This is a genomic window from Metabacillus sp. cB07, from assembly GCF_016839225.1.
Classification (GTDB): Bacteria; Bacillota; Bacilli; order Bacillales; family Bacillaceae; genus Bacillus_P; species Bacillus_P indicus.
Window position 1 is genome coordinate 285030 of record NZ_CP069296.1, and the last position, 57671, is coordinate 342700.

The following is a 57671-nucleotide window of genomic DNA, read 5'->3' on the forward strand; positions in this document are numbered from 1 at the left end:
ATCCTGCCGCTGGGGCTGCTCTTTGAATTGCCGGCTGTCGTTTTATTCCTGACGGAGCTTGGGCTGTTAACTCCTGATTTTATGAGAAAATACCGGAAATACGTCTATTTTGGACTCGTTGTCCTGTCGGCTCTCATTACGCCGCCGGATTTCGTATCCCAGCTGTTCGTGCTCATTCCGATGTTCCTGCTGTATGAAATCAGCATTTGGCTGTGTGCTTGGCGCTCGCAGAAGAAGAATGTGACTGCTTTATCGCATAATGTGTGAATCTGGAACTTTGGACCGTGTCAATGGTATTCGGAGTTTAGGCACCTTTTCTGGACAGAGGAGACAGGAGGCTTCCCATGAGTTGATGAGACTTGTGAGAGGCTTCTTTTTTTTGCTCTCCGATACTATCCAAGAGAAAATGTTAAAAATTAGTTGACACCTTTACTACTAAGTAATACTATATATAAGTAATAAGCAATACTGAATAGTGTTTAAATACGTCACATAAACTAAAGGAGGTTCTCAACATAGAACACTTAACGGAAATGCTGAAAGGATCGCTTGAGGGATGCGTGCTGGAAATCATCAGCCGGCATGAAACGTATGGCTATGAGATTACCCGGCGCCTGAATGAACTTGGGTTTACGGAAGTAGTGGAAGGGACAGTCTACACTATTCTTGTTCGTTTAGAAAAAAAACAGCTGGTGAACATTGAAAAAAAACCGTCGGATATGGGTCCCCCTCGCAAATTTTATACACTAAATGAAGCAGGCAGAAAGGAACTTGATCTTTTTTGGAGAAAATGGGAGTTTGTATCTGCGAAAATTAACGTTTTGAAGACTAATTAGGCTGAATTCTCACCAATAAAAAGGAGGAAAAACACCATGATGGAATGGTTTAGAAAAATGATTGGCGATAAAAAAGAGTACAGAACGATGATGGCTAGGGTGGAAGCCCTGCCTGAGGATTATCAGTTTGTCTTTAAGAAAATTCAGCATTATATGTGGGGGTTCTCTTCAGGCAGCGGAATGGATATGCTGCATATCCAGTATGAGCTGATCGAACTGTTCGAAAGCGGAGCAGCGGAGGGCCGACGAATACTTGAAATCACAGGGGAAGACGTGGCGGCTTTTGCAGATGAACTGATAGCTTCAGCGAGAACGTATACTGCTAAACACCGTGAAGATTTGAATCAGAGTATTATGAAAAGATTAGGAAAAAGTGATAAATAATCTTGACTGAATAGCCGGCTGTGTCAGCCACCTTCGCTGTTCAGTTATTTTTTCACACGGTAATAAGTGATACTTGTTACCTGTGGTACTGATTAGTCAGCTGTATTATTCACCAAATTACAAATGGGAGGAATTAGAATGAACGTGATATCAGTAAAAGGATTAAAAAAATCCTTTGCAGATAAGGAAGTGTTAAAAGGAGTGGACTTCGAAGTTCAACGCGGAGAAATTTTTGCTTTGCTCGGTTCAAATGGTGCGGGTAAGACAACGATTGTCAACATTCTGTCAACATTGATAAAGGCCGATGGCGGTGAAGCAGCGGTTTGCGGGTATGATGTCAGGCGGCAGACAGATCATGTCCGGCAGCACATCAGTTTGACGGGGCAGTTCGCAGCTTTAGATGGAATGCTGACCGGACGTGAGAACCTCAGGATGATTGCCAGGCTGCGGGGAGTTTCCAGTCCCGCACGTGCGGCAGACAATCTTCTGGAAACATTTAGTCTGACAGATGCAGCTGACCGGCGTGCGGATACCTATTCAGGGGGAATGAAGCGCCGGCTCGACATTGCCATGAGCCTGATCGGGAATCCGTCCGTTATTTTTCTCGATGAACCCACAACGGGACTGGACCCTGAAGCGCGAATGGAAGTGTGGAATACCGTAAGAGAGCTCGCCCGCAGAGGCACGACAATTCTGCTGACAACACAGTATCTGGAGGAAGCGGAACAGCTGGCTGATCGTATCGCCATTTTGCATGGAGGAAAAATGATTACGACCGGTACCCTTGCCGAACTTAAAAAAATGTTCCCTCAGGCGAAAGTAGAATACATCGAAAAGCAGCCGACTTTGGAAGAAATATTCCTCGCAATTATCGGCAAAAAGGAGGAGATGTAAATGAGAAGCCATACTGGAGTATTACTGGGGAGATTAATGCTCAATATTATGCGGAGCCCGGATACGATTATTACGGTGGCTGTTACGCCGGTTATGATGCTGCTCCTGTTCATCTATGTATTCGGAGGGGCCATAAACTCGGGAACAGAGCCCTATGTCAATTACCTATTGCCGGGAATTCTGCTGATCACTGTTGCATCCGGCGTCGCCTATACTTCTTTGCGGCTGTACAACGATGTAAAGAGCGGTTTGCTTTCACGTTTCATGACTATGCCCATTAAGCGATCATCTGTATTGTGGGCACACGTTCTCACTTCGCTTGTTTCGAACGCACTGACAATTGCTGTTGTCATCCTTGTCGCTGTCCTGATGGGCTTCCGTTCTGAGGCAGGGCTCCTGGATGTTCTTGCTGCAGCCGGAATACTCGGTCTGTTTACACTGGCGCTCACATGGCTTTCTGTCATTCCCGGCTTAAAAGCATCATCTATGGAAGGGGCGACTGCCTATTCGTATCCGCTGATCTTCCTTCCATTCATCAGTTCAGCTTTTGTACCAACGGAGACAATGCCTAAAATCATCCGGATTTTCGCTGAAAACCAGCCAGTCACAGCAATCGTAAATACTCTTCGCGCTCTCTTGAATGAAGGCTCCGCTGGAGGAGACATCTGGACCGCACTAGCCTGGTGCCTCTGCATCATGGTCGTCGCTTACTATTTTGCAGGTAAAGAATTTAAACGCAAGCTGGGGTAAGGATGGCATTTGCTCGTCATATAGAGGGCTGCTCGAATAAATGAGCAGTCTTTTTGTTTGTAAAAATTCGGTAAAAATTCCGTCTGTATATTGACTGAATCCGAGGAAAGTGTGATGATTGAAAAAGGAAACCAAGTCTTTTGTCCTATAAAAATCCATCGGTTTACTTGCGGAAAATTCCTCGTTCTTTTATCATCTGCGTATTCTATTCCAGCGATAATCCAAAAAAACAACTCCATTTAAAGGAGGTGAACCTATTTGTAAGCAATCTTTCAGGAATCGTATTCTTATCACCATTTAATCTTAAAGGAGGACAATTTATGGGTCACGATATTTGCGGTTACAATCAGGCAGGAGAAGAGATTGCCTACCTTCGCTTCAGCATGGGCAATGGACATGCGTCCATTGTTTATGGTGTACTTGAGGCTGACGAATATAACGGAGGAGTCAGTGGAACAGGCAGCAGCACGTCCTTTTCGATGCAGCAGATGGAGAAAGCTTTGAACGAATATCAGAAGTTCTGGAAAGTTAATAGAATACCGGAAAGTGAATTCGTTAAGTGGGAAATCAAACAAATACAGGACTTTTTATCTATATGTATATCAGCGGCAGAAAAAGAAGGAAATGTAAGGGTTTGTTTTAGTTAGGCCTCATGATATCCTCTCTCAGAAATCCTCTTAGCACCCCTGTATGAAATTCTGCCTTATACATCCCTGAATTAAAAAAGCTCATTCTCTGCTGAAGCAAAGAATGGGCCTTTTTCCATTGAAATCAGCAAAGCACAATCACCCTGTAAGGCACAGTCTGGGCAGGAATGCTTTTCGTGGAAGCCCCGTAAATCACAGCAAGATCCCGGTTAGCGGGGTTGCCCGTAAAAGCCTGGCCGTTTGTCAGCAAAGTTTGTGTAAAAGGTGACAGGATCAGCTTGAGCTGTCCGTCGCTGCTCACCAGCTGGCTGTTGAAATACGATACTTTCACATTTTGATTCTGGCTTTCTTTTACCATCACCAGCGCCTGATATTGGGGCGGATAGATGAGGGGGACCGGTGCATTGCCGTCATAATATCCCGTTACAAGATCTCCTGTTGATACCATGGCATGGTCGACAAAATAAGTGGCGGGTGACACAATGAAGTTTACAGTGGAGCCCGATTGATTTTCGGCTGTGAATACTTTGAAGCAGCCTTCGCCGCTTTGTCCTGTGTTAAAATCACTGATAGCTGTGACGATTCCCTGAAACGCATAAAAATTTTTCATGGATAAGCCTCCATCCTTCGTACGCTTATGTACGTTATGCGGGCAGATACCTAAATGAGTGTGCGGATGCCTACCCTGAGGCAAAACATCAGGATTGATTCTTTAAAAAAATTATGTATGATATTTTTATGAATTCGTTTACACTATTTTCAGCTATAATCATTTCTAGTTTTTAGTATATATAGAGAGGTGTCGAACAGAATGGCTCCAAAGTATCTTCAAGTGGCCGGCCAGATAGAGTCAGATATTATCCATCATGTTTATCAGAAAACAAATAAATTGCTGACGGAAGACGAATATGCCGTAAAATATCAGGTCAGCCGCAACACCGTCCGTAAAGCAATTGATATTCTTGTTAATAAAGGATATGTATATCAAGTTCAAGGCAGCGGCGTGTTTATCCGCAACCATCACAACAGGGGACACGTCAATTTGGAAAGGCTGCAGGGGGTAACGAACGATTTCAGTGACCGCCTTGTTGAAAATAAACTTCTTGATTTTAAACTGATAGAGGCAGATGAAGAGCTTGCAGCTAATATGGGCTGCAAAGCCGGAACCTCTGTTTATTACGTGAAAAGGCTGCGATATGTTGATGGAGACCCTTTTTCGATTGAAACCTCTTATTTCAACAAAGACCTTGTGAAATATCTTGATGAAAATATCGTGAAGAAATCAATATATAATTATTTGAGAAATGACCAGAAGCTTGCGATCGGCTTTGCAGACAGAATTATCGGTGCAGACTATCTTACGTCTGAGCAGGCTGACTTACTTGGGTTAAAAGCCAATGATCCGGCATTGGTTGTGGATAATACGGTTTGTTTAACAAACGGCGCAATCTTTGATTATTCACAGTCCGTGCATCATTTCAAACATGTGAAATTGCTGAAAGTATCGAATATGAAAGGGAGTTAAGTGTGAAGAGGGCTGAGAGCTCTCTTTTTTTTGTGAATTAAAAAAGGGTTTACATTTGAAATCTAGTAAGTTATTATAAGTTTATAAAATTTGTACCTATGAATTTAAATCATACTTATGAAAGGGTGTACATAGATGGTTGAACAAGCAATTGAAATAAGCCCTGAAGATATTTTTGGATTGATCGCGTTTTCAGGAGATGCGAAAGCAAGTTATCATGCAGCCTTGCATCTGCTCAGAGAAAACAAAATTGAAGAAGCAGAAGCTGAAGTAGCGAAAGGTGATTCCGTTTTAAAGGAAGCACATGCGATTCAGACGAAATTTGTCACACTTGAAGCTCAAGGGAAATCAGCTAAAGTCGGCGTCCTGATGGTTCACGCCCAGGATCACTTAATGAATACGATTCTAGTAAAAGAATTATTGGACCATATGATGGCTATGCAAAAAGAAATTAACAATTTGAAAGGGATGAATTGATATGGTAAAGATCGGACTATTTTGTGCAGCAGGCATGTCAACTAGTATGTTAGTGGAGAAAATGAAAGCGGTTGCCTCTGAGCGCGGCGTAGAGGCTCAAATTGCAGCTTACCCTGAGTCAGAGATGGAGAAGTATTCAGATGAAATCGATGTCGCTTTGCTTGGTCCTCAGGTGAAGTACTTACTGAATAAAGGAAAATCAATCTGTGAACCAAAAGGTGTCGCGATTGATGTTGTCAACACGGTTGACTACGGAATGATGAACGGCGCAAAAGTATTTGATCAAGCATTGAAACTAGCAAATAAATAAACGGGGTGAATGATTTGAAAATGCCAAAGGATTTCCTTTTCGGTGCAGCATCGGCTTCATACCAAGTAGAGGGTGCATGGAACGAGGATGGTAAAGGAGTTTCAAACTGGGATGTCTTTTCAAAGATTCCCGGTAAAACATTTGAAGGAACGAACGGTGATGTGGCCATTGACCACTATCACAGATATAAAGAAGACATCGCGCTCATGGCAGAAATGGGCCTTGAATCATACCGCTTCTCAATTGCCTGGACACGCATTATCCCGGACGGTACTGGAGAGGTAAACCAAAAGGGACTTGATTTCTATAACAATGTCATTGATGAATGTCTGAAATATGGCATTATCCCTTTCGTGACACTGTATCACTGGGATCTGCCGCAGCCTCTTGAAGAAGACGGAGGATGGCGGAACACGAAAACATCTGATGCATTTGTCAGATTTGCTGAAGTTTGCTATAAAGCTTTCGGCGACCGTGTACGAAACTGGATTACGTTTAACGAGACTGTTATCTTCTGTTCGTTAGGCTACTTAACAGGCGCACATCCGCCGGGAATCGAAGGGGATGCCAAAGCCTACTTCCAGGCAACACATAATGTATTTGTTGCTCATGCACGTGCAGTGGAAAGCTTCAAGAAGTCAGGCTATGAAGGCGAAATCGGCATCACTCACGTATTCAACCCTGCGTTCAGCATTGATAACGACGAAGAAAATAAATTTGCTGAAAGACATGCGAATGCCTATTCGACACACTGGTATTATGATCCAATCTTAAAAGGATCTTACCCTGAATACGTAACGGATGCGCTTGAAGCTCAAGGGCTGCTTCCGGAAATGACAGAGGAAGAGCTTGATTTGCTTCGCCGGACGGCTCCTATGAATGATTTCATCGGACTGAACTATTACTGTCCGCAGCGGGTCATGAAAAACGATTCAGCACTCGTTATGTCAGGCGGCCGCGAGAATTCAACAGGCAAGCCTGGAAATCCGTCATTCGACGGCGTATACAAAACAGTCATGATGGATGATAAAGAGTATACGAAATGGGGATGGGAAATCGCTCCTGACGCATTCCTTGATGGTATGCGCATGCTTAAAGAGCGTTACGGAAACATCAAGATCTACATCACTGAAAATGGTCTGGGAGATGAAGACCCGATCGCAGGCGAAGAGATTCTTGATCAGCCCCGCATCGACTACATTGAAAGCCATCTAAGAGCTGTAAAGAATGCCGTAAGCGAAGGAATTAATGTTTCAGGATACTTTGCCTGGTCTGTCATTGATTTGCTGAGCTGGCTGAATGGATATAAAAAACAATACGGATTTATCTACGTTGACCACAAAAATGGTCTTGCACGAAAACGGAAGCAGTCGTTCTTTTGGTACAAGGACATCATCGCCACTCGCGCAGAAGAACTTTAAGGAGGCAATCTGATGGGCCGCTTAGAAAGTATATTTGAAAAGTTCATGCCTTTCTTCCTTCGATTTGCAAATGCGAAACCGACACTTGCAATTAAGGATGGATTTATTTTAACAATGCCGATGACGATCATCGGCTCCCTTTTCCTGCTCATTCTTGCTGCTCCGATTCCTGGCTGGGCAGAAACTATGGTAAAATTGTTCGGTGAACAGTGGAGCCTGCCGCTTACTCAGGTTGTCGGTTCTACATTTGATATTCTGGCGCTGATCGGCGTCTTTGGAATTGCATACTCATACGTTAAGAATGAAAAAATAGAAGGTACGCCGGCCGGTATTTTAGGAATCATTGCCTTCCTGATTATTACCCAGGCTTCTGTCCTGACAAAAGACGGCGAAACGGTCACAGGCGTTATTCCAAAAGTCTGGACTGGCGGACAAGGTGTACTTGCAGCCATTGTAGTCGGACTATTTGTTGGATTCGTTTATGCTCAATTTATTAAACGCGACATTCGCATTAAGATGCCGGATGGTGTTCCTCCTGGTGTAGCGAACTCGTTCTCTGCCTTAATTCCGGGATTTGCGGTTATCACAGCTGCAGTCATTGTATTTGCACTTTGTCAGGCTTTTGCTGATAAGACATTTACTGAAGTTGTTTATACACTGCTTCAGGTACCTGTGCAAAACTTGACGGACACGCTTACTGGAGCAGTCCTGATCATGGTCTTGATGTCCCTTTTATGGTGGTGCGGAATTCATGGTGCTGCCATCATCATGGGGGTTATGGGACCGCTTCTTACAGCCAATGCCCTGCAAAACCAGGCAATTATTGATTCTGGTGAAGCACTGGTTGTCGGAGAAAATGCCAAAGTTGTAACCATTCAATTCCTGGATGTATTTACAAAACTCGGGGGATCAGGGATTACGATCGGTTTCATTATCGCGGCACTTATGGTGGCAAGGTCGTCACACTTAAAGCAGCTCGGCCGATTATCTCTTGGCCCAGGACTATTTAACATCAACGAACCAATCATTTTCGGTATGCCGATTGTGTTCAACCCAATCATGTTTGTTCCATTTATCGTGGTTCCTGCACTTGCATCGTTCATGGTTTACTTCTCCATCATTTGGGGATGGGTAGAACCGTTCAATGCCCTTCAGGTTCCTTGGACGACACCGCCGATTGTTTCCGGCTTTTTGATTGGCGGCTGGAGAGCTGCCCTGCTGCAGCTTGCAACGATTGCGATGTCTGTAGCGATCTATCTTCCATTCGTCAGAATGCAGGACCGCTTATCTTACAGCGAAGAGCTTAAAGCAAAGGAACAGTCAGAAAGTGCGATTGCTTGAAAGAACTAAATAAAAGATTACCCCCGGCACACAGATGCAGGGGGTAATTCTTTATTTTCATGAGAGCGGCCATATTAAATAGGAAAGAAGGAGATACAGATGAAGCATCTATTAGCATTTGATATTGGCGGAACCGATTTGAAAATCGGGAAATTTTCTCTTGAAGGTGAGCTTATAGAGTCCGGGAAACTATCTTTGGAAAACAGAAAGGGAGAGACGATTCTTTCTCAAATTGAAAGGCAGATCGATTCGGATACAGAAGGTTTAGCTCTAAGTATTCCCGGTTATATTGATCCGGCCACGGGTTTCATTGAAATGGGCGGTGCCATTGTAGATTTTAATGGCTTTAACATCTTTGACTACTTTAAAGAGCGATATCCTAATTTGACGGTAAGTGCAGAAAATGATGCGAATTGTGCAGCGCTTGCGGAAAAATGGAAAGGCAGTGCAAAGGAAGAGCGGGACTTTCTTTTCCTGACGATTGGAACGGGAATTGGCGGTGCCATTTACCTGAACGACGCTCTTTACCGCGGTGTGCGCAACCGTTCAGGTGAGTTTGGTCACATGTTCAGCGAACACGTTACAAGTGACGTTGCAGAAAGTCATAAGTTTAACAAATCAGCGACGCTTGCAGTCCTCCGTCAGAAATACGCAGAGTGCAAAAACATCCCTTTTCAAGATATATCCGGCGAGCAAATCTTTGAAGCCTATGACAACGAGGAAGAAGAAGCCTCGCGTCTTGTCGGTGACTTATACACCGGACTCGCAATGAACATATTGAATTTATATTATGTATTTGCACCTCCTGTTTTTTATATCGGTGGAGGCATTATTTCAAGAAAAACATTCATGCATGAATTAGAGCAGCGGATCCTGGAAATTGAACCGGCATTCTCGGCTGCAATGAAGCCGGCAAGTTTCGGAAACCAATCAGGCATAATCGGTGCAGTCTATCATCATATCGCTTCAAAAAACATGGAGTAACGCAGAAAAAATAAGAACCACAGACTAAATTGGGGTGCACAGGTTCGAATACTATAAGTGAATACCAGTAAATGAAGCCTGATTCAAGTATGAATGAGGCTTTTTCTTCAGCTTTTCACCTTCATGCTGACTTTATCTGATTCATCCTCGTATCGCCCGGCGATACAGCTTGCAAAAAGGAAGGAAAGCCTTCATAGTTAAAGGAAAGGGGGGCCGATATGAGACGCGATATACAACCGAATGAACGGGCATTTTCTTCAAAGGAAGCCGCGGAAGAAGTGGGGATTGCAACGCCCACCGTCCGTAAATATGGCCAGATCTTAGAACGGAACGGATATGAATTCTTAAAAGATGGAGACAGGCGAATTTTCGTTCAGACTGATCTGAATGCGCTTATAGCGCTCCGCGATACGGACAAGCCGCTGGACGAAACGGCAAAGGATCTAGTGGAACGGCAAAAGGAGCGTTTAACAGAATCCGATACGTCAGAGATTGCTGTATCAGGTACATACAATCAGCTGCCGAATGATCCGGCTCAGCTGAAAGAAGCTCTGATGTATGTGGTAAATGAGCTTGCAGCCGCGCGGGAGATGAATCTGGAGCTGAAAAACGATATGTCTCACCTGAAAACAGCTGTCTCCAGACTTCAGCAGGACCACCACGTCATCAGCTCCACAATCGGAAATTCAGCTCACAAGACGAACGTGAAAATGGAAAAGCTGATTCAGCAGCAGAGTGCCCACTATGAAGCGCTTCTTGAAGAGGAAAAAGAAAAGAGCGAGCTGCTTCAAAAGCAAATTCAGGCCATGCGTGATGAGCAGAAACAGGAATGGAATTCGCAGAATGACTTTAACAGACGCCTTGAAGAAAGAATGCAGGGGCCTAAAGAGAGCTGGAATTGGCTGTTTTCTTTATTCAAAAAATAACAAAGCAGGAGTCAACCCCATCATAAGCGGATTGACTCTTTTTTTATTGTATCGCCCGGCGATATGTCCAAAATAGACACGATATGATAGAAATCTGTCTGTATCGGCAAAAGGTGATCTCATTCCCGGGGAAATATCTGCATGTTTCAACGTTATTCAATCAATTATTCTCTCACACTCTAAATCTCGCTTCCGCATCAGGATCAATCTCTATGCCGAGTCCGGGCCTGTCAGGAAGATGTACGTATCCATCTTTAAAAAGCACCGGGTTTTGGACAAGTGTTCTGGCAAGAGGCGAATCGGAAACTGTATATTCCATTAGAAAACCATTAGAAATACTGGCGGCAAAATGAGTGCTTGCAGCGACCAATATGCCTGTTTTAAATGCGTGGGGGACGATCATTTTATGCTCGGCATAAGCAAGATCAGCGATTTTCTTTCCTTCTGTTAACCCTCCGCACCTGCCCAAATCAGGCTGGATAATATCCACCCGGCCTTCTTTAATAAGTCTTTCAAACGCTTTTCTTCCGCTCTCATTTTCCCCTGCCGCGATATGAATGTCGGTTGCTGCCGAAAGCATGGCATAGCCCTCCAGATCATCCGGAGCAAGCGGTTCTTCTATCCAGTGCACACCATACTCTTCAAACCGCCTGGCCATTTTAATGGCATGCTTGGCATCCCATCGCTGTCCGATATCGATCATAAGCTCTGTCCGTTCTCCGATAACAGACCGAATGGCCTTCACAGCCTCAACATCAAAATAGTCGTCTGCGCCAAATGGACCCCAGCCAAATTTAATGGCTTTATACCCCATGTCCATAAACTTTTCTGCCAGCAGGCAGGCGTCTTTAATCGTTTCAGGCATAACGAGGCTTGCGTAAGCTTTTACGCGGTTTCTGTATACGCCGCCCAGCATTTGAGCGGTTGTCCGTTCTGCGGTCTTGCCGACAATATCCCATAAAGCCATATCAATTCCACTGATGGCGTGGATGGCTGCCCCCTGCCTTCCATAGTAGGAGGAACCATGAAACATGTTGTTCCAAAGCTTCTCACGATCAAAAGGATCTTCTCCAATGATGATATCCTTTAATCCGTTGCTGATTAAATGTGAAGCGGACGCTTCGATAATTGCCTTTGCCACTTCAGGCGAAGAATCAACCTCTCCTATCCCTGTTATGCCTTCATCGGTATGAATCCGGACCAGAAGTGTATCTTGTGTCCCGTCACAGCGGAGGGCATCGATTTCCGGCAGTCGCAAGTATATGGCTTCTACGTCAGTAATTTTCACGAGTCTTTCACCTATTTCGTATGGAATATGAGTTATGAATGATACCTGGACAAACGCCATGTCTTCCTGAAATGAGTAGGAGAGACACCTTCATGCTGAAGAAATGTTGTCAAAAAAGCATTGTAGCTGCTGAAGCCTGATGCCTCTGCAACTTCGCTCACTTGATTGTCGGAATAGATCAGGATCTTTTTCGCATGGCCAATCTTCAGCTTGGTTAAGTATTCTTTAGGAGAAATGCCATAATAGCGCTTGAACTGGCGGATGAAGTGATAATAGCTTAAGCCTGCCGCTTTGGCAGCATCCTGGATGTCTGCTGCTTGAGAGAAATGCTCTTCCATGTACATTCTGCCATGTTCAAGCGACTCAGGCTTTGCTCTGTTCAGGTCTTTAGGTTCGGTTCGGCTGTACTTCAGCAGCTGTGTCAGAATTTGATAGATGAGAATGTTGGTTTCGGTTTCTGCTTTGTCATCAGCCGATTCGCCCGTTTTTAAAATCCGGATCAGCGTTGTCTCATACTCCTCTTTTCCTGCCGTGCCTCTGATTAAAGTGGAGGGGGATGGAAACCATTTTTCCATGAGATGCTTCATTTCATCGCCATTAAAGACGAGGTACATCATTTCGTACGGATCTTCAGGGTCTGCTTTATATTTGTGTGGGAGTCTCATGTCGTACAGGAGCCCATCACCAGGTTCGAGTTTCATCCATTGATCATTTATAGCAAACCAGCCTTTGCCGGAGGTAACATATAGAAATTCCCATGCAGGGTAATAGTCACGTTCGAAATAAAACTCGGGCGACATCTTGTTGAATCCGCCGATTAAAGGAAAAAACAAATGCGAGCGGGCAAACCCGCTCGGCGAATAAACATGTTCAAAGTATTTTTTTTCGCTCATCGACTCACAGCTTCTTCTTCAAACGCCTTTGCATCTGAACACCACGGCGTCATGCCGAGAAGCATTTTTCGCAGGTTTGTATCCGCTTTTGCTTTTAAAGCCTCTGAGGGTTCATATCCCGGCCATGTGCGGACGAAGGAAGGAGCGTAATTGAAAATGAGGGAGCGTCTTGTTTCCTCAGATAAATTGTTTAAAGCTGAGTGATAGGCAGAGCCGTGAAAAACAACGGCTGTTCCCTTTTTCACGTTCATTCGGACATGCCCAGGCATATCTTCCTGATTCTCAACCTTTGGCAGCTCATCGTTGCTCATGTGAACACTTCCCGGAAGGAAAGCAAGACATCCTCCGTCATAGCTTACGTCAGACAGGAAGTAGAACACTTTAATCATGAAGGGAACCGGTTTTTCATCGACAAACAGCATTGTGCCCGTGTCACGGTGCCAGTTTGTATGAGCTGCTTTTTTCGGAGGCTTGATTAAGCCGTCGTTATCGATCATCACGAACTGGTCTCCAAGGAGGTCCCGCATCACATTCATCATTTTTGGATTTTCCATTAGCTCAAGAAAGGCCTCTTCATGCTCAATGATTCCGCAGATCTGATCGACATGATCAAGGACTCCGGTTTCAGGATTTTTACGGTTTTCCTCGCGAAACACTGTCATCGCCTGATCCAGCTTCTCATTATAGTAAGCGGTTTCTTTTTGCGGCAGAAAATCTTCAAAAACCAAGTACCCATCACGTTCCCACATCATTTTTTGTTCTATTGTTAAACCGTGTAAATTCATTCCGTCTCCCCCTTAATCCCTTTGATAACCTCATTATAGAAGAAAGTTTATTGATAGGCTATATAGATTTATGCTCAATATACACAAAAAATTGCTGTTATTACTAACAGCAATTTTTTGTCTTCATTTTGTCTGAATGGTTTTCAAATGCTTAATTTTCACATTCTCAAACACGGCTTTTCCTCCGTCGGAAAAGAGCGTGATTCCTTTGTCGCCGGGGTTTGGATAAACAAGATTGGAATGAACAGTCTTTCCGTCATCAATGAACATTTCCACACTTGTTTTATCAACAAGAATTTTCACATGCACCTTTTTTTTGCCGGCATCAAACGGAGCTTTGCTTTCTGTGAGCTGATTGCTGTCGTCCGGATGGCCTGTGAATCCGCGGTTCACATAGGAATACCCTCCGACTGATGAGATTCCCGCGTCTGCGTGCTGTTTTCCATCCTCTGATTCAAGCAGCCGGAAACCGGCGTTTTTCAGATCTGACCAGGAGATGTCCGCTTCAAGCATGTAGGTGTCATCGCGGACATCAAGGGTTTTAGCGCCGTCTACTTCGATTCTCTTGTAGGATTTCGTGAGAGTGTTCAGCTTATCGAGCTTTTCGCTTGGTTTGGAAGAAAGGTAATAATGATTGTTTGCTTCGTGCGTCAGCTTAATTTCACGGATGACAGAGTCCTGCCCGTTAAATCCTTCTTCCATCGTTGGTGTGTTATCGGCATAATCCCAGTTGTTCATCCATGCCAGGGCAAAGCGTTTTTCCAGGGGATCACCTTCCGCCTGTTCAAATGTCACCCCGCCGTACCAATCGAAACCGTAGTCAAGCCATTCCGGTTCCTTATGATCGGGCTTAAATTCCTTACCGTCAAAAGATCCAATCCAATACGCATAGGTGTTGGGCTTGCCCGTCTCTTTCCCGTTTGCGCTCATGCCGAGCACCCATTTTTCGGTGCCGTCATCTGCGCGCATGCGGAAAAGGTCAGGGCATTCAAGCACACCGAGGTTATCAATTTGAAAGCTGCTTGTGTAGCGCCAGTCTTTCAGGTTGTCTGATTCATAGAAGCCGATTTTATTTCCTTCTGCCATCGTCATCACCCATTTGCCGCGGAGGTCATCGCGGATGATTTTAGGGTCCCTGAAGTCCTTTGTACCCGGATTTTTCATGATGGGTTTTTCGCTGTAGGACTTAAAGGTCTTGCCTTTATCTGTACTGTACCAGAGGAACTGCTCCTGCTTTTGGCCGTCTTTTGACGGCTGGGTGACAACGGCTATAAAGGCATCTTTACCGAAGCCAGCCGTGTTTTCTTTATCAATAACGACAGATCCTGACCATGGATCCCCGTTTGCATTCGTATATTTCGGAATAGCGACGCCTTCGTCCTTCCAGTGAACGAGGTCTTTTGATACCGCATGGCGCCACTCTGTACCGTTTCCGTCCGGATAGTCGCCGTTATAAAGATAGTAGTAATGGTAGGTTCCTTCGTAGTAAACAGGCTTTTGCGGATCATTCTTCCAATGATCAGGGGCTGTGAAATGATAGGCAGCCCGGTATGAATGCTCTTCTTTTTCTGCTGGCGGAACTTCTTTTGTTTTTAAAAAAGCGTGGATCAATATGCCGGTTGAGACGGTCATCCATATTCCGATCAGGATAATGCCTGCCGTCTTGTATCCTTTTTTGAGAATTTGTTTGTTACTCATAATCATCACCACTTTTTATATATAGAAAAAAGAAAATGCCCCGTGACATTTTCTTTCTCTTTTTTCTTTGATTCTTACTCGTCGTCTGTGATCTGTCCCTGTTCAAGGATGCTGTCTTTTACGACGGATGTTTTGTTTCCTTTGATGTTCAGCTTAAAGCTCGGAGCAAAGGTTGACTTGTTGTCTTCAAAGAAGCCTCTGTTTGTCATATAGCTTGTGACAACGGCATCATCGCTGCCTTCCTGAGGGATGGCATAGTGAGCATAGTTCCATGTAATATCATTTGGATCAAGGTCATGATGAAGCACGATGCCTGTTTTGTTAAGCGGCTTGAACTTGCCTGTCAGTGAGTCGGCTACATAGCCAAGAAGGTAGATATCCTGATTATCGATGCCGTCGATCGTCATTTTTGAACCGCGTGAGCTTGTGAACAGGTACCATTTGCCGTCCTTTTTGAAGATGTTCGGACGTTCCACTTCGTCAGTGACCGTATTTGAAACGATCAGCGGCTTCATTTCTTTTTTAAGGGTATAATCATCGTTGATTTCAATGATTCCGATTGCGCCGTTGGCGACTTCAGCCAGCTGCTTTTTGTCGCTGTTCAAAAGAGCATTCTTTTCCTGCTGGAAGAATTTATTGCTGTTGCCGTAGTAGGCTTGATTGTAAAGTGATTCTTCTCCTTGATAGCCGTACTCAGTTCCTGTGTTTGCTTCGAACACAAGATATTTCTTGCCGTCTTCTTCGATATAGTGAGGATCTCTGAATGTATGGTTGTCATTCGGAGCTCCGTCTTTAGCAAACTTGTCTACTGTCTGATAGTATTTGCTGTCTTTGCCTTCGTAGATGGATTTATAATCAGAAACGCCATCAATTTTAAGTGATTTTGAGTCAGGCTGAGAGACATTGACTTGTGCCGTTGTTAAGGTTTGTTTTCCATAATAACCTGCATCAGCATTGAAAGCTTCGCGGTTTGTGTAGAACAAGCGGACCTCTCCGTCTTCTGTGAATGTAGCTGATCCTGACCATTCTTCAGACTGGCGGCTTAAGTAAGGATCATTTGGAACATTTTTATCATTGCTGTCAAAAACGCGTCCGGCATTTTTCCAGGCGTCAAGAGAATTGTCGCCGGCTTTTTTATAGAACATGTAAATAAATGTGTCATTGGCATTTTTAGGATCGCCGGCTAAACCGAAAACGATATGGTAGCCTTTGTATTCCGCCACTGTGCCGTCAGCATTTTGAAGCGGCCATGTATCCCACACATCAAGGTCCATTGTTTCCCCTGATTCTGTTGTTTTCTTGGCAGAAGGGATGTTTTCAATTTTTGAAGCGTCAAATTTTGGTACGGTGTATCTTGCATCACCGTGCTGGTTAATCATGTCTTTCATTGCGGAACGAGTGATTTGCGAAGTACCGTACGTTTCTTTGTAATCTGCCGGATCCTTTGGAGCTGCAGATGTTTGGGTTACCGCGCCGCTTAAAAGAATGCCTGTGCTGAGTGTTACTGCTGTTGCCTGTTTGGCAAGCCTGCTAAAGTTCATAAGTCTTCCTCCTCGTTTTTTGTATGATTGCTAGTACAACTTGAATTATAGGGCAGCCCTGCGAGAACAGGTATGGCACATATTGACCTGAATTTAGTCGTATATTGATATGGGATTTGAGAGGGAGAGAGTTGAGTTTGTCGAATTGATAAAGAAAGGGGAGGAGTAAGAATGAATTTGGCTGTTAAACCAGTCCTTAATGGAGAATTCGTACAATTGAGGCCGTTTCTTGTGGAAGAAGATATGCCTTACATAGAAGAGTGCTTAAAAGATCCTGTGGTACTGAAATACACCGGGAGCGAAGATTCCTATGACAAAGAGAGTGTATATAAATGGTATGCCTCAAGAAATGAGCAGTCCGGCCGCCTTGATCTTGCCATCGTGGACAAGGCACGGCAAGTGCTTGTGGGGGAAGCGGTTGTTAATCTGTATAATTCCGAAGACCGCAGCATGAATTTCAGAATCCTGATCGGTCCGGGAGGAAGGGACCGCGGGCTCGGAACTGAAGCAACCCGGCTGCTCATTGATTACATGTTTGAAAAAACAGATGTAAACAGTCTGACTCTGAGTGTTTTCGCTTTTAACCCTCGTGCAGTAAGAGTGTATGAAAAGGCGGGGTTTGAAACAGTAAGCATTGATAAAGGTGAATTGGAGCACGACGGGAAATGGATTGATTCGATCAATATGAAGCTGACGAGAGAAAACTGGGAGAAAAGAAGAGAACAAGTTTAGCTGCTCAGGTAAAAAGGCATACCGCCTCTCCTTGAGCGGTATGCCTATTCCTCTGAAAACCTTTCCCACGATTTCTGGTATTCGTTCAGCAGCTGTTTTCTGTTCAGCTGTCTGCCAACGTAAAGCTGGGTGGCTTCACCGAATTCCTCTCGGATCCCAACCGGGAAATGAAACCAGTTGGATGGAAGCGCTCTTCCTTGTTTATAGGTTTGCAGGGTTTCTTCTGCAAGAGGGCCGAGGTTTTCTGCTTTAATATGATGGAAGGCGGGAATAAATTTAAACTCATCGGTCATGTACCTCTTGCCTACTTCTGATGAGACCATCCAGTTCAAAAACTTTTTAGCTTCTTTTTTCTTTTCGGGACTGGACTGTTTGCTGACGGCCCAATAGTTTGGAACACTGACAACGAGAGATTCCTTCACTGGTCTGTCGTTAATCGGAATGGGCATAAAGCCGATGTCCATGTCCGGTGCAGCCTGATCAATCATCGGCTGAATCCAGTTTCCCTGCTGAATGATAGCTGCTTTGCCTGACGTGAAAAGGTCGACTTCCATTGCATAATCTGTTGTAAGCGGGTTGTCATTTCCGTACTGAAGAGTGAGGTCGAGCAGGTTCAGCAAGTCCTCGAAGTTTTGATTTGTGCTGATTTTTTCTTTTCCGCTGTTCAGGTTATGAATAAATGCTTCGGTGTTTTCCTGCTGGGCAAAAGCGATATTCATGAGGTGATCACCGAGCTTCCAGTCCTCATAATAGCCGGTTGCAAATGGAGTAATCCCAGCTTTTTTCAGTTTTTCCGCTGCAGCTCTCAGTTCAGATAATGTTTCAGGAAGTCCCGCAATCCCTGCTTTTTTGAAAAGGTCCTTGTTATAGATAAACCCATATCCCTCAAGGTTGACGGGCATGCCGTACACCTTTCCATTCCGTTTCATTGGAACGAGAGCCTCGGGGTAGACGTTATTCACCCAAGGTTCGTTGGATAAATCCTCAAGATAGTCCTGCCACAGCCTGGCATTTTCATAGCCGGTGTTAGTGAAAATATCCGGTCCGCTGCCGGCTGCCATTTCCGCTTTTAAATCTGAAAGATCATCCATGGCGCCCCCAACCGTATGCACGCGAATCTCAACATGAGGATTCTCGCGCTCATAAGCCCGCGTCATTTGTTCGAACTGGGTGGAAACCTCTATTTTTGGATTCCGCAGATCAAGTGTAATCTTTTCCTCTTTCACGTTCTGTTTATCCGGCGCAGCATCGTTCGTGCATGCAGTAAGCAGCAGAATGATTCCAATAAAACCAATAACCTTTTTCATTCCACCGCTTCCTTTCTGAATTCAAACGGTGTCACTCCCACCACTTTTTTAAACAGCTTGGAAAAATAGATTTCATCCTGAAACCCTAGCATAGTAGAGATGGAGTAGATGTTTTTATCTGTTTCCCGCAGCCAGGTTTTTGCCTGTTTGATCCTCAGATCCGTCATATACTTTGAAAGGGTCATTCCGGTTTCCTGTTTGAATTTCCGAGAGATATGCTCCCGGCTTAAAAAGAAAACATTCGACAGCTTTTCAAGGCTTAAATCCTCCATATAATAGGTATCCACATAGGACACGATATCTTCCATACGGCGAGCAGCATCCAGTTCATCAAGCCGGTGAATCGATCTGAATTCCTGATTCTCAAGTTTTGTCAGAAGCTCCTGAAAAGAGGATCTGATGTGTGCAAGGGATATGGCTGACTCACCCTCGACAAGTCTTACAGGGATGTCAAACTCTGAGCTGATCCATTCTTCCGCTGACAGCCACTGGTTCCGGACGGTGATCACCAGACAGAGATTTAGGTCTGTCTGCAGGTAAAAGGCATTTCCCATTCTGCGGTTCATAAGTTCCTCTGACAGCTTTTGAACATAGGGCTCCGGATGATGCATCTGATAAAAAGAAAGCAGAGTCAGCTCATAGTCATCTGCTTCAGGAAGAAACTCGGCCAGACTTTCTGCGTCAGACCTGTCGCCGTGACAGATGGATGTTGCAACCTGATTTCTTCGAAGTTTTTTCGCATCTTCCAGCACTTCGGCATGCTGAAAATCATCTTTCCAGGCCTGAACGGATTTTTCAAGCGTATGATTAAACGCATCATACTCAATGGGCTTCAGCAGATAATCGAAGCTGCTGTGCTGGATGGCCTTGCGCATATAGGAATAGTCATTATAGCCGGTAATAAAAACGACCTTCCCCGGATATGAAATGGAATGGAGCCATTCTATCAGTTCCATGCCAGACATCCCTGGCATTTTGATATCAGTAAAAATCAGCTCGGGTTTTTCTTTTTCAATCCACTTTTTGGCTTCCTTGCCGTTGCCTGCCTCAAGCAGTTCTGTAATTCCGTGCTTTTCCCATTCGCCCAGATGACGAATGACATCCCGCACATTAAACTCATCGTCAACAATCAGTGCCTTCACCTTGTTCAGCTCCCTTCTCCTGAGACCGGTATTTTCATCCGGACCGAAAATCCTTTTCCGTCAATTGAATCAACATGCAGCTGTGCACCTGGTCCATACCTGAGCAGGAGCCTGTCACGAATGTTTTTCAATCCGATATGTTCGTTTGAATAAGTTCCTTCAAACGGCGGCGTATAAATGTTGTCCTGCAATGTCTTAAGCTGGCCTGCTGTCAGTCCGGGTCCGTCATTTTCAACCAGAAAATCAAGATGTCCATCCTGAATGGAACCTTTGATGAGCAAATGGGCACTGCTGAACCCTTCTTCATACGTGTGTTTAAAAAAGTTCTCGGCAAGAGGCTGCAGAATCATGCTCGGAATCGTCATGTCCAAGATGGACTCCTCCATCTCAATTGTATAGCTCACTGAATCACCGAACCGTTCGGACTGCAGCGCCAGGTATGCTTTTGTATAATCCACCTCGTCCCGCACCAGCACCCACTGGTCTGCCTGAAGGGAGTAGCGCATCATTCTCGACAGTGAGGTGATCAGCTGATATACCTTAGGAGCCTTGGACCTAAGGGCAACCGCTCCAATTGACTGCAGGGCATTAAACAGGAAATGGGGGTTAATCTGTGATTTCAGCGCCATGAACTGATTCTTTCTGTTCTCAATCTCGAGCTTATATTCCCGGTCAATATGCGTGTTGATCCTGTTCATCATATCTTTCATGTGAGACTCCAAGTGGCCAATCTCATCATCTCTGCTGTCATCAAACGGAACATTTTCGTTTCCGCCTTCAATAGAGCGGACCTTTTGGCTCAGGCTTGCAATCGGGCGGGTAATCCGGTTTGAAATAACCGCAATCATTAAAAGACCGAGCAGCCCCACACCGATCCCGACGATAATATTTGTATAGGCTGTTTTCCTGACATCTTCATATAAAGCCTGACTGGAAGATTTTTTAATCAGCTGCCAGCCTTTTAAAGATCCAGACAGCTCCTTAGAGAGAATAATATCCTGGTTGTTCCCTTTAGAACGTTCTCCATTTGAGAGAACTTCGCCAATCAGGGATTTGTCATTTGAATACATGACCCGGTTCTTTGAATCAAGCAGCAAAACAGAAGACTCATTGCCCTGTACAAGGTTATTGCAAATGCGCGCGTACTCTCCCATGTCGATATCAATCGTGATAACTCCGAGAAATTTCTTGGAGAGGACATCCGTTATTTTGTGATGAAACGTCAGCACCACTGTTTTATCAGATTCTGGGACAATTGCAGCGTTGTTGTAATTCAAAAGCGGGCGGGGCGGATCAATGATGTAATTCAGATCAGATGCATACAGTTCTTTCACCGGACTCTGCTCGAGAAAATCCGGCTGGTATCTGCGCGTGCTGATCATGGCGTTATAAAGCGTAAACGATTCTTTATTTTTATCAATATAGAAACGCATTTGTCTGATTTCCTTTCTCATCAGATAAAAGGTTTCGAGACTTTTTTCCATTGTTTTCGGGCTGAAGTAGATAGAATCTTCAAATCCGTTGTTGAAGATCCTGAACAGGTCAGGATTACGGTAAAGGAGTGAAGGGAAGTCGATCATCTCCTCAAAATACTGTTCGAGGTCCTCCGCATTTTTTTGAAGCTGCTCCCGGCTGTTTTCAAGCTCGTACTGTTCAACACTGCTTTTTGTGTATGTATAGATGAAAAAAACAGATAGAAAATACGGCAGTACAATGAATACCAGCAGCATCAGCAGCAGGCGGTTTTGTATGCTTTTCACACGGGACGCTCCTTTCACTGGACGTTCTTTTCTGCATCCTAAAATCATATCAGACCCTCACTTTGGGTCAATCATGCCAAAGGATGATATGAAAAAGGCGTTATATCCTCCTATTTTCTGCAGGAAGGTTCAGGATTATGTTCCCGTTTCCTCACGCAAGGCAAACAAAAAAGGCTGAATATGAGTTCAGTTTTATGTATGGAGACCTCAAATTTTTTAACAGACGTCAGCTTGTCAAAAGAAAGAATTCAGAGTATATTTAATTGAGAATGATAATCAATCGTAATTACATAATTACTAATAGATGATTAATAAAGGGGATGGCGTCGTGAAGAAACACGAACTGTTTGATGTAACAGTCATCGGAGGAGGTCCGGCGGGGCTGTATTCCGCTTTTTACAGCGGGCTCAGGGAAATGAAAACGAAAATTATTGAATTTCAGCCGATGCTTGGCGGAAAGGTTCACGTATATCCGGAAAAGATGATCTGGGATATAGGCGGAATGACTCCCATTACAGGTGCAAAATTAATTGAACAGCTTGTTAAGCAGGGGCTGACGTTTCAGCCTGAGGTCGTGCTAAATGAGAAAATCGTGTCCATTTCAAAGAATGAAGAGGGAATCTTCGTATTGAAAGCAGCATCAGGCCGCACACATTTCTCCAAAACGGTTATCGCGGCAGTTGGAGGAGGCATATTGAATCCTCAGAAACTCGAAATTGAAGGGGCAGAGAGATTTGAAGTATCAAACCTGAATTACACGATTAAATCGTTAAAGCGCTTTAAAGACAAGACGGTCATTATTTCAGGGGGCGGGAATTCAGCGATAGACTGGGCGCTTGAACTGGAGCCGGTAGCAAAGAGCGTCTATGTTGTGTACCGAAAGGATGCGCTAAAAGGCCATGAAGCACAAGTATCCCAGCTGATGAACAGCAGAGCGGAGTGCCTTTTCCATACATCGATTACAAAACTCCTCGCTTCTGATGATCACGAACGAATCGAGAAGGTAGAACTGACGAATCATCAAACAGGAGATACCTTCTTCCTCGAAGTAGATGAAGTTGTCATTAACCATGGATACGAAAGGGATGCGGCCCTGCTGCAAAACAGCAGCCTGAACATAGCCCTTGCTGAGGAATTTTATATTGCCGGGAACCAATCAAGCGAATCATCTGTAGAAGGTCTTTATGCAGCGGGAGATATTCTCATGCATGAAGGCAAACTGCATCTGATTGCGGGAGCTTTTCAGGATGCAGCAAACGCCGTGAACAAGGCAAAGCAGTACATACAGCCGGGAGCGCAAAAAGCAGCAATGGTTTCTTCTCATAATGAGGTGTTTAAAGAGCGGAACAGAGAATTAGTTAAAGAGATGATGAGATAGCTGAATAATAGAGAGGGCTCATCTCTCTTGATTTATGAAACAGTAATATATATAAAGCAATGCGTTTTATGGGGGGGGGGATTGCATTGCTTTATGTATTTTCAAGAACGATTGTATATTTTTTTTGAATATGGAACGTTTCAAGTAAAAATACTTGCCGCCGAATATACCAACAATAAACTCATGATCACTCGAAAGAACTTGTCATATTCAGAAAAGAATTTTTTGAACATTGAACCGAACCCAGACCACAATAAAAGTGCTGTCCACCCTAGAAGAATAGACAGAGATAAGTAAAAACCTATTGCTTCATATGATGAATAGTACGGTAATACAAAAATACTCATAACGGTTAAAAAGAACAAAATGCTTTTGATATTTATTAGCTGGAAGATAAACCCTGATAAAAAAGAAGATCTCTCGATGCTGGAATCTTCCCCCGAGCCTTTTCGGAAGCCCACCCTCCATGCCAAGTAGAGTAAATATGCCGCACCAGCTGCTTTAAAATACGGCTCTACTAAAGGTATCGAATCGTATAAGCTTGTAGTAAATACTCCGCTTAAAAGACCTAATAATGCAAATCCTGCCAATATTCCGCTGTTGAATTTCCATGATTTTATAAAACCGAATTTCCGTCCTTCATTCATCATTAAAATATTGCTTGGACCTGGTGTAACTGAAGTAATAATTACATAGGAAAGAAACGCTGCTATATTCATAAATCCACCCTCGTTTTCTAATTTACTATTGAACAGTCTTTATTGTAAGATGACATTGATGATAAATAAAATCGAAATTGTTATTTTCATTATCATTTTTTTCGATAATATTTTCAGGTAAGGAGAAACGTTATGGAAATCAGACACCTAGTAACATTTATGACGATTGTGGAAATAGGAAGTTATACAGCCGCTGCTTCTAAGCTAGGCTATACGCAATCCACAATTACTGCACATATACAATCGCTTGAACAAGAAATTGGAGGAGAGTTATTTACTTATGTAAAAAGGAAACTGCAGCTTACTCATACAGGCAGGGAACTGATCCCCCTAGCCGAAGATCTACTGGCTACTCATGAACAAATAAAAAATATGCGGGGTGCCAATGAATTTGGGGGAGTTTTAAAAGTGGCTGCTCCGGAATCACTGACTATTTCAAGGCTGTCCCCAATTATTAGAGAGTTCACTTTAAAATATCCTCATGTCAGACTTATACTTAGCAACGGTACATGCGGGCAAAACCAAATTGACTTGATGACAGGACGGGCAGATGTCGCCTTTATGGTCTATCCGGAATTCAAACCGGAGAAATGCTATCATTATCCATTGCTTGAGGAGAAAATTGTCCTTGTGGGCAGCAATAATAGCCTGGACCATTTTGACCAGTACAAAAGAAACCAAACCAACCATTTTTTTATCACAAATGAAGAAGGCTGCAGTTACAGGTCGATGTTTGAAAAATATCTCTTGAAACGTGATCTATACAACTTTCAAATAATGGAATTATGGAGTATAGAAGCTATTAAAAAGATTGTTATGAGTGGGATTGGCTTTTCTGTATTGCCTTACATTACTGTTAAAGAAGAAATAGAAAGGGGAGAATTGAAAATCATTCATCACAATGAAAAGTTTGATCAAATTTATTCTCATATGCTGATAAAAAGGAAAAAATGGCTGTCTCCAGCAGTAAAAGCATTTGTTGAGCTTGTTTTAAATTCAACCAATGAAACGGATAAAGGTGTTCAAAATAAAATCGTGGAATTAACCAATTGATTATAAAACTGACAAATAATTAATAGAGTGCTGAATACAGTGCGATATCAGTTGGAAATGGAAATGACATTCTTAGATGTGGTCACACAGCTCGGACAAAACAAAGCAAATGCCATAGAGGCTCTTTGCGGCGTTTCCCAGAAAGTGACGTCTAATATGGGAATCCTGGGAGAGCAGGTTGATCGCGGGACTGTAAACTAAAAGCATAATACGAAAGTCGCCTCCATCCTGTGAAGCGGCTTTTTTAAATTATGGATAAAATCATAGCTCACATGAATCTGCTGTGAATGTGCTCACTTTTGATTTGAGGAAAAGGTTTCGTGATATTGTTAAGAAAAGATTAAATGTGTAAAAAGAAACAGGAATTTGTCGTTTTATTTCGAATGTGTATAGAGTTAAGCAGCATGCCCGATAAATGGTCCTAGGAGGATGAGAATGGCTCAAAATGATATGATGCATCCGAAATTAAGCAAAGTGATTGAAAATATAGAGCGTGTCATGGTCGGGAAGCGCGATGTCGCTGTACTCAGCCTTGTGGCAATTCTTGCGGAAGGACATGTTCTGCTTGAAGATGTGCCGGGAGTCGGAAAAACGATGATGGTCAGATCCCTTGCAAGATCTGTGGGAGCGGATTTTAAGAGAATCCAGTTCACGCCTGACTTGCTTCCTTCTGATGTCACAGGTGTTTCCATTTACAACCCGAAAACCCTGGAATTCGAATACCGTCCGGGTCCGATCATGGGCAACATTGTCCTTGCGGATGAAATCAACCGGACATCCCCTAAAACGCAGTCTGCTCTCCTGGAAGGAATGGAGGAGGCCAATGTAACGGTTGACGGGGTGACGAAATCACTCGGCAAGCCGTTTTTCGTAATGGCTACACAGAACCCTATTGAGTATGAAGGCACGTACCCTCTGCCTGAAGCACAGCTGGACCGGTTCCTTTTCAAAATCAGGATGGGATACCCATCTGCAGGTGAAGAGCTTGAGATCCTGAACCTTGCGGAGAAAGAACGTCCGATTCACACTCTTGAACCTGTCATCACAAAAGAAGAACTTGTTAAGTTGCAGGGTGAAATTCAAACCGTGTATGTGGACGAAACGGTTAAACGGTATATTATTGACCTCGTCACAAAAACACGCAAACATCCGTCCGTTTATTTAGGAGCAAGTCCCCGCGGGTCCATCGCCCTCATGAAAGCCGCGCAGGCATATGCCTTTTTATACGGCCGTGATTATGTGATTCCGGATGATATCCAGTTCCTTGCTCCTTACACCCTTCCTCACCGGATGATCCTCAAGTCCGAAGCGAAATACGAAGGAAAGTCTGCCGGACAGCTGCTGACTGAAATCATTTCCAGGACGCCAGTTCCTGTGCAAAGGTCGATGAGCCGTTAATGAAAAGTTTTTTTCTGAAAATCCGGTATGTCTGGAAGCTTGTCAGTCTGTTGTTTTTCACGGCGGTTACCTTTGCATATGCGATGTTTCAGGGGGGATTTGTCAGCTGGTTTCTTTTTTACAGCTTTCTCCCCATTTCCCTGTATTCACTGCTCGTTGCCCTCTACCCGCTGCGGACGTTTGAGGTCACAAGGGCCATTAATCAGGAGCAGTTTTCAGTGGGGGAAAAGCTGATCGGGACAATAACAATTGAGCGTGCCTTCCCGTTTCCCTTGTTTTACTTGGTGGTGGAGGATGTACTGCCGGAAAAACTCTCAAAACTTATGGAGATGCAGGAGCCGAAAAAGCTGCTGTATCCATGGTTTAAAAAGAAAATCATCATGAGCTACGAATTAAGCCGGATGCCAAGGGGAGAACACCGGTTTACACAGGTCCGGGTAAGAACCGGCGACTTGTTCGGACTGATTGATAAAGAAGTGACATTTGATGCCGAAAACTACTTTCTCGTCTATCCGCATTCTGTTGATTTATCCTACAGACAGAATGAAAAACAGTTTGAGCAGGGGGCAGCGAGCTCAAAAGCGAAGTTCTGGCAGGACACGACTATGGCTTTCGGCATAAGGGATTACCAGCCGGGAGACAGGTTCTCCTGGATTGACTGGAAATCAACTGCAAGACGCGACCGCATTATGACAAAGGAATTTGAACAGATGCAGAGTCACGATGTTGTAGTGATGATGGACCGCACGCCATCAGATGTATTTGAGGAAATCGTCACGTTCTCGGCATCCCTTGCTAAATCAATCATCAAAAGCGGTGCCAAACTCGGATTTGTTTCCATCGGCAGCGAAAAGTCCATTTTTTCCATTGGGGAGACGGAACAGCATTTGCAGCAGATCTACTACCACCTTGCAAAAACGGACTGCGACAGCGGGACATCGTTTGCGGAAATTGCAGAAACGGAGCTTCCTGTCTGGCAATCTAAAAATGCGACCCCTCTGCTTGTTACATCCGCCTTATCTCTTGATTTGGTCAGAAAGCTTGAACGCCTGGGATCGCGCAGCCATGCGACGCTCGTCTTTCTTGTGAAAAAAGAGGGTGAACGGATAACAAGTGAAGAAAAAGTGATGATGGACCGGCTGATCAAACGGAAAATCATAACAAAAGCCGTCGGAGCGGGACGGTTTGAAGAAGCCTTTAAAGAGGTGAGCATGCTGTGAGTGAACAATTTGAAAGACAGACAGCGATTTTCATCTACTATGCCTTTGCCTTTCTTTTATTATGGGAGTGGCTAAGACCCCTTCAGGACTTTACCGAAACAGGAAACACCCTTGTGTTTGTACTCTTTATAGGCATCAGCTTCTTTTTCATTTCAATTGGAGCCAAATGGTACACCGCTGCTGCTGTAAAAATCGTCTATATTCTGTTTGTGCAGCATCTTTTGTTTTTTGAAGGCTCTCTTTTGAATCCTTCATGGATAGGGACGTTTATAAATGACATACGAGATAATATTGCTCTTATGATGAATGCGTCCTGGATGGACATAACCTCTCCGTTCAGGACCCTGCTGTTTTTTGTCCTGCTGTGGCTGCTGGTGTACCTGATCAATTATTGGATCGTTGTCCAGAAGCGCATCATGTTCTTTTTTATCATAACTCTTGTGTATGTCACCGTTCTTGATACGTTCACGGAGTACGATGCAAGCATCGCCATTGTAAGAATTGTCGTGGTCGGCTTTGTGCTGATTGGACTTTTATATCTGGAGAGACTGCGCATTCTTGAGCGGATTAAGAGGGAGCGCTATATGACAGTCAAGTGGGTTCTGCCGCTTAGTGCCTTGATCGGTTCTGCCGTTTTTGTCGGAATCCTTGCCCCGAAAGCGGAGCCGCAGTGGCCGGACCCGGTTCCTTATCTGACGGCTTACGGCAGTCAGGATGAAGGGCCGAACGGCGGTGTCAATAAAATTGGATACGGCCCGAATGATGAACAGCTCGGCGGTTCTTTTGTAGCTGACAATACCCCTGTTTTCACCGCAGTTGCTGAAGACCGTCACTACTGGAAAGTGGAGACAAAAGATGTTTATACGGGAAAGGGATGGGAACTGTCAGATCCTGAAGCGGATAATGTGCAGATGGATCCAGATGAAATCACGGTCCTTTCTACAGAAGAAGGGACAGAGACCGTTCCGATGACAGCCAGTGTGGAAATTGACCGAAGGTACAGATATGATCACATCATTTACCCTGCAGGCGTGCAGTCTGTCAGTCTCCCTGAGAATGCCATTCTCGATGTGAACCCGGTTTCTGAACAGATGAGACCGCGCATTTCAGAAGACAGAGGCTACTTTCCGCCCGGCTCCTACGAAACAGCATACAATTTTCCTAATTTTAAAATTGACGAACTGCGGAAAGTCACGTCAAATGAAGGACTCTCAGAAGAGGAGATTGCCCGGTATACACAGCTGCCTGAAGAGCTTCCGCAGCGTGTTCGCGATCTTGCACTCAGTCTGACTGAGAGCAACGGCAATTACTACGATAAGGCAAAATCAATCGAGACGTATTTGGGCGGTTCACAGTTTTCCTATGAAACAACAGACGTAGCAGTTCCAAGAGGGGAAGAGGATTACGTTGACCAGTTCCTTTTTGAGACGTTTAAAGGCTACTGTGATAACTTCTCCACTTCCATGATCGTTCTGCTTCGTGCTGCGGATATTCCTGCACGCTGGGTGAAGGGCTATTCAGACGGTTCCTTCGTCCAGAGCCTTGGAGGCAGCAAAAAAGAGTATACAGTGACAAACAATAATGCCCACTCCTGGGTGGAAGTTTATTTCAGCGGCATCGGCTGGGTGCCGTTTGAGCCTACGAAAAGCTTTACAAACCCATATGATTTTACGTTTAATCTGAATCCTTCCGAAACGCCTGAAGCAGAAACGCCTGAACAAAGAGAACCTGAGCGGGAGCCTGTTCCTGAAGATAGCCAGACGGCAAACTCAGACAGCACATCAAAAAATCCACTTCCGTTTAACATTCAGATCGGCAGTACTGCTTTTTATCTCATTCTGGCAGCTGCTGCGGTCATTGCGTTAGTTCTATATAAAACAAGATTAAGATGGATGCCGTACGTGATCCTGTTCAGGTATAAGCACCGGAAGGACGAAAAGGTCTACGGTGAGGCCTACAATGCCCTTCTTAAACAGCTTGAACGATACGGTCTGAAGCGTCAGGACGGACAGACCCTGCGTGATTATGCCCGCTATATTGACTCGTTTTTTGATATGCGGGATATGACTCAGCTGACGGCCAGCTACGAGAAATCTCTGTACAGGGGAGACAGTTCAAAGGAAGAATGGATAAAATCCATTAAGTTGTGGGAAAATTTAATTAAAAAGATAGCATCTTGACCGAATTGCGGGAGATTGTTAGAATAGGGAAAATTAATAGTACTTACCCTTCATATATCCTCGATAATATGGTTCGAGAGTCTCTACCGGATTGCCGCAAATAATCTGACTATGAAGGCAGAATATACACCTGTAAAAGCTGGAATTCTGCCTTCTTTTCTTTTTGAATTGGAAGGTATAGTTCCAGCTTTTTTTATGCTCAGTTTCTGAATCCTATTTTTTAGGGTATCTTTTAAATGAGGTGAACATCCGTGAACAACTTGCATGATGAAATGGTAGTCGTTTTGGATTTCGGAAGTCAGTACAACCAGCTGATTACCCGCAGAATCCGAGAGCTTGGCGTATACAGTGAGCTTCATCCCCACACGCTGACAGCAGAAGAGATCAAGGAAATGAACCCTAAAGGAATTATCCTTTCAGGCGGACCAAACAGTGTATACGGCGAAAATGCCTTCCGCTGCGACGAGCGGATTTTTGACCTGGGCATCCCGGTTTTTGGGATTTGCTACGGTATGCAGCTGATGACTCACTACCTTGGCGGGAAAGTAGAAGCTGCCAATCACCGTGAGTATGGAAAAGCAACATTGAACGTTCAAACAGAAACAGCCCTTTTCGCAGATCTTCCTAAACAGCAGATCGTGTGGATGAGCCACGGCGATCTTGTAGCTGATATCCCGAATGACTTTATCGTAGATGCAACAAGCCCGTCCTGCCCGTTTGCTGCAATCAGCAATGAGGAAAGACGACTTTACGGCGTTCAGTTCCACCCGGAAGTGCGCCATTCAGAATTCGGAAACGATATGCTTCGCAATTTTGTATTCGGAGTGTGCGGATGCAGCGGTGAATGGTCCATCGAAAGCTTTATCGAGCTTGAGCTTCAAAAGATCCGCGATGAAGTCGGCGACAAAAAAGTACTTTGTGCACTTAGCGGCGGCGTAGATTCTTCTGTTGTAGCCGTACTGATTCATAAGGCGATCGGCGATCAGCTGACTTGTATCTTCGTTGATCACGGACTTCTCCGCAAAGATGAAGCTGAAGGCGTAATGAAGACATTCAGTGAAGGCTTTAACATGAACGTCATTAAAGTGGATGCAAAAGACCGCTTCATGGACAAGCTCCGCGGCGTATCCGATCCTGAGCAAAAACGTAAAATCATCGGCAATGAGTTCATTTATGTATTTGATGATGAGGCAACGAAGCTAGAAGGAATTGAATTCCTTGCGCAGGGTACGCTTTACACAGATATTATCGAGAGCGGAACGGCAACAGCTCAAACGATTAAATCGCATCATAACGTAGGCGGACTTCCGGAGGATATGCAGTTCAAACTGATTGAGCCGCTGAACACTCTCTTCAAGGATGAAGTGCGCGCGCTTGGTTCTGAGCTTGGCATTCCTGATGCAATCGTTTGGCGCCAGCCTTTCCCGGGTCCTGGACTTGGGATTCGCGTATTGGGTGAGATCTCAGAAGAAAAACTTGAGATTGTTCGTGAATCAGATGCAATCCTTCGTGAAGAAATCGCAAAAGCGGGTCTTGAACGGGATGTATGGCAGTACTTCACTGTTCTCCCTGATATACGCAGTGTAGGTGTTATGGGGGATGCAAGAACATATGATTACACAATCGGCATACGCGCCGTAACGTCAATCGACGGCATGACCTCTGACTGGGCACGTATTCCGTGGGAAGTTCTCGAGATCATCTCTACTCGCATTGTAAATGAAGTAAAACACATAAACCGCGTAGTTTATGACATCACGAGCAAGCCGCCGGCTACAATCGAATGGGAATAAACGAACAAAAACGAACATTTTATATAAAATGTTCGTTTTTTTTGTTGACGACTTTGTGCCTATGCTGATAAGATAGACCTATCAAAAATATTGTCTAAATACGTCGTATAAAGTTGGGGATATGGCCCAAAAGTTTCTACCAAGCTGCCGTAAAGAGCTTGACTACGAGGTATTATATAGTTCGGTGCATTTGGATAACTCTAATGTGTGCCAATCTGTCTAATATCCATGTCGTCAAGCGCTCCTCTGCAGCAGGGAGCGCTTTTTTTGCACTTATCTGTTTGTTCATACACGGGCCCCCGGCACGACGTTAAGATACAGGAGGATTTAACATGAAAAAGTATTTTCAGTTTGAAGAGCTTGGCACGAACTATCGCCGCGAGTTTATCGGAGGACTGACAACGTTCTTATCAATGGCTTACATCCTGTTCGTCAATCCGCTGACACTTTCTCTGGCGTCAGTTCCTGATTTTCCAAACGAATTAAGAATGGATCAGGGAGCTGTGTTTACGGCGACTGCTCTTGCTGCAGCTATTGGATCTCTATTGATGGGGCTCATAGCCAGGTATCCGATAGCGCTTGCTCCGGGAATGGGGCTGAACGCATTCTTCGCCTTTACAGTTGTTCTAACAATGGGCATCCCTTGGCAGACAGCATTATCCGGCGTTCTTGTTTCGGGTCTGATCTTTATTGTTTTGACAACTTCAGGTCTCCGTGAAAAAATCATTAACTCAATCCCGGAGGAACTAAAGTATGCTGTTGGAGCCGGTATTGGATTGTTTATTACTTTTGTAGGTTTTCAGAATGCTGGAATTATAACAAACAATGACGCTGTGCTTGTAGGTCTCGGCAATCTAAAAGACGGAAACGCATTGCTTGCGATTTTCGGAGTATTTGTGACTGTTATCTTTATGGTTAAACGGATCAACGGCGGCATTTTTTACGGAATGATCCTTACGGCGATTGTGGGAATGATCTTTCAATTAATTGACGTACCGACACAGGTGGTTGGAGCTGTTCCGAGTCTTGAGCCGACATTCGGTGCTGCTTTTGCAAATCTTGATCAATTGTTTACTATCCAAATGCTTGTAGTTATTCTGACTTTCCTTTTTGCAGATTTCTTTGATACAGCAGGAACACTTGTAGCGGTAGCTAACCAGGCTGGCCTTATTAAAGAAAACAAACTGCCGAGAGCAAGCAAGGCGCTTTTCGCGGACTCTGCTGCAACGGTTATTGGTTCAATCTTGGGTACTTCAACAACGACTTCCTACATTGAATCATCTGCAGGAGTTGCTGCAGGTGCGAGAACGGGATTTGCATCCGTCGTAACAGCCGGGCTGTTCCTTCTCGCCTTGTTCTTCTCGCCGCTGCTCGGTGTCATCACAGCGCCGGTAACAGCGCCTGCACTTATTATAGTAGGAATACTCATGGTTTCATCTCTCGGAAAAATAGACTGGAACAAGTTTGAGATTGCTGTACCGGCATTCCTGACTATCATTGCCATGCCGCTCACGTACAGCATCGCAACAGGAATTGCTATTGGGTTTATCTTTTATCCGGTAACAATGATTGTGAAAGGGAAGGCGAAAGAGATTCATCCGATCATGTATGGATTGTTCATCATCTTCATCCTCTACTTTGTCTTTTTGGCAGGATAATAGAATAGAAGGAAAAAAGAGATGCTGCGGCATCTCTTTTTTTGTTGACTTTACCTTCTGGTGTTGGTATATTAACTCTTGTGCTTTTTAAGAGAAGCGCACGGAGCTGAAAAATACCATTAAAAAAACGTTGACGCATCAAAGTTATCGTGGTATATTAATATCTGTTGTCGCGAACGAATGACAACACAGCTTCTGAAAAAAGATGTTGACTTTATGAATCTAGTATAGTATGATTTAAAAGTTGCTCTTGAAGCAAAAAATGATCTTTGAAAACTAAACAAAACCAAAAGCGTACCAAACGTTTTAAATTTTTTAAGTCAGCAACATTTATGAGTCACAAATTTTCTTCGGAGAGTTTGATCCTGGCTCAGGACGAACGCTGGCGGCGTGCCTAATACATGCAAGTCGAGCGGACCTCTTCGGAGGTCAGCGGCGGACGGGTGAGTAACACGTGGGCAACCTGCCTGTAAGACTGGGATAACTCCGGGAAACCGGAGCTAATACCGGATACTATGTCAAACCGCATGGTTTGACATTCAAAGACGGTTTCGGCTGTCACTTACAGATGGGCCCGCGGCGCATTAGCTAGTTGGTGAGGTAATGGCTCACCAAGGCGACGATGCGTAGCCGACCTGAGAGGGTGATCGGCCACACTGGGACTGAGACACGGCCCAGACTCCTACGGGAGGCAGCAGTAGGGAATCTTCCGCAATGGACGAAAGTCTGACGGAGCAACGCCGCGTGAGTGATGAAGGTTTTCGGATCGTAAAACTCTGTTGTCAGGGAAGAACAAGTGCCGGAGTAACTGCCGGCACCTTGACGGTACCTGACCAGAAAGCCACGGCTAACTACGTGCCAGCAGCCGCGGTAATACGTAGGTGGCAAGCGTTGTCCGGAATTATTGGGCGTAAAGCGCGCGCAGGCGGTTTCTTAAGTCTGATGTGAAAGCCCCGGCTCAACCGGGGAGGGTCATTGGAAACTGGGAAACTTGAGTGCAGAAGAGGAGAGTGGAATTCCACGTGTAGCGGTGAAATGCGTGTAGAGATGTGGAGGAACACCAGTGGCGAAGGCGACTCTCTGGTCTGTAACTGACGCTGAGGCGCGAAAGCGTGGGGAGCGAACAGGATTAGATACCCTGGTAGTCCACGCCGTAAACGATGAGTGCTAAGTGTTAGAGGGTTTCCGCCCTTTAGTGCTGCAGCTAACGCATTAAGCACTCCGCCTGGGGAGTACGGTCGCAAGACTGAAACTCAAAGGAATTGACGGGGGCCCGCACAAGCGGTGGAGCATGTGGTTTAATTCGAAGCAACGCGAAGAACCTTACCAGGTCTTGACATCCTTTGCCACTTCTAGAGATAGAAGGTTCCCCTTCGGGGGACAAAGTGACAGGTGGTGCATGGTTGTCGTCAGCTCGTGTCGTGAGATGTTGGGTTAAGTCCCGCAACGAGCGCAACCCTTGATCTTAGTTGCCAGCATTCAGTTGGGCACTCTAAGGTGACTGCCGGTGACAAACCGGAGGAAGGTGGGGATGACGTCAAATCATCATGCCCCTTATGACCTGGGCTACACACGTGCTACAATGGATGGTACAAAGGGCTGCGAGACCGCGAGGTTTAGCCAATCCCATAAAACCATTCTCAGTTCGGATTGCAGGCTGCAACTCGCCTGCATGAAGCTGGAATCGCTAGTAATCGCGGATCAGCATGCCGCGGTGAATACGTTCCCGGGCCTTGTACACACCGCCCGTCACACCACGAGAGTTTGCAACACCCGAAGTCGGTGGGGTAACCGCAAGGAGCCAGCCGCCTAAGGTGGGGTAGATGATTGGGGTGAAGTCGTAACAAGGTAGCCGTATCGGAAGGTGCGGCTGGATCACCTCCTTTCTAAGGATATGAGGTCGCTTTTGGTTTTTGTTTAGTTTTGAGAGATCATTCTCTCTATATGAAAGAAGGCGGTCATTTCTGATCTGCCGGTTGTTCTTTGAAAACTGGATAACGTAATTGATAACAAGTAATTCACTGAGATTTACGCTTACCATAGTGATTTTCTTAGACTTTACAGTCTAAACAAACGATTGACCAATTTTGGTTAAGTTATGAAGGGCGCACGGTGGATGCCTTGGCACTAGGAGCCGATGAAGGACGGGACTAACACCGATATGCTTTGGGGAGCTGTAAGTAAGCTTTGATCCAGAGATTTCCGAATGGGGAAACCCACTGTTCGTAATGGAACAGTATCTTTACCTGAATACATAGGGTACTGAAGGCAGACCCGGGGAACTGAAACATCTAAGTACCCGGAGGAAGAGAAAGCAAATGCGATTTCCCAAGTAGCGGCGAGCGAAACGGAATCAGCCCAAACCAAGAGGCTTGCCTCTTGGGGTTGTAGGACACTCTATACGGAGTTACAAAGGAACGGGGTAGATGAAGCGGCCTGGAAAGGCCTGTCATAGAAGGTAAAAACCCTGTAGTCGAAACTTCGTTCCCTCCAGAGTGGATCCTGAGTACGGCGGGACACGTGAAATCCCGTCGGAATCCGGGAGGACCATCTCCCAAGGCTAAATACTACCTAGTGACCGATAGTGAACCAGTACCGTGAGGGAAAGGTGAAAAGCACCCCGGAAGGGGAGTGAAAAGATCCTGAAACCGTGTGCTTACAAGTAGTCAGAGCCCGTTAACGGGTGATGGCGTGCCTTTTGTAGAATGAACCGGCGAGTTACGATCCCGTGCAAGGTTAAGTTGATGAGACGGAGCCGCAGCGAAAGCGAGTCTGAATAGGGCGAATTAGTACGTGGTCGTAGACCCGAAACCAGGTGATCTACCCATGTCCAGGGTGAAGTTCAGGTAACACTGAATGGAGGCCCGAACCCACGCACGTTGAAAAGTGCGGGGATGAGGTGTGGGTAGCGGAGAAATTCCAATCGAACTTGGAGATAGCTGGTTCTCTCCGAAATAGCTTTAGGGCTAGCCTCGAGTATGAGAGTCTTGGAGGTAGAGCACTGATTGGACTAGGGGCCCTCATCGGGTTACCGAATTCAGTCAAACTCCGAATGCCAAAGACTTGCTCCTCGGGAGTCAGACTGCGAGTGATAAGATCCGTAGTCAAGAGGGAAACAGCCCAGACCGCCAGCTAAGGTCCCAAAGTATACGTTAAGTGGAAAAGGATGTGGAGTTGCTTAGACAACCAGGATGTTGGCTTAGAAGCAGCCACCATTTAAAGAGTGCGTAATAGCTCACTGGTCGAGTGACTCTGCGCCGAAAATGTACCGGGGCTAAACGTATCACCGAAGCTGCGGACTGTTCTTACGAACAGTGGTAGGAGAGCGTTCTAAGGGCGTCGAAGCCAGACCGGAAGGACTGGTGGAGCGCTTAGAAGTGAGAATGCCGGTATGAGTAGCGAAAGAGGGGTGAGAATCCCCTCCACCGAATGCCTAAGGTTTCCTGAGGAAGGCTCGTCCGCTCAGGGTTAGTCGGGACCTAAGCCGAGGCCGAAAGGCGTAGGCGATGGACAACAGGTTGATATTCCTGTACCACCTCCTCACCATTTGAGCAATGGGGGGACGCAGGAGGATAGGGCAAGCGCGCTGTTGGATATGCGCGTCCAAGCAGTTAGGCCGGGAAGTAGGCAAATCCGCTTCCCATAAGGCTGAGCTGTGATGGCGAGGGAAATTTAGTACCGAAGTTCCTGATTCCACACTGCCAAGAAAAGCCTCTAGCGAGGTGAGAGGTGCCCGTACCGCAAACCGACACAGGTAGGCGAGGAGAGAATCCTAAGGTGAGCGAGAGAACTCTCGTTAAGGAACTCGGCAAAATGACCCCGTAACTTCGGGAGAAGGGGTGCTTTTTAGGGTGAATAGCCCTGAAAAGCCGCAGTGAATAGGCCCAGGCGACTGTTTAGCAAAAACACAGGTCTCTGCGAAGCCGCAAGGCGAAGTATAGGGGCTGACGCCTGCCCGGTGCTGGAAGGTTAAGGGGAGAGGTTAGCGCAAGCGAAGCTTTGAACCGAAGCCCCAGTAAACGGCGGCCGTAACTATAACGGTCCTAAGGTAGCGAAATTCCTTGTCGGGTAAGTTCCGACCCGCACGAAAGGCGTAACGATCTGGGCACTGTCTCAACGAGAGACTCGGTGAAATTATAGTACCTGTGAAGATGCAGGTTACCCGCGACAGGACGGAAAGACCCCGTGGAGCTTTACTGCAGCCTGATATTGAATTTTGGTACAGCTTGTACAGGATAGGTAGGAGCCTTGGAAGCCGGAGCGCAAGCTTCGGTGGAGGCATTGGTGGGATACTACCCTTGCTGTATTGAAATTCTAACCCGCAGCCCTTACCGGGCTGGGAGACAGTGTCAGGCGGGCAGTTTGACTGGGGCGGTCGCCTCCTAAAATGTAACGGAGGCGCCCAAAGGTTCCCTCAGAATGGTTGGAAATCATTCGCAGAGTGTAAAGGCACAAGGGAGCTTGACTGCGAGACCTACAAGTCGAGCAGGGACGAAAGTCGGGCTTAGTGATCCGGTGGTTCCGCATGGAAGGGCCATCGCTCAACGGATAAAAGCTACCCCGGGGATAACAGGCTTATCTCCCCCAAGAGTCCACATCGACGGGGAGGTTTGGCACCTCGATGTCGGCTCATCGCATCCTGGGGCTGTAGTCGGTCCCAAGGGTTGGGCTGTTCGCCCATTAAAGCGGTACGCGAGCTGGGTTCAGAACGTCGTGAGACAGTTCGGTCCCTATCCGTCGTGGGCGCAGGAAATTTGAGAGGAGCTGTCCTTAGTACGAGAGGACCGGGATGGACGCACCGCTGGTGTACCAGTTGTCTTGCCAAAGGCATCGCTGGGTAGCTATGTGCGGAAGGGATAAGTGCTGAAAGCATCTAAGCATGAAGCCCCCCTCAAGATGAGATTTCCCATCACATTTGTGAGTAAGAACCCTGAAAGATGATCAGGTTGATAGGTCTGAGGTGGAAGCGCGGTGACGTGTGGAGCTGACAGATACTAATCGTTCGAGGACTTAACCACAGTCTAGCTAAGCGTAAATTGCACGTGAATCTTGTTATCAAACGTTACTCAGTTTTGAAAGAATAACTTCTTTCAACCAATTGCATATTGTCTGGTGATGATGGCAAAGAGGTCACACCCGTTCCCATGCCGAACACGGAAGTTAAGCTCTTTAGCGCCGATGGTAGTTGGGGGTTTCCCCCTGTGAGAGTAGGACGTTGCCAGGCTGTAGCAATGATTCTGATCAGCTTATGCTGTGAAGCATCAGCGGTTTTATCCGCAAGCTATAAAACTTCAAAAAAGATGTTGACTTTATGAATCTAGTATAGTATGATTTAAAAGTTGCTCTTGAAGCAAAAAAATGATCTTTGAAAACTAAACAAAACCAAAAGCGTACCAAACGTTTTAAATTTTTTAAGTCAGCAACATTTATGAGTCACAAATTTTCTTCGGAGAGTTTGATCCTGGCTCAGGACGAACGCTGGCGGCGTGCCTAATACATGCAAGTCGAGCGGACCTCTTCGGAGGTCAGCGGCGGACGGGTGAGTAACACGTGGGCAACCTGCCTGTAAGACTGGGATAACTCCGGGAAACCGGAGCTAATACCGGATACTATGTCAAACCGCATGGTTTGACATTCAAAGACGGTTTCGGCTGTCACTTACAGATGGGCCCGCGGCGCATTAGCTAGTTGGTGAGGTAATGGCTCACCAAGGCGACGATGCGTAGCCGACCTGAGAGGGTGATCGGCCACACTGGGACTGAGACACGGCCCAGACTCCTACGGGAGGCAGCAGTAGGGAATCTTCCGCAATGGACGAAAGTCTGACGGAGCAACGCCGCGTGAGTGATGAAGGTTTTCGGATCGTAAAACTCTGTTGTCAGGGAAGAACAAGTGCCGGAGTAACTGCCGGCACCTTGACGGTACCTGACCAGAAAGCCACGGCTAACTACGTGCCAGCAGCCGCGGTAATACGTAGGTGGCAAGCGTTGTCCGGAATTATTGGGCGTAAAGCGCGCGCAGGCGGTTTCTTAAGTCTGATGTGAAAGCCCCCGGCTCAACCGGGGAGGGTCATTGGAAACTGGGAAACTTGAGTGCAGAAGAGGAGAGTGGAATTCCACGTGTAGCGGTGAAATGCGTAGAGATGTGGAGGAACACCAGTGGCGAAGGCGACTCTCTGGTCTGTAACTGACGCTGAGGCGCGAAAGCGTGGGGAGCGAACAGGATTAGATACCCTGGTAGTCCACGCCGTAAACGATGAGTGCTAAGTGTTAGAGGGTTTCCGCCCTTTAGTGCTGCAGCTAACGCATTAAGCACTCCGCCTGGGGAGTACGGTCGCAAGACTGAAACTCAAAGGAATTGACGGGGCCCGCACAAGCGGTGGAGCATGTGGTTTAATTCGAAGCAACGCGAAGAACCTTACCAGGTCTTGACATCCTTTGCCACTTCTAGAGATAGAAGGTTCCCCTTCGGGGGACAAAGTGACAGGTGGTGCATGGTTGTCGTCAGCTCGTGTCGTGAGATGTTGGGTTAAGTCCCGCAACGAGCGCAACCCTTGATCTTAGTTGCCAGCATTCAGTTGGGCACTCTAAGGTGACTGCCGGTGACAAACCGGAGGAAGGTGGGGATGACGTCAAATCATCATGCCCCTTATGACCTGGGCTACACACGTGCTACAATGGATGGTACAAAGGGCTGCGAGACCGCGAGGTTTAGCCAATCCCATAAAACCATTCTCAGTTCGGATTGCAGGCTGCAACTCGCCTGCATGAAGCTGGAATCGCTAGTAATCGCGGATCAGCATGCCGCGGTGAATACGTTCCCGGGCCTTGTACACACCGCCCGTCACACCACGAGAGTTTGCAACACCCGAAGTCGGTGGGGTAACCGCAAGGAGCCAGCCGCCTAAGGTGGGTAGATGATTGGGGTGAAGTCGTAACAAGGTAGCCGTATCGGAAGGTGCGGCTGGATCACCTCCTTTCTAAGGATATGAGGTCGCTTTTGGTTTTTGTTTAGTTTTGAGAGATCATTCTCTCTATATGAAAGAAGGCGATCATTCCTGATCTGCCGGTTGTTCTTTGAAAACTGGATAACGTAATTGATAACAAGTAATTCACTGAGATTTACGCTTACCATAGTGATTTTCTTAGACTTTACAGTCTAAACAAACGATTGACCAATTTTGGTTAAGTTATGAAGGGCGCACGGTGGATGCCTTGGCACTAGGAGCCGATGAAGGACGGGACTAACACCGATATGCTTTGGGGAGCTGTAAGTAAGCTTTGATCCAGAGATTTCCGAATGGGGAAACCCACTGTTCGTAATGGAACAGTATCTTTACCTGAATACATAGGGTACTGAAGGCAGACCCGGGGAACTGAAACATCTAAGTACCCGGAGGAAGAGAAAGCAAATGCGATTTCCCAAGTAGCGGCGAGCGAAACGGAATCAGCCCAAACCAAGAGGCTTGCCTCTTGGGGTTGTAGGACACTCTATACGGAGTTACAAAGGAACGGGGTAGATGAAGCGGCCTGGAAAGGCCTGTCATAGAAGGTAAAAACCCTGTAGTCGAAACTTCGTTCCCTCCAGAGTGGATCCTGAGTACGGCGGGACACGTGAAATCCCGTCGGAATCCGGGAGGACCATCTCCCAAGGCTAAATACTACCTAGTGACCGATAGTGAACCAGTACCGTGAGGGAAAGGTGAAAAGCACCCCGGAAGGGGAGTGAAAAGATCCTGAAACCGTGTGCTTACAAGTAGTCAGAGCCCGTTAACGGGTGATGGCGTGCCTTTTGTAGAATGAACCGGCGAGTTACGATCCCGTGCAAGGTTAAGTTGATGAGACGGAGCCGCAGCGAAAGCGAGTCTGAATAGGGCGAATTAGTACGTGGTCGTAGACCCGAAACCAGGTGATCTACCCATGTCCAGGGTGAAGTTCAGGTAACACTGAATGGAGGCCCGAACCCACGCACGTTGAAAAGTGCGGGGATGAGGTGTGGGTAGCGGAGAAATTCCAATCGAACTTGGAGATAGCTGGTTCTCTCCGAAATAGCTTTAGGGCTAGCCTCGAGTATGAGAGTCTTGGAGGTAGAGCACTGATTGGACTAGGGGCCCTCATCGGGTTACCGAATTCAGTCAAACTCCGAATGCCAAAGACTTGCTCCTCGGGAGTCAGACTGCGAGTGATAAGATCCGTAGTCAAGAGGGAAACAGCCCAGACCGCCAGCTAAGGTCCCAAAGTATACGTTAAGTGGAAAAGGATGTGGAGTTGCTTAGACAACCAGGATGTTGGCTTAGAAGCAGCCACCATTTAAAGAGTGCGTAATAGCTCACTGGTCGAGTGACTCTGCGCCGAAAATGTACCGGGGCTAAACGTATCACCGAAGCTGCGGACTGTTCTTACGAACAGTGGTAGGAGAGCGTTCTAAGGGCGTCGAAGCCAGACCGGAAGGACTGGTGGAGCGCTTAGAAGTGAGAATGCCGGTATGAGTAGCGAAAGAGGGGTGAGAATCCCCTCCACCGAATGCCTAAGGTTTCCTGAGGAAGGCTCGTCCGCTCAGGGTTAGTCGGGACCTAAGCCGAGGCCGAAAGGCGTAGGCGATGGACAACAGGTTGATATTCCTGTACCACCTCCTCACCATTTGAGCAATGGGGGGACGCAGGAGGATAGGGCAAGCGCGCTGTTGGATATGCGCGTCCAAGCAGTTAGGCCGGGAAGTAGGCAAATCCGCTTCCCATACAAGGCTGAGCTGTGATGGCGAGGGAAATTTAGTACCGAAGTTCCTGATTCCACACTGCCAAGAAAAGCCTCTAGCGAGGTGAGAGGTGCCCGTACCGCAAACCGACACAGGTAGGCGAGGAGAGAATCCTAAGGTGAGCGAGAGAACTCTCGTTAAGGAACTCGGCAAAATGACCCCGTAACTTCGGGAGAAGGGGTGCTTTTTAGGGTGAATAGCCCTGAAAAGCCGCAGTGAATAGGCCCAGGCGACTGTTTAGCAAAAACACAGGTCTCTGCGAAGCCGCAAGGCGAAGTATAGGGGCTGACGCCTGCCCGGTGCTGGAAGGTTAAGGGGAGAGGTTAGCGCAAGCGAAGCTTTGAACCGAAGCCCCAGTAAACGGCGGCCGTAACTATAACGGTCCTAAGGTAGCGAAATTCCTTGTCGGGTAAGTTCCGACCCGCACGAAAGGCGTAACGATCTGGGCACTGTCTCAACGAGAGACTCGGTGAAATTATAGTACCTGTGAAGATGCAGGTTACCCGCGACAGGACGGAAAGACCCCGTGGAGCTTTACTGCAGCCTGATATTGAATTTTGGTACAGCTTGTACAGGATAGGTAGGAGCCTTGGAAGCCGGAGCGCAAGCTTCGGTGGAGGCATTGGTGGGATACTACCCTTGCTGTATTGAAATTCTAACCCGCAGCCCTTACCGGGCTGGGAGACAGTGTCAGGCGGGCAGTTTGACTGGGGCGGTCGCCTCCTAAAATGTAACGGAGGCGCCCAAAGGTTCCCTCAGAATGGTTGGAAATCATTCGCAGAGTGTAAAGGCACAAGGGAGCTTGACTGCGAGACCTACAAGTCGAGCAGGGACGAAAGTCGGGCTTAGTGATCCGGTGGTTCCGCATGGAAGGGCCATCGCTCAACGGATAAAAGCTACCCCGGGGATAACAGGCTTATCTCCCCCAAGAGTCCACATCGACGGGGAGGTTTGGCACCTCGATGTCGGCTCATCGCATCCTGGGGCTGTAGTCGGTCCCAAGGGTTGGGCTGTTCGCCCATTAAAGCGGTACGCGAGCTGGGTTCAGAACGTCGTGAGACAGTTCGGTCCCTATCCGTCGTGGGCGCAGGAAATTTGAGAGGAGCTGTCCTTAGTACGAGAGGACCGGGATGGACGCACCGCTGGTGTACCAGTTGTCTTGCCAAAGGCATCGCTGGGTAGCTATGTGCGGAAGGGATAAGTGCTGAAAGCATCTAAGCATGAAGCCCCCCTCAAGATGAGATTTCCCATCACATTTGTGAGTAAGAACCCTGAAAGATGATCAGGTTGATAGGTCTGAGGTGGAAGCGCGGTGACGTGTGGAGCTGACAGATACTAATCGTTCGAGGACTTAACCACAGTCTAACTAAGCGTAAATTGCACGTGAATCTTGTTATCAAACGTTACTCAGTTTTGAAAGAATAACTTCTTTCAGTCAATTGCATATTGTCTGGTGATGATGGCAAAGAGGTCACACCCGTTCCCATGCCGAACACGGAAGTTAAGCTCTTTAGCGCCGATGGTAGTTGGGGGTTTCCCCCTGTGAGAGTAGGACGTTGCCAGGCACGCAGAAAAGAGGACAGCAGAGATGCTGTTCTTTTTTGTTTTCTTAAAAAGAGACGAGTCAAACCCAGGAGGGTTTGGGCAGGATGAACAGGAATGATATTCACCTTCCATCCGGAGGGTTGGGAGGAGCGAGCAGGTCGAGGAAGCGAGGGAGAGAAGACCGGAGCGTACGAATGTACGTGAGGATCTGAACGAGTGAAGCTGACGAAGAGATGCGAAGCTCATCGCAGGCCGGATGCCGAAGCAAGGAAGTTAAGCTCTCAGCGCCGATGGTAGTTGGGGGTTTCCCCCTGTGAGAGTAGGACGTTGCCAGGCACGCAGAAAAAAGGACAGCAGAGATGCTGTCTTTTTTGTTGTTAAGCAAGAAATCGGCGGGGTACATAGTGCAAACAAATGGCTCAATCGTACCCTGTAAAACTGTCATTCGATTTGGCAGGGTAAGTAAATGTCCGAATCGTACCCTCGGAAACTGTAAAACGATATCGGAGGGTAAGCAAACGCCTGAATCGTACCCTCGTAAACCGAGAAACGATATCGGAGGGTAAGCAAACGCTTGAATCGTACCCTCGTAAACCGAGAAACGATATCGGAGGGTAAGCAAACGCTTGAATCGTACCCTCGTAAACCGAGAAACGATATCGGAGGGTAAGCAAACACCCGAATCGTACCCACCAAACCCGTAAAACGATATCGCAGGGTAAGCAGACAACTGAAACCCTCTAAGCTGCCCAACCACTTTGGACCAAAGCCCTCTCACTTTTATTCTTCTTTGCTGAATCGTCCGACCGCTATCCCGCCACCTTCATAGCAGCAAAACAAAACACCCGTTATCTGTCCCTCTTCCATTGTTTCTTTCCAAAAACTTTAGTAAGATATGACCTGTTACCTTTTATATGAGCAGTTTGCAGCTTAAAGTATAAAGGTCATCATGTTAGGAGGAAATTCATTGCTGTCCAATAGTTTGATGATGATTTTAATCATCTTGGTAATTAATATTGTTTATGTATCTTTTTTTACGATACGGATGATCTTGACGCTTAAGGGCCAGCGGTATCTTGCGGCTTTTATCAGTACGATAGAAGTTGTCATTTACGTCATCGGCCTTGGTCTTGTGCTTGATAATTTAAATGAGATTCAGAATTTGATTGCGTATGCGGTCGGGTACGGAATTGGCGTTATTGTAGGGATGAAGATTGAGGAAAAGCTTGCTCTCGGGTATATTACAGTTAATGTGATTTCGACTGAAAGTGAAAAGGACCTGCCTGGTATTCTGAGAGACAAAGGGTATGGTGTAACGGACTGGATGGCAAATGGCCGTGAGGGTGACCGGCTGGCGATGCAGATCCTCACTCCGAGAAAGTATGAACTGAATCTATATGCAGCAATAAAAGAGCTTGATCCCAGGGCATTTATTATTGCGTTTGAGCCGAAGACAATCCACGGAGGCTTCTGGGTGAAGGCGGTAAGAAGGGGTAAGATTGAGGTATGACGGACAAGCCGAAAAAGCGAAAGTTTGAGGTTGGAGAAGGCGAAAGCATCGACAGCTGCCTTTCCCGCATGCAGAGTGAGGGCTACATGCCTGTCAGAAGAATGGAAGAGCCAATTTTTAAAGAAGAAAAGATAAATGGTTCAATTGAAGTGGTACCTTATGGGAAAAAGATTGTTTTTGAAGGAAAGTTAATCTAAATACGAACGTTTTATACAGAAGTTATTACATTGTTCGATTTTTCGTTGACAACTTCTGAATCAGGCTGTTATGATTATGTTGGATATGAAAACGAATGAATGACCTCATATAAAGTCGGGAATATGGCCCGAAAGTTTCTACCCGATAACCGTAAATTATTGGACTATGAGGGAAAGTGATCGTTGACCAGACATGGAACAGCTTTTTTATGAATGTTCTTATGACCGGTTTGCAGTGCTTTCTCTTGTAGAGAAGGTTTGCAGACCGGTTTTTTCGTGGAAAAAAAGAATTTGAAAAACGTAAAACAGATGGATAGAGGCGGGGGATATAGATGGAACCATTGGTTGGAATTATAATGGGCAGCACGTCAGACTGGGAGACGATGAAGCACGCCTGCGAAGTTCTTGATGAGCTTCAGGTGCCTTATGAGAAAAAAGTGGTTTCCGCTCATCGCACTCCTGATTATATGTTTGCTTATGCAGAGGATGCAAGAAATAGAGGGTTGAAAGTGATTGTGGCCGGGGCAGGAGGAGCTGCTCATCTGCCTGGCATGGTTGCAGCCAAAACGACACTCCCTGTGATTGGAGTGCCTGTTCAATCAAAAGCGCTTAACGGCATGGACTCGCTGCTGTCTATCGTGCAGATGCCTGGAGGTGTTCCGGTTGCAACGGTTGCAATCGGCAAGGCCGGTGCGGTCAATGCAGGCCTGCTGGCAGCTCAGATTCTCTCAATCTCAGATACGCTCCTTGCTGAAAGGCTTGATGCAAAACGGGAAAAAACACGGAACACCGTGCTGGAAAGCAGTGATGACCTTGTCTAAACAAATGATTATGCCGGGTTCAACAATCGGAATTATCGGCGGCGGTCAGCTTGGCCGGATGATGACAGTGGCTGCAAAAAGCATGGGGTATGACGTTGCTGTGCTGGACCCGACCCCGAATTCACCGTGCGGTCAGCTTGCAGACTATGAAATAACGGCCTCCTACAACGATTTGGAAGCTATTAAGAAACTTGCAGAACTTAGCGATGTGATTACGTATGAGTTCGAGAACATAGATTACGAGGCTTTAAAGTGGATTGAGGCGAATGCCTATTTGCCTCAGGGGACGGCACTTCTTTCATTGACACAGGATCGCGGCACAGAGAAACAAGCGATCACAGATGCAGGATGCACAGTTGCAGACTACCGGATTGTCGAAACAGAAACGGAGCTTGCATCAGCAGCCGGGGAACTTGAGCTGCCTTGTGTATTGAAAACGTGCCGCGGTGGCTACGATGGTAAGGGGCAGGCGGTAATCAGACATAACGACGACCTTAAAACAGCTGCAGAGCTTTTGAAAAACGGAACCTGCATTCTTGAAAAGTGGGTGCCGTTTGTAAAAGAAATCTCGGTTATTGTGGCCAGAAACTCAGATGGAGAAATCCGTTCTTTCCCGATTGCGGAGAACGTTCATGTCAATAACATTCTTCATCAGAGCATTGTACCTGCAAGAATTGGGGAAGGCACAGCCCGTGAAGCAGAGAAACAGGCTGGTCAGCTCGCTGCAGCTTTTAACCTTGTCGGCACGCTTGCGGTTGAAATGTTTGTCACCGAAGAGGGAAGCATTTTAATTAACGAGCTTGCGCCAAGACCTCATAATTCAGGTCATTACACCATTGACCTCTGCGAAACAGATCAGTTTGAGCAGCATATCCGTGCTGTTTGCAATCTGCCTCTCGGGAAGCCTGTTTTGCTGCATCCAGGCATCATGGTGAACGTTTTAGGCGAACATATGCCTCTGATTTTAAATAATCTTTCGTTATTCAGTGAAGGTAAGATATACTTGTACGGTAAAAAAGAGGCAAAGCACAGACGGAAGATGGGGCATGTCACTTTTTTAACAGAGAGCATTGACCAGAAAGAAAAAGAAATCAATAACTTATGGGGTCAACAATAGAACGGAGGATTTATCAATGATTGAACGATACACAAGACCTGAAATGGGTGCGATCTGGACGGAGGAAAACCGTTTCCAGGCATGGCTTGAAGTAGAGATACTTGCTTGCGAGGCATGGGCTGAGCTTGGACATATTCCAAAAGAAGATGTAAAACTGCTCCGCCAGAATGCATCTTTTGATATGAACCGCATTAAGGAAATTGAAGAAGAGACGCGTCATGACGTTGTTGCCTTCACAAGAGCCGTTTCTGAAACGCTTGGCGAGGAGCGCAAGTGGGTTCATTATGGACTAACGTCTACTGACGTAGTTGATACTGCATTATCCTATCTTTTGAAACAGGCAAATGCGATTCTCTTAAAAGACATCGAAAACTTTGTTGAGATTTTGAAAAACAAAGCGATTGAGCACAAATATACAGTCATGATGGGACGCACACACGGCGTGCACGCTGAGCCGACTACCTTCGGACTGAAGCTTGGCTTATGGTATGAAGAAATGAAACGGAACCTTGAGCGCTTCAAGCGTGCAGCAGAAGGCATTGAGTTCGGAAAAATGTCAGGTGCTGTCGGTACATATGCAAACATTGATCCTTTTGTTGAAGCATATGTGTGTGAAAAATTAGGGCTTCAGGCTGCGCCGATCTCGACTCAGACTCTTCAGCGTGACCGCCATGCCGATTATATGAGCACACTTGCTCTGATCGCGACATCCATTGAAAAATTTGCAACGGAAGTGCGCGGTCTTCAAAAGAGTGAAACACGCGAGGTTGAGGAATTTTTTGCAAAAGGCCAAAAAGGTTCTTCTGCTATGCCGCATAAACGCAACCCGATTGGATCTGAGAACATGACGGGTCTTGCGAGAGTCATTCGCGGACATATGCTGACAGCCTATGAGAACGTTCCGCTGTGGCACGAGCGTGATATTTCACATTCATCTGCAGAGCGCATTATTCTTCCTGATGCAACGATTGCCCTGAACTACATGCTGAACCGTTTCGGAAATATTGTGAAGAACCTGACGGTGTTCCCGGAAAACATGAAGCGCAATATGGACCGCACACTTGGGTTGATTTACTCTCAGCGTGTTCTTCTTGCTTTGATTGATTCAGGTATGACACGCGAGCAGGCTTACGATATCGTTCAGCCAAAAGCGATGGAAGCATGGGAAAAACAAGTGCCGTTCCGCGGGCTGGTAGAAGCAGACGGAACGATCACAGACCGTCTGTCAGCTGAAATGATTGCTGACTGCTTTGACTACAACTATCACTTAAAAGGTGTCGATACGATTTTTGAACGCTTAGGTCTGTAAGCGAACATTTTTAAGGAAGAGGTAAATAGAGATATTTGCCTCTTTTTTAAAAAAGCGGAGGACGCGCTGTTTGGCAAACCTGGTACTTCCGCACTTCGATAATTCCCAATATTCAGTCGTTAAGAGGAGGATAAGGCATGACAACCGAAAAATTGAACCTGCTTTATGAAGGAAAGGCAAAGAGAATTTACCGCACGAATGAAGAATCCGTTTTGCTTGTTTCATATAAGAATTCCGCAACCGCGTTTAATGGCGGGAAGAAGGCAGAGATTGAAGGGAAAGGCCGCCTGAACAATGAGATTTCATCGCTGCTTTTTGAGAAGCTTGCTGAGAAGGGGATTGAGAGTCATTTTATTAAAAAGCTTTCAGAAACAGAGCAGCTTGTCAAAGAGGTAACCATTGTTCCCCTTGAGGTTGTTGTGCGCAACATTATGGCAGGAAGCCTCTCTAAGCGGCTGGGGATTGAGGAAGGAACACCGCTTCAAAAGCCGATTGTTGAATTTTACTACAAAGATGATGCTCTTGGGGATCCCCTCATAACTGAAGATCATATCGACGTGCTTGAAGCGGCGACGAAAGAGCAGGTACAGGAGCTGAAAACAGCTGCGTTAAAAGTTAATGATGTCCTCATTTCCCACTTTAAGCAGTGCGGAATCCGTTTAGTAGATTTCAAACTGGAATTTGGATTGACGAGTGAAGGAAAACTTCTTCTCGCAGATGAGATTTCACCGGATACTTGCCGTCTGTGGGATGAAGAAACGAATGAGAAGTTTGACAAAGATGTATTCCGCCGGGATATTGGCAGTTTAACAGATGCATATTCAGTGATTTTAAACCGTTTAGGAGGAGAAGCAGCATGTACAAAGTAAAGGTATTCGTTACACTCAGAGAGAGCGTTTTAGATCCGCAGGGAAGCGCGGTGCAGCACGCATTGCACAGCATGAACTACAAAGAGGTCAGCGATGTCCGGATCGGAAAGTACATGGAGCTTGCGATTGAAAAAACGGAGCGTGACCTGGATGCGACGGTCCGCGAAATGTGTGAAAAGCTTCTGGCCAACACTGTGATTGAAGACTACCGCTATGAGGTGGAGGAGGTTGTGGCACAGTGAAATTCGCCGTTATCGTTTTTCCGGGGTCAAACTGTGACATCGATATGTTTCACGCCATCAAGGATGAACTTGGAGAAGAAGCTGAATACGTATGGCATGATGAAACCGATTTAAGCCGTTTTGACGGCATTCTGCTTCCTGGGGGATTTTCTTACGGGGATTACCTTCGTTCCGGTGCGATTGCCCGTTTTGCAAACGTCATGAAGGAAGTTGTGATAGCAGCCGAAGCCGGCAAGCCGGTGCTCGGGGTCTGCAATGGTTTTCAGATCCTGCTTGAAGCGGGTCTTCTGCCGGGTGCGATGAAACGCAATGAGAACCTGAAGTTCATTTGCCGCCCGACAAATCTTGTCGTTCAAAATGACAAGACAATGTTTACTTCTGCTTATGAGCAAGATCAGGTCATTTCAGTGCCGATTGCACACGGAGAAGGAAACTATTACTGTGATGAACTCACTTTAGCGAGATTAAAAGAAAACAATCAAATCGTCTTCACCTATGAAAATAATCCGAATGGAAGTTTAGTAGATATCGCCGGGATTGTGAATGAAAAGGGCAATGTTCTTGGCATGATGCCGCATCCTGAGCGCGCAGTGGATGAACTGCTCGGCAGCGCAGACGGACTGAAGCTGTTTAAATCGATCGTGAAAAACTGGAGGGAATCTCATGTCACTACTGCTTGAACCAACTCAGCAAATGATCAAAGAAGAGAAAATCTACCGCCAATTTGGCGTCAGTGATGATGAGTTCAGCATGATTGAAGGCATCATGGGCCGTTTGCCGAACTATACAGAGCTTGGTATTTTCTCTGTTATGTGGTCAGAGCACTGCAGCTATAAAAACTCAAAGCCGGTGCTGAAGAAGTTCCCAACTTCAGGCGAGCATGTTCTTCAGGGTCCGGGAGAAGGCGCAGGAATTGTTGATATTGGAGACGGTCAGGCTGTTGTGTTTAAGATCGAGAGCCACAATCATCCTTCTGCGATTGAACCTTATCAGGGTGCGGCGACAGGCGTAGGCGGCATCATCCGTGACGTCTTTTCAATGGGAGCACGTCCTATTGCTCTATTAAACTCTTTGCGCTTTGGGGAATTGACGTCACCGCGTGTGCGTTACTTGTTTGAAGAAGTAGTAGCAGGAATCGCAGGCTACGGAAACTGCATCGGCATCCCGACAGTAGGCGGCGAAATCCAGTTCGACCCTTCTTATGACGGCAATCCGCTTGTAAACGCCATGTGTGTTGGTCTAATCAACCATGAGGATATTAAAAAAGGCGTGGCAAAAGGAATCGGAAACACCGTTATGTATGTTGGAGCGAAAACAGGACGCGACGGCATTCACGGCGCTACTTTTGCCTCAGAGGAACTGACGGATTCATCTGATGAAAACCGTCCGGCCGTACAAGTCGGAGATCCTTTCATGGAAAAGCTTTTGCTTGAAGCTTGTCTAGAGGTTATTAAATGTGATGCCCTTGTCGGCATTCAGGATATGGGAGCAGCGGGACTGACGAGCTCGACAGCTGAAATGGCGAGTAAAGCGGGATCCGGCATTGAGCTCAACTTAGATTTAGTGCCTCAGCGCGAAGCGGGCATGACACCTTATGAAATGATGCTCTCCGAATCACAGGAGCGGATGGTTCTCGTTGTAGAACGCGGACGCGAGCAGGAGATCACCGACATTTTTGACAAATATGAGCTTGAAGCAAAAGCAATTGGCACTGTAACAGACGATAAAATGCTCCGTCTTCTTCATAAAGGAGAAGTTGTGGCGGAAATTCCAGTTGATGCGCTTGCAGAAGAAGCGCCGGTTTACCACAAGCCTTCAGCTGAGCCTGCCTACTATAAAGAATTTCAGGCTATGGAACAAACCGCACCTGAAACGGGCGACTTAAAAGAAACGCTGATCAGTCTTTTAAAGCAGCCGACGATTGCAAGCAAAGAATGGGTGTACGATCAATACGACTATATGGTCCGCACAAATACAGTTGTGGCACCGGGATCAGATGCTGCTGTTCTCCGCATCCGCGATACGAACAAAGCACTTGCCATGACGACAGACTGCAACTCAAGATATCTTTACCTAGATCCTGAAACAGGCGGCATGATTGCTGTTGCAGAAGCAGCGCGCAACATTGTCTGCTCAGGAGGAAAACCGCTTGCTGTGACAGACTGCCTGAACTTCGGCAATCCTGAAAAGCCGGAGATTTTCTGGCAAATCGAAAAAGCAGCTGACGGCATGAGTGAAGCGTGCCGCGTGCTGAATTCACCGGTTATCGGCGGAAATGTTTCTCTGTACAATGAAACGAACGGCACGGCTGTTTACCCGACACCGGTCATCGGCATGGTCGGACTGATAGAAGATACGAAGTACATCACGACTCAGTCATTTAAAGAAGCGGGAGACCTCATTTATGTGCTTGGCGAGACGAAGAATGAGTTCGGAGGAAGCGAGCTTCAAAAGCTGACATACGGCAGAATTTTCGGCAAAGCTCCTGAGCTTGATCTTGCAGTGGAAGCAGACCGCCAGGCAAAAGTAGCAGCAGCCATCCGCGCAGGACTTGTTGCATCTGCACACGATGTCGCAGAAGGCGGTTTGGCCGTAGCAGCAGCCGAAAGCACATTCGGCACGAACGGACTTGGCGCACATCTAACCGTTGACGGCGAAGCAGCAGTTGCCCTGTTCAGCGAAACACAATCCCGTTTCATCCTGGCAGTAAAACCTGAACACAAGACGGCTTTTGAAGAATTGACAGGTGCCGCACTGATCGGGCGTGTCACAGGAGATGGCATCTTCACGGTGAAAAACGGAGCAGGCGACCTTCTTGTTCAGGCTGAGGCAGCTGAGCTTGAAGGGGCCTGGAGAGGAGCGATTCCATGCTTGCTGAGATCAGAGGACTAAACGAAGAGTGCGGAGTGTTTGGTATTTGGGGACACTCCGAAGCTCCCCAAATTACGTATTACGGCCTGCACAGTCTTCAGCACCGCGGCCAGGAGGGTGCCGGAATTGTTTCAACAGACGGCAGCAAGCTGACATGCGTCAAAGGCCAGGGTCTGATTACGGAAGTATTCAGCGGCGGTCGCCTGAATGACATTAAGGGAAAAGGCGCAATCGGCCACGTCCGCTATGCAACGGCAGGCGGAGGCGGTTTTGAAAATGTTCAGCCTCTTTTGTTCCGTTCAGAAAGCGGCGGTCTTGCCCTTGCCCATAATGGAAACCTTGTAAATGCGAACGGACTGAAGCATCAGCTTGAGCACCAGGGGAGTATTTTCCAGTCCACTTCCGACACAGAAGTGCTTGCCCACCTTATCAAACGAAGCGGCTACAGCTCGCTGAAGGATAAAATTAAAAATGCCCTGACCATGATCAAAGGTGCCTACGCATTCCTGATCATGACAGAAACAGAAATGATGGTTGCCCTTGATCCGAACGGACTGCGTCCGCTTTCAATCGGCATGCTCGGAGACGCTTATGTTGTGGCTTCTGAAACATGTGCTTTTGATATTATCGGTGCTGAATACCTCCGCGAGGTTCAGCCGGGGGAACTGCTGATCATCAATGATGACGGCCTTCAGTCAGAACGCTTTTCGGTAAACGTCAACCGCGCCATCTGCAGCATGGAATACATTTATTTTTCAAGACCTGACAGCAACATCGACGGCATCAACGTGCACACTGCCCGAAAAAACCTCGGCAAGCGCATGGCCATTGAAGCGCCGTTTGAAGCTGATGTAGTGACAGGCGTTCCGGATTCAAGCATTTCAGCTGCCATTGGCTATGCGGAGGCATCAGGCATACCGTATGAGCTTGGCCTGATCAAAAACCGCTACGTTGGCAGAACGTTCATTCAGCCTTCCCAGTCACTAAGGGAGCAGGGCGTGAAAATGAAGCTGTCTGCTGTACGCGGTGTAGTCGAAGGCAAACGCGTTGTCATGGTCGATGACTCCATCGTCCGCGGAACGACGAGCCGCAGAATCGTGAACATGCTTAGAGAAGCGGGAGCAACGGAAGTGCACGTCTGCATTACGTCTCCGCCAATCAGCAACCCGTGCTTCTACGGAATTGATACATCCTCTACAGAAGAGCTGATTGCAGCGACCCATACAGTGGAAGAAATCAAAGAAATCATCGGAGCAGACACCCTGACATTCCTCAGTGTCGAAGGGCTGCTTGAGGGTATTGGACGTCCGTATGAAGGCGAGCGCCTTGTTTTACAGGGAAATATCCGACCGAGATCTATCCGGATACAGAGTTGCCTCATGAAAAGGAAGAAGTGCTGACGAAATAAGAGCGGGAGGAATAAAGGATGTCAAACGCATATAAGCAGGCAGGCGTAGATATCGAAGCAGGGTATGAAGCTGTTTCGCGAATGAAAAAGCATGTTGCAAAAACAATGAGAAAAGGCGTCATGGGAAGCCTCGGCGGCTTCGGCGGCATGTTCGACCTTTCTGAGCTGAAACTTAAACAGCCTGTCCTTGTTTCAGGAACGGACGGGGTCGGCACAAAGCTCAAGCTTGCTTTTCAGATGAACCGGCATGATACCATCGGGGTGGATGCGGTTGCCATGTGTGTGAACGATATTCTTGCACAGGGCGCAGAGCCCCTATTTTTCCTGGACTATCTTGCTCTTGGAAAAGCGGAGCCTGCAAAAATTGAACAGATCGTCAAAGGAGTAGCAGACGGATGCGAGCAGGCAGGCTGCGCGCTTGTCGGCGGTGAAACGGCTGAGATGCCGGGACTTTATGACGGTGAAGAGTATGACATCGCAGGCTTTTCAGTTGGCGCAGCGGAAAAGGAAGACATTGTAACCGGTGAGAATATCCGTGCCGGCCATGTGCTGATCGGCCTTGCTTCAAGCGGCCTGCACAGCAACGGCTTCTCTCTTGTGCGCAAGATTTTGCTTGAAGACGGCGGTTTATCTCTTGATGAGAACGTTCAGCCGTTTGAAAAACCGCTTGGCGAAGAGCTTCTCACTCCAACGAAAATCTATGTAAAGCCGGTCCTTAACGTGGTGAAAAAATACAAAGTAGACGGCATGGCCCACATTACAGGCGGCGGTTTTATTGAAAATATCCCAAGAATGCTTCCTGAGGGCCTCAGCGCTGAAATCGACTTTGGTTCATGGCCGATACCTGCTGTATTTGATCTTCTTCAGGAAAAAGGGTCACTAAGCCAAGAAGAAATGTTCAACATCTTCAATATGGGCATCGGCTTTGTGCTTGCAGTGGATTACAGCCAAATGCATGCAGTCATCAGCGAGCTTGAAAAGAACGGCGAAAAAGCCTTTATCATCGGCCGTGTAAAAGAAGGCCACGGGGTCACATTCGGCGGAGGCGCTCTCTCATGATGAAAATCGCCGTATTTGCTTCAGGATCCGGCTCGAATTTCCAGGCCATCCTGAATGAAATCAAGAGGGGAAAGCTTGAGGCAGAGGTTGTCCTTTTGGTTTGCGACAGACCGGGAGCAAGGGTTGTTGAACGTGCGCAAAAGGAAAACATTCCGGTGTTTGAGTTTTCACCGAAGGAATTCAGCAGCAAAGCAGCTTTTGAGACGCTGATTCTTCGCCAGCTGGAACAGTATGGTGTAAACTATGTGGTACTTGCAGGCTATATGAGACTGATTGGTGAGACGCTTCTTACTGCCTGCCCTGAACGCATCATAAATCTGCATCCGTCGCTTCTGCCTGCTTTTCCAGGCAAGGACGCCATCGGCCAGGCTTTTCGCGCAGGCGTAAAAGTCACCGGCATTACGATACACTTTGTAGATGCGGGCATGGACACAGGGCCGATTATTGCTCAGCAGGCACTTGAGGTGGAAGACACAGATACGCCTGAAACCTTGGCAGAAAAAATCCATCAGCTTGAGCATGCCTATTATCCGCATGTTCTGCAGTCTCTCTTTCAAAAACGAAAACTAGAGGTGTAACTATGACAATCAAACGGGCACTTGTCAGTGTTTCAGATAAAGAAGGCATTATTCCGTTCGCTGCCGGACTTGTTGAGCAGGGCATTGAAGTCATTTCAACCGGCGGGACGAAAAAATTGCTTCAGGAGAACAACGTGAAGGTGACGGGAATTTCCGAAGTGACCGGATTTCCTGAAATCATGGATGGCCGCGTCAAAACGCTTCATCCGAACATTCACGGCGGATTGCTTGCCGTCCGCAGCAATCCGGATCATATGAAGCAGCTTGAAGAAAACAGCATTCTTCCAATCGATCTTGTTGTCGTGAACCTTTATCCTTTTAAAGAAACCATCTCCAAAAAGGATGTAACGTTCGATGACGCGATTGAAAACATTGATATCGGCGGACCGACGATGCTGCGCTCGGCTGCGAAAAATCATCAGGACGTAACAGTTGTTGTCGATCCTGCAGATTATGCAGACGTTCTTGAGCAAATCAAAGCGGAGAAGGCAGTCTCTCTTGCAGCAAAGCAAAAGCTTGCCGCGAAAGTCTTCCGCCACACAGCTTCTTATGATGCGCTGATTGCTGAGTTTTTAACAAACGCAGTAGGTGAAGAAGATCCTGAAACGGTCACGTACACATACGAGAAAAAACAGTCGCTCCGCTACGGCGAAAATCCGCATCAAAAAGCGACGTTCTATAAAAAGCCGCTGGCAGGCACCGTCTCGATTGCAGAAGCGGTTCAGCTTCACGGCAAAGAGCTCTCTTACAACAACATTAAAGATGCGGATGCCGCTCTTCAAATCGTAAGAGAATTTACGCAGCCTGCAGCTGTTGCTGTTAAGCATATGAACCCTTGCGGTGTAGGTACAGGAGGAACTATCTTTGAAGCGTTCACGCGCGCATACGAAGCAGATCCGACATCGATTTTCGGAGGCATCATTGCTCTGAATCATGAGGTCGATGCGGATACGGCGCACAAGCTTCATGAGATTTTCCTTGAAATCGTTATAGCACCATCCTTCAGCGAGGAAGCTCTTGAGATTTTAACATCCAAGAAAAACCTGCGCCTTCTGACTTTGGATGTTCTCGGTGCAGAAGCGCAGGATCAGCAGGTTACCTCTATTCATGGCGGACTTCTTGTACAGGATGAGGACACGCTGTCGTTTGATGACGCCAAAATCACCATTCCTACAAGACGCGAGCCGTCTGAGCAGGAGTGGGAAGACCTCAAGCTTGCCTGGAAGGTCGTTAAGCATGTGAAATCGAACGCGATCGTTCTTGCTAAAAATCAGATGACAATTGGTGTTGGCGCAGGCCAGATGAACCGCGTCGGCGCAGCAAACATCGCGATTGAGCAGGCGGGCAGGCTTGCAAAAGGCAGCGCGATGGGATCTGATGCGTTCTTCCCTATGAGCGACACAGTGGAAGCGGCAGCCAAAGCGGGTGTGACGGCCATCATTCAGCCGGGCGGATCCATTAAAGATGAGGATTCAATTAAAAAAGCAGATGAATACGGCATTGCCATGGTCTTTACTGGGGTAAGACATTTTAAACATTAATCTTTGGGCGTGCGGCATATGGCCCGCACGCTTACTTTAGCGAGGTGGAACAATGAACATTCTGATCATTGGCCGCGGAGGCCGTGAACATGCAATCGCCTGGAAGGCATCTCAAAGCAAGCTTGCAGACAAAGTGTTCGCTGCACCTGGAAACGACGGGATGAGTACGGTTGCCGAGCTTGTTGCAATTGATGAATCGAATACACAGGAGCTTGTTGCATTTGCTCTTGGAAATCAAGTCGGCCTCACCATTGTCGGTCCGGAAGTACCGCTTTTAAACGGCGTAGTCGATGCTTTTCAAGAAGCGGGATTGAAGGTTTTCGGCCCGACAAAAGCGGCTGCGCTTATCGAAGGCAGCAAGAAATTTGCCAAAGAACTCATGCTTGCAAACAGCATACCTACAGCATCGTATGATTCTTTTACCTCGTTTGAGGAAGCAAAGCAGTATGTTCTTGAAAAAGGAGCTCCAATCGTTATTAAAGCAGATGGTCTCGCGGCAGGAAAAGGCGTGACCGTTGCTCTGACAGTGGAGGAAGCAGTCAATTGTCTCAGGGAATTTCTTGAGGATGCTAAATTCGGAGAAGCGAGCAGCTCGGTCGTCATTGAGGAATTCCTTGAAGGTGAAGAGTTTTCATTAATGGCGTTTGTTAACGGTGAGGACGTTTATCCAATGGTCATCGCCCAGGATCATAAGCGTGCATATGACCATGATGAAGGTCCAAACACAGGCGGCATGGGGGCATATTCACCTGTTCCCCAAATACCGGATGCATCTGTTTTGGAGGCTGTTGAAACCGTGCTGAAGCCGGC

General features: G+C 46.6%; 46 protein-coding genes, 6 rRNA genes, 1 pseudogene and 3 riboswitches (2 of these 56 cut by a window edge). Of the genes and pseudogenes, 43 read left to right on the forward strand and 10 right to left on the reverse strand.

Going from position 1 to position 57671, the window contains the following annotated elements:
• The 6 genes from tatC to JOJ89_RS01650 all read left to right on the forward strand — a co-directional run.
• Positions 1-267: the end of a twin-arginine translocase subunit TatC gene (gene tatC, locus JOJ89_RS01625; RefSeq protein ID WP_203289397.1), read on the forward strand. The gene continues 459 nt to the left of window position 1, outside the view; only the last 267 of its 726 coding nucleotides appear in the window; its start codon lies off the left edge, out of view; the stop codon is at positions 265-267.
• A gap of 248 nt (positions 268-515) precedes the next feature.
• Positions 516-836 carry a PadR family transcriptional regulator gene (locus tag JOJ89_RS01630; RefSeq protein WP_203290229.1) on the forward strand — a complete coding sequence of 107 codons (321 nt, stop codon included), beginning with the start codon at positions 516-518 and terminating at the stop codon, positions 834-836.
• Between the two features lie 36 nt (positions 837-872).
• Positions 873-1220, forward strand: coding sequence for a DUF1048 domain-containing protein (locus JOJ89_RS01635; protein WP_029566278.1), 348 nt, complete (start codon positions 873-875; stop codon positions 1218-1220).
• Positions 1221-1358: 138 nt separating this feature from the next.
• Positions 1359-2114 carry an ABC transporter ATP-binding protein gene (locus tag JOJ89_RS01640; protein WP_203289398.1) on the forward strand — a complete coding sequence of 252 codons (756 nt, stop codon included), beginning with the start codon at positions 1359-1361 and terminating at the stop codon, positions 2112-2114.
• The gene (locus tag JOJ89_RS01645) at positions 2115-2864 is read left to right on the forward strand and encodes an ABC transporter permease (RefSeq protein WP_203289399.1); all 750 of its coding nucleotides are present in this window, start codon (positions 2115-2117) and stop codon (positions 2862-2864) included.
• A gap of 320 nt (positions 2865-3184) precedes the next feature.
• Complete coding sequence (locus JOJ89_RS01650; RefSeq protein WP_203289400.1) at positions 3185-3511, forward strand: hypothetical protein; 327 nt, start codon at positions 3185-3187, stop codon at positions 3509-3511.
• Between the two features lie 124 nt (positions 3512-3635).
• On the opposite strand, the gene JOJ89_RS01655 is transcribed toward JOJ89_RS01650, so the two are convergent.
• Positions 3636-4121 carry a hypothetical protein gene (locus JOJ89_RS01655; RefSeq protein ID WP_203289401.1) on the reverse strand — a complete coding sequence of 162 codons (486 nt, stop codon included), beginning with the start codon at positions 4119-4121 and terminating at the stop codon, positions 3636-3638.
• A gap of 201 nt (positions 4122-4322) precedes the next feature.
• Between JOJ89_RS01655 and JOJ89_RS01660 the strand changes: the two genes are divergently transcribed.
• From JOJ89_RS01660 to JOJ89_RS01690, 7 genes are all read left to right on the forward strand, one after another.
• A complete protein-coding gene (locus JOJ89_RS01660; RefSeq protein WP_203289402.1) occupies positions 4323-5036 on the forward strand; it encodes a GntR family transcriptional regulator in 714 nt (237 codons plus the stop codon).
• A gap of 135 nt (positions 5037-5171) precedes the next feature.
• A complete protein-coding gene (locus JOJ89_RS01665) occupies positions 5172-5513 on the forward strand; it encodes a PTS lactose/cellobiose transporter subunit IIA (RefSeq protein ID WP_029286157.1) in 342 nt (113 codons plus the stop codon).
• Position 5514: 1 nt separating this feature from the next.
• The gene (locus JOJ89_RS01670) at positions 5515-5823 is read left to right on the forward strand and encodes a PTS sugar transporter subunit IIB (protein ID WP_203289403.1); all 309 of its coding nucleotides are present in this window, start codon (positions 5515-5517) and stop codon (positions 5821-5823) included.
• A gap of 14 nt (positions 5824-5837) precedes the next feature.
• A complete protein-coding gene (locus tag JOJ89_RS01675; protein ID WP_029286153.1) occupies positions 5838-7244 on the forward strand; it encodes a GH1 family beta-glucosidase in 1407 nt (468 codons plus the stop codon).
• A 12-nt stretch (positions 7245-7256) separates the two neighbouring features.
• Positions 7257-8585 (forward strand): PTS sugar transporter subunit IIC, encoded by a 1329-nt coding sequence (locus JOJ89_RS01680; RefSeq protein WP_029286152.1) that lies wholly within the window; start codon positions 7257-7259, stop codon positions 8583-8585.
• A 99-nt stretch (positions 8586-8684) separates the two neighbouring features.
• Positions 8685-9569, forward strand: a complete 885-nt coding sequence (locus JOJ89_RS01685; RefSeq protein ID WP_203289404.1) for an ROK family protein — start codon at positions 8685-8687, stop codon at positions 9567-9569.
• Positions 9570-9787: 218 nt separating this feature from the next.
• Positions 9788-10495 (forward strand): hypothetical protein, encoded by a 708-nt coding sequence (locus JOJ89_RS01690; RefSeq protein ID WP_029286148.1) that lies wholly within the window; start codon positions 9788-9790, stop codon positions 10493-10495.
• A gap of 172 nt (positions 10496-10667) precedes the next feature.
• Here the strand turns inward: JOJ89_RS01690 and JOJ89_RS01695 are convergent, their stop codons facing one another.
• From JOJ89_RS01695 to JOJ89_RS01715, 5 genes are all read right to left on the reverse strand, one after another.
• The gene (locus tag JOJ89_RS01695) at positions 10668-11783 is read right to left on the reverse strand and encodes a mandelate racemase/muconate lactonizing enzyme family protein (protein ID WP_203289405.1); all 1116 of its coding nucleotides are present in this window, start codon (positions 11781-11783) and stop codon (positions 10668-10670) included.
• A gap of 32 nt (positions 11784-11815) precedes the next feature.
• Complete coding sequence (locus JOJ89_RS01700; RefSeq protein ID WP_203289406.1) at positions 11816-12676, reverse strand: helix-turn-helix domain-containing protein; 861 nt, start codon at positions 12674-12676, stop codon at positions 11816-11818.
• The gene (locus JOJ89_RS01705) at positions 12673-13461 is read right to left on the reverse strand and encodes a phytanoyl-CoA dioxygenase family protein (RefSeq protein WP_029286142.1); all 789 of its coding nucleotides are present in this window, start codon (positions 13459-13461) and stop codon (positions 12673-12675) included. The genes JOJ89_RS01700 and JOJ89_RS01705 overlap by 4 nt, the downstream gene beginning before the upstream one ends.
• Before the next feature lie 123 nt (positions 13462-13584).
• Positions 13585-15093 carry a glycoside hydrolase family 32 protein gene (locus tag JOJ89_RS01710; protein WP_203290230.1) on the reverse strand — a complete coding sequence of 503 codons (1509 nt, stop codon included), beginning with the start codon at positions 15091-15093 and terminating at the stop codon, positions 13585-13587.
• 140 nt (positions 15094-15233) lie between these two features.
• Entirely contained in the window at positions 15234-16700 is a 1467-nt protein-coding gene (locus JOJ89_RS01715) for a glycoside hydrolase family 68 protein (protein WP_203289407.1), read from the reverse strand.
• A 171-nt stretch (positions 16701-16871) separates the two neighbouring features.
• On the opposite strand from JOJ89_RS01715, the gene JOJ89_RS01720 reads away from it, so the two are divergent.
• Positions 16872-17432 carry a GNAT family N-acetyltransferase gene (locus JOJ89_RS01720; RefSeq protein ID WP_203289408.1) on the forward strand — a complete coding sequence of 187 codons (561 nt, stop codon included), beginning with the start codon at positions 16872-16874 and terminating at the stop codon, positions 17430-17432.
• A gap of 44 nt (positions 17433-17476) precedes the next feature.
• Here the strand turns inward: JOJ89_RS01720 and JOJ89_RS01725 are convergent, their stop codons facing one another.
• The 3 genes from JOJ89_RS01725 to JOJ89_RS01735 are packed head-to-tail and all read right to left on the reverse strand — an operon-like array spanning position 17477 to position 21641.
• On the reverse strand, positions 17477-18739 hold the full coding sequence (locus tag JOJ89_RS01725) for an ABC transporter substrate-binding protein (protein WP_203289409.1): 1263 nt from the start codon (positions 18737-18739) through the stop codon (positions 17477-17479).
• Entirely contained in the window at positions 18736-19881 is a 1146-nt protein-coding gene (locus JOJ89_RS01730; RefSeq protein WP_203289410.1) for a response regulator, read from the reverse strand. The genes JOJ89_RS01725 and JOJ89_RS01730 overlap by 4 nt, the downstream gene beginning before the upstream one ends.
• A gap of 5 nt (positions 19882-19886) precedes the next feature.
• Positions 19887-21641 (reverse strand): cache domain-containing sensor histidine kinase, encoded by a 1755-nt coding sequence (locus JOJ89_RS01735; RefSeq protein WP_203289411.1) that lies wholly within the window; start codon positions 21639-21641, stop codon positions 19887-19889.
• Between the two features lie 328 nt (positions 21642-21969).
• Here JOJ89_RS01735 and JOJ89_RS01740 point away from each other — a divergent pair, with 328 nt between their 5' ends.
• Positions 21970-23019: an NAD(P)/FAD-dependent oxidoreductase gene (locus JOJ89_RS01740; protein ID WP_203289412.1), complete on the forward strand. Its 1050-nt coding sequence runs from the start codon at positions 21970-21972 to the stop codon at positions 23017-23019.
• Between the two features lie 140 nt (positions 23020-23159).
• Here JOJ89_RS01740 and JOJ89_RS01745 read toward each other — a convergent pair whose 3' ends face one another.
• Positions 23160-23738 (reverse strand): LysE family translocator, encoded by a 579-nt coding sequence (locus JOJ89_RS01745; RefSeq protein WP_029286139.1) that lies wholly within the window; start codon positions 23736-23738, stop codon positions 23160-23162.
• Positions 23739-23870: 132 nt separating this feature from the next.
• Between JOJ89_RS01745 and JOJ89_RS01750 the strand changes: the two genes are divergently transcribed.
• From JOJ89_RS01750 to purD, 28 genes and pseudogenes are all read left to right on the forward strand, one after another.
• On the forward strand, positions 23871-24791 hold the full coding sequence (locus tag JOJ89_RS01750) for a LysR family transcriptional regulator (RefSeq protein WP_203289413.1): 921 nt from the start codon (positions 23871-23873) through the stop codon (positions 24789-24791).
• A 39-nt stretch (positions 24792-24830) separates the two neighbouring features.
• Complete coding sequence (locus tag JOJ89_RS01755; RefSeq protein ID WP_203290410.1) at positions 24831-24992, forward strand: hypothetical protein; 162 nt, start codon at positions 24831-24833, stop codon at positions 24990-24992.
• A 234-nt stretch (positions 24993-25226) separates the two neighbouring features.
• Positions 25227-26189 carry an AAA family ATPase gene (locus tag JOJ89_RS01760; protein ID WP_203289414.1) on the forward strand — a complete coding sequence of 321 codons (963 nt, stop codon included), beginning with the start codon at positions 25227-25229 and terminating at the stop codon, positions 26187-26189.
• Entirely contained in the window at positions 26189-27409 is a 1221-nt protein-coding gene (locus JOJ89_RS01765; protein ID WP_203289415.1) for a DUF58 domain-containing protein, read from the forward strand. Before JOJ89_RS01760 ends, JOJ89_RS01765 begins: the two co-directional genes overlap by 1 nt.
• Positions 27406-29589: a transglutaminase TgpA family protein gene (locus tag JOJ89_RS01770; protein ID WP_203289416.1), complete on the forward strand. Its 2184-nt coding sequence runs from the start codon at positions 27406-27408 to the stop codon at positions 29587-29589. Before JOJ89_RS01765 ends, JOJ89_RS01770 begins: the two co-directional genes overlap by 4 nt.
• Positions 29590-29619: 30 nt before the next feature.
• A riboswitch (purine riboswitch) is annotated at positions 29620-29721 on the forward strand.
• Between the two features lie 140 nt (positions 29722-29861).
• Complete coding sequence (gene guaA / locus JOJ89_RS01775) at positions 29862-31382, forward strand: glutamine-hydrolyzing GMP synthase (protein ID WP_029286129.1); 1521 nt, start codon at positions 29862-29864, stop codon at positions 31380-31382.
• 83 nt (positions 31383-31465) lie between these two features.
• Positions 31466-31567, forward strand: a riboswitch (purine riboswitch).
• 147 nt (positions 31568-31714) lie between these two features.
• On the forward strand, positions 31715-33040 hold the full coding sequence (locus tag JOJ89_RS01780; RefSeq protein WP_029286127.1) for an NCS2 family permease: 1326 nt from the start codon (positions 31715-31717) through the stop codon (positions 33038-33040).
• A gap of 347 nt (positions 33041-33387) precedes the next feature.
• Positions 33388-34926: ribosomal RNA gene (locus tag JOJ89_RS01785) — 16S ribosomal RNA — on the forward strand.
• A gap of 203 nt (positions 34927-35129) precedes the next feature.
• Positions 35130-38058: ribosomal RNA gene (locus JOJ89_RS01790) — 23S ribosomal RNA — on the forward strand.
• A gap of 90 nt (positions 38059-38148) precedes the next feature.
• Positions 38149-38264 (forward strand): 5S ribosomal RNA (gene rrf / locus JOJ89_RS01795).
• A 219-nt stretch (positions 38265-38483) separates the two neighbouring features.
• Positions 38484-40019, forward strand: a 16S ribosomal RNA gene (locus JOJ89_RS01800).
• Between the two features lie 203 nt (positions 40020-40222).
• Positions 40223-43153: ribosomal RNA gene (locus JOJ89_RS01805) — 23S ribosomal RNA — on the forward strand.
• A 90-nt stretch (positions 43154-43243) separates the two neighbouring features.
• Positions 43244-43359, forward strand: a 5S ribosomal RNA gene (gene rrf, locus JOJ89_RS01810).
• Together the 16S, 23S and 5S rRNA genes form the textbook arrangement of a ribosomal RNA operon.
• Before the next feature lie 293 nt (positions 43360-43652).
• On the forward strand, positions 43653-43775 hold the full coding sequence (locus JOJ89_RS21210; protein ID WP_277987845.1) for a hypothetical protein: 123 nt from the start codon (positions 43653-43655) through the stop codon (positions 43773-43775).
• 531 nt (positions 43776-44306) lie between these two features.
• Positions 44307-44849 (forward strand): DUF2179 domain-containing protein, encoded by a 543-nt coding sequence (locus JOJ89_RS01815; RefSeq protein WP_029285459.1) that lies wholly within the window; start codon positions 44307-44309, stop codon positions 44847-44849.
• Complete coding sequence (locus JOJ89_RS01820) at positions 44846-45046, forward strand: NETI motif-containing protein (protein WP_029566477.1); 201 nt, start codon at positions 44846-44848, stop codon at positions 45044-45046. Before JOJ89_RS01815 ends, JOJ89_RS01820 begins: the two co-directional genes overlap by 4 nt.
• Positions 45047-45131: 85 nt before the next feature.
• Positions 45132-45233: riboswitch (purine riboswitch) on the forward strand.
• Between the two features lie 145 nt (positions 45234-45378).
• The gene (purE, locus tag JOJ89_RS01825; protein ID WP_029566476.1) at positions 45379-45867 is read left to right on the forward strand and encodes a 5-(carboxyamino)imidazole ribonucleotide mutase; all 489 of its coding nucleotides are present in this window, start codon (positions 45379-45381) and stop codon (positions 45865-45867) included.
• Positions 45860-46984: a 5-(carboxyamino)imidazole ribonucleotide synthase gene (purK, locus tag JOJ89_RS01830; RefSeq protein WP_203289417.1), complete on the forward strand. Its 1125-nt coding sequence runs from the start codon at positions 45860-45862 to the stop codon at positions 46982-46984. The genes purE and purK overlap by 8 nt, the downstream gene beginning before the upstream one ends.
• A 16-nt stretch (positions 46985-47000) precedes the next feature.
• Positions 47001-48293 (forward strand): adenylosuccinate lyase, encoded by a 1293-nt coding sequence (gene purB / locus JOJ89_RS01835; protein ID WP_203289418.1) that lies wholly within the window; start codon positions 47001-47003, stop codon positions 48291-48293.
• 137 nt (positions 48294-48430) lie between these two features.
• Complete coding sequence (gene purC, locus JOJ89_RS01840; RefSeq protein WP_029285468.1) at positions 48431-49162, forward strand: phosphoribosylaminoimidazolesuccinocarboxamide synthase; 732 nt, start codon at positions 48431-48433, stop codon at positions 49160-49162.
• Positions 49150-49404, forward strand: a complete 255-nt coding sequence (gene purS / locus JOJ89_RS01845; RefSeq protein ID WP_029285470.1) for a phosphoribosylformylglycinamidine synthase subunit PurS — start codon at positions 49150-49152, stop codon at positions 49402-49404. Before purC ends, purS begins: the two co-directional genes overlap by 13 nt.
• Positions 49401-50084, forward strand: a complete 684-nt coding sequence (gene purQ, locus JOJ89_RS01850; protein ID WP_203289419.1) for a phosphoribosylformylglycinamidine synthase subunit PurQ — start codon at positions 49401-49403, stop codon at positions 50082-50084. The genes purS and purQ overlap by 4 nt, the downstream gene beginning before the upstream one ends.
• Positions 50068-52296: a phosphoribosylformylglycinamidine synthase subunit PurL gene (purL, locus tag JOJ89_RS01855; protein WP_203289420.1), complete on the forward strand. Its 2229-nt coding sequence runs from the start codon at positions 50068-50070 to the stop codon at positions 52294-52296. The genes purQ and purL overlap by 17 nt, the downstream gene beginning before the upstream one ends.
• Positions 52272-53683 (forward strand): annotated as a pseudogene (purF, locus tag JOJ89_RS01860) (amidophosphoribosyltransferase). Before purL ends, purF begins: the two are co-directional and overlap by 25 nt.
• Before the next feature lie 18 nt (positions 53684-53701).
• The gene (gene purM, locus JOJ89_RS01865; RefSeq protein WP_029566471.1) at positions 53702-54742 is read left to right on the forward strand and encodes a phosphoribosylformylglycinamidine cyclo-ligase; all 1041 of its coding nucleotides are present in this window, start codon (positions 53702-53704) and stop codon (positions 54740-54742) included.
• Complete coding sequence (gene purN / locus JOJ89_RS01870) at positions 54739-55320, forward strand: phosphoribosylglycinamide formyltransferase (RefSeq protein ID WP_029285482.1); 582 nt, start codon at positions 54739-54741, stop codon at positions 55318-55320. The genes purM and purN overlap by 4 nt, the downstream gene beginning before the upstream one ends.
• 2 nt (positions 55321-55322) lie before the next feature.
• Positions 55323-56861, forward strand: a complete 1539-nt coding sequence (purH, locus tag JOJ89_RS01875) for a bifunctional phosphoribosylaminoimidazolecarboxamide formyltransferase/IMP cyclohydrolase (protein ID WP_029285484.1) — start codon at positions 55323-55325, stop codon at positions 56859-56861.
• 52 nt (positions 56862-56913) lie between these two features.
• Positions 56914-57671 carry the 5' portion of a phosphoribosylamine--glycine ligase gene (gene purD, locus JOJ89_RS01880; RefSeq protein WP_203289421.1) on the forward strand. Its footprint extends 511 nt past the window's final position, so 758 of the gene's 1269 nt are visible here — the first part of the coding sequence; its start codon is at positions 56914-56916; its stop codon lies off the right edge, out of view.

What these genes read in the sequence shown, in the direction of transcription:
- JOJ89_RS01760 (WP_203289414.1), top strand. Translation starts at nt 25,227, where the DNA reads ATGGCTCAAAATGATATGATGCATCCGAAATTAAGCAAAGTGATTGAA.
- purH (WP_029285484.1), top strand. Translation starts at nt 55,323, where the DNA reads ATGACAATCAAACGGGCACTTGTCAGTGTTTCAGATAAAGAAGGCATT.
- JOJ89_RS01780 (WP_029286127.1), top strand. Translation starts at nt 31,715, where the DNA reads ATGAAAAAGTATTTTCAGTTTGAAGAGCTTGGCACGAACTATCGCCGC.
- JOJ89_RS01670 (WP_203289403.1), top strand. Translation starts at nt 5,515, where the DNA reads ATGGTAAAGATCGGACTATTTTGTGCAGCAGGCATGTCAACTAGTATG.
- JOJ89_RS01725 (WP_203289409.1), bottom strand. Translation starts at nt 18,739, where the DNA reads ATGAAAAAGGTTATTGGTTTTATTGGAATCATTCTGCTGCTTACTGCA.
- JOJ89_RS01635 (WP_029566278.1), top strand. Translation starts at nt 873, where the DNA reads ATGATGGAATGGTTTAGAAAAATGATTGGCGATAAAAAAGAGTACAGA.
- purS (WP_029285470.1), top strand. Translation starts at nt 49,150, where the DNA reads ATGTACAAAGTAAAGGTATTCGTTACACTCAGAGAGAGCGTTTTAGAT.
- JOJ89_RS01710 (WP_203290230.1), bottom strand. Translation starts at nt 15,093, where the DNA reads ATGACCGTCTCAACCGGCATATTGATCCACGCTTTTTTAAAAACAAAA.
- purL (WP_203289420.1), top strand. Translation starts at nt 50,068, where the DNA reads ATGTCACTACTGCTTGAACCAACTCAGCAAATGATCAAAGAAGAGAAA.
- purB (WP_203289418.1), top strand. Translation starts at nt 47,001, where the DNA reads ATGATTGAACGATACACAAGACCTGAAATGGGTGCGATCTGGACGGAG.
- JOJ89_RS01700 (WP_203289406.1), bottom strand. Translation starts at nt 12,676, where the DNA reads ATGAGCGAAAAAAAATACTTTGAACATGTTTATTCGCCGAGCGGGTTT.
- JOJ89_RS01750 (WP_203289413.1), top strand. Translation starts at nt 23,871, where the DNA reads ATGGAAATCAGACACCTAGTAACATTTATGACGATTGTGGAAATAGGA.
- JOJ89_RS01685 (WP_203289404.1), top strand. Translation starts at nt 8,685, where the DNA reads ATGAAGCATCTATTAGCATTTGATATTGGCGGAACCGATTTGAAAATC.
- JOJ89_RS01690 (WP_029286148.1), top strand. Translation starts at nt 9,788, where the DNA reads ATGAGACGCGATATACAACCGAATGAACGGGCATTTTCTTCAAAGGAA.
- JOJ89_RS01680 (WP_029286152.1), top strand. Translation starts at nt 7,257, where the DNA reads ATGGGCCGCTTAGAAAGTATATTTGAAAAGTTCATGCCTTTCTTCCTT.
- JOJ89_RS01715 (WP_203289407.1), bottom strand. Translation starts at nt 16,700, where the DNA reads ATGAACTTTAGCAGGCTTGCCAAACAGGCAACAGCAGTAACACTCAGC.
- JOJ89_RS01720 (WP_203289408.1), top strand. Translation starts at nt 16,872, where the DNA reads ATGAATTTGGCTGTTAAACCAGTCCTTAATGGAGAATTCGTACAATTG.
- JOJ89_RS01645 (WP_203289399.1), top strand. Translation starts at nt 2,115, where the DNA reads ATGAGAAGCCATACTGGAGTATTACTGGGGAGATTAATGCTCAATATT.
- JOJ89_RS01655 (WP_203289401.1), bottom strand. Translation starts at nt 4,121, where the DNA reads ATGAAAAATTTTTATGCGTTTCAGGGAATCGTCACAGCTATCAGTGAT.
- JOJ89_RS01745 (WP_029286139.1), bottom strand. Translation starts at nt 23,738, where the DNA reads ATGAATATAGCAGCGTTTCTTTCCTATGTAATTATTACTTCAGTTACA.
- JOJ89_RS01665 (WP_029286157.1), top strand. Translation starts at nt 5,172, where the DNA reads ATGGTTGAACAAGCAATTGAAATAAGCCCTGAAGATATTTTTGGATTG.
- JOJ89_RS01660 (WP_203289402.1), top strand. Translation starts at nt 4,323, where the DNA reads ATGGCTCCAAAGTATCTTCAAGTGGCCGGCCAGATAGAGTCAGATATT.
- JOJ89_RS01765 (WP_203289415.1), top strand. Translation starts at nt 26,189, where the DNA reads ATGAAAAGTTTTTTTCTGAAAATCCGGTATGTCTGGAAGCTTGTCAGT.
- JOJ89_RS01650 (WP_203289400.1), top strand. Translation starts at nt 3,185, where the DNA reads ATGGGTCACGATATTTGCGGTTACAATCAGGCAGGAGAAGAGATTGCC.
- purC (WP_029285468.1), top strand. Translation starts at nt 48,431, where the DNA reads ATGACAACCGAAAAATTGAACCTGCTTTATGAAGGAAAGGCAAAGAGA.
- purE (WP_029566476.1), top strand. Translation starts at nt 45,379, where the DNA reads ATGGAACCATTGGTTGGAATTATAATGGGCAGCACGTCAGACTGGGAG.
- guaA (WP_029286129.1), top strand. Translation starts at nt 29,862, where the DNA reads ATGGTAGTCGTTTTGGATTTCGGAAGTCAGTACAACCAGCTGATTACC.
- JOJ89_RS01640 (WP_203289398.1), top strand. Translation starts at nt 1,359, where the DNA reads ATGAACGTGATATCAGTAAAAGGATTAAAAAAATCCTTTGCAGATAAG.
- purM (WP_029566471.1), top strand. Translation starts at nt 53,702, where the DNA reads ATGTCAAACGCATATAAGCAGGCAGGCGTAGATATCGAAGCAGGGTAT.
- JOJ89_RS01820 (WP_029566477.1), top strand. Translation starts at nt 44,846, where the DNA reads ATGACGGACAAGCCGAAAAAGCGAAAGTTTGAGGTTGGAGAAGGCGAA.
- purN (WP_029285482.1), top strand. Translation starts at nt 54,739, where the DNA reads ATGATGAAAATCGCCGTATTTGCTTCAGGATCCGGCTCGAATTTCCAG.
- JOJ89_RS01705 (WP_029286142.1), bottom strand. Translation starts at nt 13,461, where the DNA reads ATGAATTTACACGGTTTAACAATAGAACAAAAAATGATGTGGGAACGT.